The 57,671-nt window shown below is 61.4% G+C and carries 52 protein-coding genes and 1 pseudogene (1 of these 53 running past the window's edge); 27 read left to right on the top strand and 26 right to left on the bottom strand.

Annotation, left to right across the window (positions count from 1 at the left end):
• The first annotated feature begins 4 nt into the window (after positions 1-4).
• A complete protein-coding gene (locus HYG82_RS33990) occupies positions 5-766 on the top strand; it encodes an Sjogren's syndrome/scleroderma autoantigen 1 family protein (protein ID WP_179261556.1) in 762 nt (253 codons plus the stop codon).
• A gap of 352 nt (positions 767-1,118) precedes the next feature.
• Positions 1,119-1,982, top strand: coding sequence for a phosphatase PAP2 family protein (locus HYG82_RS33985; protein WP_179261554.1), 864 nt, complete (start codon positions 1,119-1,121; stop codon positions 1,980-1,982).
• 67 nt (positions 1,983-2,049) lie between these two features.
• Here HYG82_RS33985 and HYG82_RS33980 read toward each other — a convergent pair whose 3' ends face one another.
• Positions 2,050-4,512 (bottom strand): DEAD/DEAH box helicase, encoded by a 2,463-nt coding sequence (locus HYG82_RS33980; RefSeq protein ID WP_179261552.1) that lies wholly within the window; start codon positions 4,510-4,512, stop codon positions 2,050-2,052.
• 362 nt (positions 4,513-4,874) lie between these two features.
• Between HYG82_RS33980 and HYG82_RS33975 the strand changes: the two genes are divergently transcribed.
• From HYG82_RS33975 to HYG82_RS33965, 3 genes are all read left to right on the top strand, one after another.
• A complete protein-coding gene (locus HYG82_RS33975) occupies positions 4,875-6,488 on the top strand; it encodes an outer membrane protein assembly factor BamB family protein (protein WP_179261550.1) in 1,614 nt (537 codons plus the stop codon).
• A 216-nt stretch (positions 6,489-6,704) separates the two neighbouring features.
• Entirely contained in the window at positions 6,705-8,369 is a 1,665-nt protein-coding gene (locus HYG82_RS33970; protein ID WP_179261548.1) for an outer membrane protein assembly factor BamB family protein, read from the top strand.
• 286 nt (positions 8,370-8,655) lie between these two features.
• Positions 8,656-9,156, top strand: coding sequence for a TspO/MBR family protein (locus tag HYG82_RS33965; protein WP_179261546.1), 501 nt, complete (start codon positions 8,656-8,658; stop codon positions 9,154-9,156).
• Between the two features lie 639 nt (positions 9,157-9,795).
• Here HYG82_RS33965 and HYG82_RS33960 read toward each other — a convergent pair.
• Entirely contained in the window at positions 9,796-10,686 is an 891-nt protein-coding gene (locus HYG82_RS33960; protein ID WP_179261544.1) for a halocin C8-like domain-containing protein, read from the bottom strand.
• A gap of 190 nt (positions 10,687-10,876) precedes the next feature.
• On the opposite strand from HYG82_RS33960, the gene HYG82_RS44645 reads away from it, so the two are divergent.
• The gene (locus HYG82_RS44645) at positions 10,877-11,359 is read left to right on the top strand and encodes a PH domain-containing protein (protein ID WP_425495349.1); all 483 of its coding nucleotides are present in this window, start codon (positions 10,877-10,879) and stop codon (positions 11,357-11,359) included.
• Positions 11,360-11,388: 29 nt separating this feature from the next.
• The gene (locus HYG82_RS33955; protein ID WP_235217691.1) at positions 11,389-12,828 is read left to right on the top strand and encodes a PH domain-containing protein; all 1,440 of its coding nucleotides are present in this window, start codon (positions 11,389-11,391) and stop codon (positions 12,826-12,828) included.
• On the opposite strand, the pseudogene HYG82_RS33950 reads toward HYG82_RS33955, so the two are convergent.
• The 4 genes and pseudogenes from HYG82_RS33950 to HYG82_RS33935 all read right to left on the bottom strand — a co-directional run bounded on the left by HYG82_RS33950 (position 12,823) and on the right by HYG82_RS33935 (position 17,540).
• Positions 12,823-14,057: pseudogene (locus tag HYG82_RS33950) on the bottom strand (MFS transporter). The gene HYG82_RS33955 and the pseudogene HYG82_RS33950 overlap by 6 nt on opposite strands.
• Before the next feature lie 169 nt (positions 14,058-14,226).
• Positions 14,227-14,811, bottom strand: coding sequence for a diacylglycerol/polyprenol kinase family protein (locus HYG82_RS33945; RefSeq protein ID WP_179261538.1), 585 nt, complete (start codon positions 14,809-14,811; stop codon positions 14,227-14,229).
• A 109-nt stretch (positions 14,812-14,920) separates the two neighbouring features.
• Positions 14,921-16,693, bottom strand: a complete 1,773-nt coding sequence (glyS, locus tag HYG82_RS33940; protein ID WP_179261536.1) for a glycine--tRNA ligase — start codon at positions 16,691-16,693, stop codon at positions 14,921-14,923.
• A complete protein-coding gene (locus HYG82_RS33935) occupies positions 16,686-17,540 on the bottom strand; it encodes a CBS domain-containing protein (RefSeq protein ID WP_179261534.1) in 855 nt (284 codons plus the stop codon). Before HYG82_RS33935 ends, glyS begins: the two co-directional genes overlap by 8 nt.
• Positions 17,541-17,679: 139 nt before the next feature.
• On the opposite strand from HYG82_RS33935, the gene HYG82_RS33930 reads away from it, so the two are divergent.
• Positions 17,680-17,835 (top strand): DUF7556 family protein, encoded by a 156-nt coding sequence (locus tag HYG82_RS33930; RefSeq protein ID WP_179259075.1) that lies wholly within the window; start codon positions 17,680-17,682, stop codon positions 17,833-17,835.
• A 65-nt stretch (positions 17,836-17,900) separates the two neighbouring features.
• On the opposite strand, the gene merB is transcribed toward HYG82_RS33930, so the two are convergent.
• Positions 17,901-18,584 (bottom strand): organomercurial lyase, encoded by a 684-nt coding sequence (gene merB, locus HYG82_RS33925; RefSeq protein WP_235217690.1) that lies wholly within the window; start codon positions 18,582-18,584, stop codon positions 17,901-17,903.
• Between the two features lie 76 nt (positions 18,585-18,660).
• Between merB and HYG82_RS33920 the strand changes: the two genes are divergently transcribed.
• Together HYG82_RS33920 and HYG82_RS33915 are read left to right on the top strand one after the other, a co-directional pair.
• Positions 18,661-19,017 carry a winged helix-turn-helix transcriptional regulator gene (locus tag HYG82_RS33920; RefSeq protein WP_235217689.1) on the top strand — a complete coding sequence of 119 codons (357 nt, stop codon included), beginning with the start codon at positions 18,661-18,663 and terminating at the stop codon, positions 19,015-19,017.
• A gap of 157 nt (positions 19,018-19,174) precedes the next feature.
• Positions 19,175-19,693 carry a DUF7974 family protein gene (locus tag HYG82_RS33915; protein WP_179261532.1) on the top strand — a complete coding sequence of 173 codons (519 nt, stop codon included), beginning with the start codon at positions 19,175-19,177 and terminating at the stop codon, positions 19,691-19,693.
• A 156-nt stretch (positions 19,694-19,849) separates the two neighbouring features.
• Here HYG82_RS33915 and HYG82_RS33910 read toward each other — a convergent pair whose 3' ends face one another.
• From HYG82_RS33910 to HYG82_RS33885, 6 genes are all read right to left on the bottom strand, one after another.
• Positions 19,850-20,008, bottom strand: a complete 159-nt coding sequence (locus tag HYG82_RS33910; protein ID WP_179261530.1) for a hypothetical protein — start codon at positions 20,006-20,008, stop codon at positions 19,850-19,852.
• A 218-nt stretch (positions 20,009-20,226) separates the two neighbouring features.
• Positions 20,227-21,558, bottom strand: a complete 1,332-nt coding sequence (locus HYG82_RS33905; protein ID WP_235217688.1) for an ABC transporter ATP-binding protein — start codon at positions 21,556-21,558, stop codon at positions 20,227-20,229.
• Entirely contained in the window at positions 21,551-22,720 is a 1,170-nt protein-coding gene (locus tag HYG82_RS33900) for an ABC transporter ATP-binding protein (protein WP_179261528.1), read from the bottom strand. Before HYG82_RS33900 ends, HYG82_RS33905 begins: the two co-directional genes overlap by 8 nt.
• Before the next feature lie 2 nt (positions 22,721-22,722).
• Complete coding sequence (locus tag HYG82_RS33895) at positions 22,723-23,751, bottom strand: ABC transporter permease (RefSeq protein ID WP_179261526.1); 1,029 nt, start codon at positions 23,749-23,751, stop codon at positions 22,723-22,725.
• A gap of 2 nt (positions 23,752-23,753) precedes the next feature.
• The gene (locus tag HYG82_RS33890) at positions 23,754-24,782 is read right to left on the bottom strand and encodes an ABC transporter permease (protein ID WP_179261524.1); all 1,029 of its coding nucleotides are present in this window, start codon (positions 24,780-24,782) and stop codon (positions 23,754-23,756) included.
• 154 nt (positions 24,783-24,936) lie between these two features.
• Positions 24,937-26,520 (bottom strand): ABC transporter substrate-binding protein, encoded by a 1,584-nt coding sequence (locus HYG82_RS33885; RefSeq protein WP_179261522.1) that lies wholly within the window; start codon positions 26,518-26,520, stop codon positions 24,937-24,939.
• 352 nt (positions 26,521-26,872) lie between these two features.
• Between HYG82_RS33885 and HYG82_RS33880 the strand changes: the two genes are divergently transcribed.
• From HYG82_RS33880 to HYG82_RS33870, 3 genes are all read left to right on the top strand, one after another.
• Positions 26,873-27,292: a PPC domain-containing DNA-binding protein gene (locus HYG82_RS33880; RefSeq protein ID WP_179261520.1), complete on the top strand. Its 420-nt coding sequence runs from the start codon at positions 26,873-26,875 to the stop codon at positions 27,290-27,292.
• 1 nt (position 27,293) lies between these two features.
• Entirely contained in the window at positions 27,294-30,965 is a 3,672-nt protein-coding gene (locus tag HYG82_RS33875) for a DNA polymerase II large subunit (protein ID WP_179261518.1), read from the top strand.
• 239 nt (positions 30,966-31,204) lie between these two features.
• Complete coding sequence (locus tag HYG82_RS33870) at positions 31,205-34,651, top strand: PAS domain S-box protein (protein WP_179261516.1); 3,447 nt, start codon at positions 31,205-31,207, stop codon at positions 34,649-34,651.
• Positions 34,652-34,757: 106 nt separating this feature from the next.
• Here HYG82_RS33870 and HYG82_RS33865 read toward each other — a convergent pair whose 3' ends face one another.
• Positions 34,758-35,255, bottom strand: coding sequence for a YhjD/YihY/BrkB family envelope integrity protein (locus HYG82_RS33865; protein ID WP_179261514.1), 498 nt, complete (start codon positions 35,253-35,255; stop codon positions 34,758-34,760).
• A 48-nt stretch (positions 35,256-35,303) separates the two neighbouring features.
• Positions 35,304-36,215, bottom strand: coding sequence for an alpha/beta fold hydrolase (locus tag HYG82_RS33860; RefSeq protein WP_179261512.1), 912 nt, complete (start codon positions 36,213-36,215; stop codon positions 35,304-35,306).
• Positions 36,216-36,651: 436 nt separating this feature from the next.
• Between HYG82_RS33860 and HYG82_RS33855 the strand changes: the two genes are divergently transcribed.
• The 8 genes from HYG82_RS33855 to HYG82_RS33820 all read left to right on the top strand — a co-directional run bounded on the left by HYG82_RS33855 (position 36,652) and on the right by HYG82_RS33820 (position 44,970).
• Positions 36,652-36,981 (top strand): DUF7130 family rubredoxin-like protein, encoded by a 330-nt coding sequence (locus HYG82_RS33855; RefSeq protein WP_179261510.1) that lies wholly within the window; start codon positions 36,652-36,654, stop codon positions 36,979-36,981.
• Positions 36,982-37,335: 354 nt separating this feature from the next.
• The gene (locus HYG82_RS33850) at positions 37,336-39,102 is read left to right on the top strand and encodes a nitrite/sulfite reductase (RefSeq protein WP_179261508.1); all 1,767 of its coding nucleotides are present in this window, start codon (positions 37,336-37,338) and stop codon (positions 39,100-39,102) included.
• 2 nt (positions 39,103-39,104) lie between these two features.
• Positions 39,105-39,401 (top strand): DUF6360 family protein, encoded by a 297-nt coding sequence (locus HYG82_RS33845; RefSeq protein WP_179261506.1) that lies wholly within the window; start codon positions 39,105-39,107, stop codon positions 39,399-39,401.
• 60 nt (positions 39,402-39,461) lie between these two features.
• On the top strand, positions 39,462-41,537 hold the full coding sequence (gene nasA / locus HYG82_RS33840) for an assimilatory nitrate reductase NasA (RefSeq protein ID WP_179261504.1): 2,076 nt from the start codon (positions 39,462-39,464) through the stop codon (positions 41,535-41,537).
• Between the two features lie 70 nt (positions 41,538-41,607).
• Positions 41,608-42,924: an MFS transporter gene (locus HYG82_RS33835; protein ID WP_179261502.1), complete on the top strand. Its 1,317-nt coding sequence runs from the start codon at positions 41,608-41,610 to the stop codon at positions 42,922-42,924.
• Positions 42,924-43,421 (top strand): molybdenum cofactor guanylyltransferase, encoded by a 498-nt coding sequence (locus tag HYG82_RS33830; protein ID WP_179261500.1) that lies wholly within the window; start codon positions 42,924-42,926, stop codon positions 43,419-43,421. The genes HYG82_RS33835 and HYG82_RS33830 overlap by 1 nt, the downstream gene beginning before the upstream one ends.
• A gap of 276 nt (positions 43,422-43,697) precedes the next feature.
• Positions 43,698-43,991, top strand: coding sequence for a DUF7130 family rubredoxin-like protein (locus HYG82_RS33825; protein WP_179261498.1), 294 nt, complete (start codon positions 43,698-43,700; stop codon positions 43,989-43,991).
• Between the two features lie 70 nt (positions 43,992-44,061).
• Positions 44,062-44,970, top strand: a complete 909-nt coding sequence (locus HYG82_RS33820; RefSeq protein ID WP_179261496.1) for a ketopantoate reductase family protein — start codon at positions 44,062-44,064, stop codon at positions 44,968-44,970.
• Between the two features lie 98 nt (positions 44,971-45,068).
• Here HYG82_RS33820 and HYG82_RS33815 read toward each other — a convergent pair whose 3' ends face one another.
• Together HYG82_RS33815 and HYG82_RS33810 are read right to left on the bottom strand one after the other, a co-directional pair.
• A complete protein-coding gene (locus tag HYG82_RS33815; RefSeq protein ID WP_179261494.1) occupies positions 45,069-45,425 on the bottom strand; it encodes a NifU family protein in 357 nt (118 codons plus the stop codon).
• An 83-nt stretch (positions 45,426-45,508) separates the two neighbouring features.
• Positions 45,509-45,826 carry a DUF5783 family protein gene (locus tag HYG82_RS33810; RefSeq protein WP_179261492.1) on the bottom strand — a complete coding sequence of 106 codons (318 nt, stop codon included), beginning with the start codon at positions 45,824-45,826 and terminating at the stop codon, positions 45,509-45,511.
• A gap of 232 nt (positions 45,827-46,058) precedes the next feature.
• Between HYG82_RS33810 and HYG82_RS33805 the strand changes: the two genes are divergently transcribed.
• Entirely contained in the window at positions 46,059-46,451 is a 393-nt protein-coding gene (locus HYG82_RS33805; protein ID WP_179261490.1) for a hypothetical protein, read from the top strand.
• 448 nt (positions 46,452-46,899) lie between these two features.
• Positions 46,900-47,655, top strand: a complete 756-nt coding sequence (locus tag HYG82_RS33800; RefSeq protein WP_179261489.1) for a PHP-associated domain-containing protein — start codon at positions 46,900-46,902, stop codon at positions 47,653-47,655.
• 79 nt (positions 47,656-47,734) lie between these two features.
• On the opposite strand, the gene recJ is transcribed toward HYG82_RS33800, so the two are convergent.
• Both recJ and HYG82_RS33790 read right to left on the bottom strand, forming a co-directional pair.
• Positions 47,735-49,264, bottom strand: a complete 1,530-nt coding sequence (gene recJ / locus HYG82_RS33795) for a RecJ family nuclease (RefSeq protein WP_179261487.1) — start codon at positions 49,262-49,264, stop codon at positions 47,735-47,737.
• A 304-nt stretch (positions 49,265-49,568) separates the two neighbouring features.
• A complete protein-coding gene (locus tag HYG82_RS33790; protein ID WP_179261485.1) occupies positions 49,569-49,895 on the bottom strand; it encodes a winged helix-turn-helix domain-containing protein in 327 nt (108 codons plus the stop codon).
• Positions 49,896-50,007: 112 nt separating this feature from the next.
• Between HYG82_RS33790 and HYG82_RS33785 the strand changes: the two genes are divergently transcribed.
• Complete coding sequence (locus HYG82_RS33785; protein WP_179261483.1) at positions 50,008-50,259, top strand: hypothetical protein; 252 nt, start codon at positions 50,008-50,010, stop codon at positions 50,257-50,259.
• 247 nt (positions 50,260-50,506) lie between these two features.
• Here the strand turns inward: HYG82_RS33785 and HYG82_RS33780 are convergent, their stop codons facing one another.
• The 4 genes from HYG82_RS33780 to HYG82_RS33765 form a co-directional block, all read right to left on the bottom strand.
• The gene (locus HYG82_RS33780; protein WP_179261481.1) at positions 50,507-50,725 is read right to left on the bottom strand and encodes a hypothetical protein; all 219 of its coding nucleotides are present in this window, start codon (positions 50,723-50,725) and stop codon (positions 50,507-50,509) included.
• Positions 50,726-50,908: 183 nt separating this feature from the next.
• The gene (locus tag HYG82_RS33775; RefSeq protein WP_179261479.1) at positions 50,909-51,118 is read right to left on the bottom strand and encodes a hypothetical protein; all 210 of its coding nucleotides are present in this window, start codon (positions 51,116-51,118) and stop codon (positions 50,909-50,911) included.
• 184 nt (positions 51,119-51,302) lie between these two features.
• Positions 51,303-51,512 carry a hypothetical protein gene (locus HYG82_RS33770; RefSeq protein ID WP_179261477.1) on the bottom strand — a complete coding sequence of 70 codons (210 nt, stop codon included), beginning with the start codon at positions 51,510-51,512 and terminating at the stop codon, positions 51,303-51,305.
• Between the two features lie 57 nt (positions 51,513-51,569).
• Complete coding sequence (locus HYG82_RS33765; protein WP_179261475.1) at positions 51,570-52,247, bottom strand: hypothetical protein; 678 nt, start codon at positions 52,245-52,247, stop codon at positions 51,570-51,572.
• Positions 52,248-52,613: 366 nt separating this feature from the next.
• On the opposite strand from HYG82_RS33765, the gene HYG82_RS33760 reads away from it, so the two are divergent.
• From HYG82_RS33760 to HYG82_RS33750, 3 genes are all read left to right on the top strand, one after another.
• Positions 52,614-53,492, top strand: coding sequence for a complex I NDUFA9 subunit family protein (locus HYG82_RS33760; protein ID WP_179261473.1), 879 nt, complete (start codon positions 52,614-52,616; stop codon positions 53,490-53,492).
• A 56-nt stretch (positions 53,493-53,548) separates the two neighbouring features.
• Positions 53,549-54,226 carry a DUF4166 domain-containing protein gene (locus HYG82_RS33755; protein ID WP_179261471.1) on the top strand — a complete coding sequence of 226 codons (678 nt, stop codon included), beginning with the start codon at positions 53,549-53,551 and terminating at the stop codon, positions 54,224-54,226.
• A 74-nt stretch (positions 54,227-54,300) separates the two neighbouring features.
• Positions 54,301-55,257, top strand: coding sequence for a YndJ family transporter (locus tag HYG82_RS33750; protein ID WP_235217687.1), 957 nt, complete (start codon positions 54,301-54,303; stop codon positions 55,255-55,257).
• Between the two features lie 81 nt (positions 55,258-55,338).
• On the opposite strand, the gene HYG82_RS33745 is transcribed toward HYG82_RS33750, so the two are convergent.
• From HYG82_RS33745 to cobA, 3 genes are all read right to left on the bottom strand, one after another.
• A complete protein-coding gene (locus HYG82_RS33745) occupies positions 55,339-56,469 on the bottom strand; it encodes a CapA family protein (RefSeq protein ID WP_179261467.1) in 1,131 nt (376 codons plus the stop codon).
• Between the two features lie 130 nt (positions 56,470-56,599).
• Positions 56,600-57,355, bottom strand: coding sequence for a uroporphyrinogen-III synthase (locus HYG82_RS33740; RefSeq protein WP_179261465.1), 756 nt, complete (start codon positions 57,353-57,355; stop codon positions 56,600-56,602).
• A 4-nt stretch (positions 57,356-57,359) separates the two neighbouring features.
• Positions 57,360-57,671, bottom strand: the end of a protein-coding gene (gene cobA, locus HYG82_RS33735; protein ID WP_179261463.1) for a uroporphyrinogen-III C-methyltransferase. 525 nt of this gene lie beyond the right edge of the window; only the last 312 of its 837 coding nucleotides appear in the window; its start codon lies off the right edge, out of view — the gene reads right to left on this strand; its stop codon occupies positions 57,360-57,362.

The raw sequence follows: 57,671 nt of genomic DNA, 5'->3' as shown, positions 1-57,671 counted from the left end.
GGACATGAGCAACTTCGATAAAGAAGCCGAGCGCGAGAAACTTCGCGAAAAATACGAACGGGACAAAGAAGAGCGAAAGGCGACCCAGCGGATGAGTGATCTGTTGCTCAAGGGGGCGACGATGACCAACGCCCACTGTGGAACCTGCGGTGATCCCCTGTTCCAGCAAGATGGCACGACGTTCTGTCCCAGTTGTCACGGCAATCCGGACGCCGTTCAGGGAACGGAACTGGAAGCCCAGCCGACCGAAGAACAGTCGACCGACGCCCAGCCTACCCAAGAACAGCCGACCGAAGAACAGTCGACCGATGACGAGAGACCCGGTACGAGTTCCGATACTGACAATCTCGGCACGCAGGCCGGTTCCTCGGCGTCCACTACGAAACGAAATTCCGAAACGGTCCCAACCCGACCCGATTCCGCCGCCGAACCGTCCCCACCGACCCAGAACCAGGGAGACGTGCGTGCGCGAGATACCGAACCCGAGACGCCTGCGTCGGCTTCCAGCCAGCAACCTCGTTCCACGGCGCCCCCATCCGATCACGGTCAGTCGTCATTGCCGGATTCCAAAGCTGGCGCCTCTCGTTCATCTCCTGCGACGAGTCCATCGCCGATCGACGACGACCTCGAAGACGCTCACGATGCGCTCGTCCGAACTCTCGAGAAGTTCGCCGAAGAGGCCGCTGTGACGGACGACCCCCAGTACGCAAAGGACTGCCTCGAGGCGGCCCGCGAGGCGAGCGAAACGTTAGCAACGTTGCGCTGACCGGGTCACCGATGACGACTCCAGCTCATATCTGCCCGTCCGCTCTGCCCAATAGCTCCGGGAGGCGCGTACTTTTCTCGTCGCCATCATTCGCTCCGTAAATTTCGTCCCGATTGGATATCTATATATAACAGCGGCCGTAAATTCAGCAAAATTATATGACTTGCCTCGAAACCGCACGTAGTGGACCGCGGTATTGGGCACGAACTGAACCAAAACTGTCTCGACAGGGGGGTCACCCGACCGACCGTTGGCTGCGTGCCGTGTCGGGTAGCAGTTGCCGTTTGCCTACGATAGCCGCCGACTCCGATACTGCGGGGCTTCGAATCACGAACTCACGAAAAATATAACGATGGCACTTGGATTCGTCGTCTTACTCACGGTACTCGTCGTTTGCACCGGGCTCGTTGGAACCAGCACGCTCTGTCTCGAGTGGACCGAAATCCGCCGGACTGCGAGGGAACTTGACGACCGTCTCCTCGAGATCGCTCCGTATCTCGGCGTCACCGCACTGTTCTTCCTGGCGAAACGAACGACACACGGGCTCAGTTTGCGAATCTCGGAGTCCCTCGACTGGGATCTCACCGCGGCGATATACGCGGTCGAAGGGGAGTTCGTCGCAGTGCTCCAAGACGTCGTCCCCGGAGCGACGGTCGAGTTCTTCTCGTCGATGTATATGTTCGGGTTCCCGTTCCTGCTGGTGACCGCTCCGATCCTCTATTTTATGTTGCCGACCCAGCGCCACCTCAAGGAACTGCTCGTTGCGTACGTGCTTAACTACCTGATCGGCTCGATCTGTTATACGCTGTTTATCGTCTATGGGCCGCGAAATCACCTCAAAACCGTTTCGGGCCTGATGTACGAGTTCTACCCACAGACCCAAGAAATGACGGCGGCGGTCTCGGCGAACACGAACGTGTTCCCCTCGTTGCATACGTCGCTGGCAGTGGTCGTCTTGCTGTTCGCCTGGCGGTCGCGCAAAGAGTATCCCCGCTGGCTCGTGATCTCGTCGTTCGTCGTGACCGGCATCGTCTTTTCGACGATGTATCTGGGGATTCACTGGCTGATCGACGTCGTGGCAGGTATCGCACTCGCCGCGTTCAGCGTCTACGCCGCTGAACGTCTCGTCGCCCGCGCCGAGGGTGATCCCGGTCCTACTGCTGAATCCGACGAAAGCGATGACGGCCTCGCGACAGATCCCGACCTCAGCGATTGACGACCCGCCGGTTCGATCGCGGCACGAACACTCGGGCCGACTCGCCCGGGAGGCTTCGACTGACGGGTTATCCGGTGTAGTCGCTTCCGACGACCTCTCGGATCCGTTCGGCGGTTACCGCCCCGACGCCGTCGGCCTCCTGTAACTCGTCTTCGGTCGCGATCATCACGCCCTCGACAGTGCCGAACTCCTCGAGCAACGACCGGGCGGTGACGGGTCCGATCTCGGCGATCGAGGCGACGACGTACTCCTGTTGCTCGCCCAGGGTCTTGCTGCCCTTCTCGCCGTGAACCGAGACCTCGCGGTCGGCGGTCGTCTGCTCGCGGCCGGCGATCACCGCGAGCAGTTCGGTCGTGTCATCTTCGCTTTCACTCCGAAGAATACTTGCGCCGAAGTCCACGACGAGACTCGAGAGCGCTCCTCGAATTGCGTTCGGGTGAACGTCTCGTTGTTCGTACAGCCCGCTGCCTTCGACGATGACGATCGGCCGCGAGTAGTGGCGGGCCATCGCACCGACCTGTTCGAAGACGGACCGGTCGCCGCCGACCAGCGAGTCGACGAAGTCCGCGACCGACTTGCGCTCGACGACCACCCGATCCGAGCAGACGTAGTCGCCGACGTCGAGCGTCTCGAGGCGTACGTCGATCTCCTCGCGGCGCGAGAGGTCGCGGGCGATGTTCGCGTCCATTTCGCGCTGGTCGGCGACGATTTGAACGGTCTCTCCCTCGGCGTGTGGCTCGACCGTGTCGACAGACTCGGCGCTCGTCCCCGTTGCTTCGTCGGTTTCGTCGCCGAACTCCTGCAGCCCCGGCTGCTCGCTTCCCCCTTCGTTTCCACTGGAAGACCCGTCGACTGCGTCGGGGTTCGCTTTCTCTCCCCTGGCCTCGGACTCGGGGTCCGCTTTATCGTCATCTCCCCTTGCCGTCCGTTCATCGCCATCGAAATCCGCAAGCGACTGCTGGGATTCGTCGAGTTCGTCCTCGAGATCGTCGGCCATTCCTTTCAATTCGCGTAATTCCGACTCCATTTCCTTTTCGCGGCGCCGGGAGATCCAGAAGTACGCCTCGTCGCGGGTGTCCTCGGCCATGAGGACGACGACCCGCCCTTCGGACTGGCGACCGGTTCGGCCCTTGCGCTGGATCGAGCGAATGGCAGTCGGAACGGGCTCGTAAAAGAGCACGAGATCGACCTCCGGCACGTCGAGTCCTTCTTCGGCGACCGACGTCGAGACGAGAACCTCGAACTCGCCCGCCCGGAACTCGTCTAGGACTTCCTGTTGTTCTTTCTGGGTCATTCCGTCCGACCCCTCGCGGTCGCCTTGCCCGACGAAGCGCTTCGCGTCGAAGCTGTCCGCGAGAAAGTCCGTCAGCGCCTCGGCCGTGTCGCGGGATTCGGTGAAGACGATGACGCGCTCGCCGCCCTCGAGTCCCAGGGTTTCGGCGAGCAACATTCGCGTCTTGCGGTACTTGGGGTGGATTTCGTCGAACTGTTCGGCTTTCCGCATCGCTTCGCGAACGCGAGGATCGGAAACCATTCGCTGACTCGCCTTCGATGCGCCCGACGAGCGGGCCTGATTGCGCTGTCGCTCGAAGTACCGACAGAGCGCCTCGACGCTCTGGGTTTCGACCAGCGTGACGGCCTGGCGGAGCTTCATCACCTCCGCGTGGATCGACATTCCCTCGAACCCCTCCGACTGGTCGTTGTTGATTAGCTGTTGGAGTTCGGCCCGCATCCGATTCAGGTCCGTCTGGGACTGATCGGGTTGCGTCGAGCTCGCGATGCCGAGTTCCTTGAGCTTCTCGAGCCGGTCCGTGATGACCTCGTTTAGCGCGTCCCGGATCTCGAGGACCTCGTCGGGGAGGTCGATCCGTTCCCACTCGACGTCGGTGTCGTGGGTGAACTCGTCGACGTCGGCGTCTTCCTCCGTCATCACCTCGACCTCCTGGAGGCCGAGGTTCTCACAGACTTCGAGGATGGCTTCCTCGTCGCCGCCGGGCGACGCCGACATACCCGTCACGAGCGGCTTGCGGGCGTCGGCGTGGTATCGTTCCGCGATGTAGTTGTACGCGTAATCGCCCGTCGCCCGGTGACATTCGTCGAACGTGAGGTGGGTGACGTCGGCGAGCGAGATCCGCGAGCCGACGAGGTCGTTTTCGATTACCTGCGGCGTCGCCATCACGACCGTCGCCTCTTCCCACAGGTCGGCTCGGTCGTCGGGACTGACGTCGCCCGTGAAGACGACGATCTCCTCGTCGGGGATCCGAAGGGCCTCCCGGTAGAAATCGGCGTGTTGCTGGACGAGGGGTTTCGTCGGGGCGAGCATCAGCGACGTGCCGCCGACTTCCTCGAGCCTGCGGGCTGTGACCAGCAGGCTGACCGTCGTCTTCCCGAGACCGGTCGGGAGACAGACGAGCGTGTGATGATTCGCGGCCGTACCCGCGAGCTTCAGTTGGTAGAGCCGCCGCTCGAGAAGGTCGGGCTCGAGGAGCGGATGCTCGATCGAGGGCGGTTCCTCGTCCTGTGCTGCCATTGCTGGGCGATTCGGTTCGGTCGTGGATAAGCATTGAGAAAGCGGGGTGGAAGTGAACGGCCGTTCGGGATCGTCGTCCACTGGCGGGCTGCGTATCGGTTCGTGGTCACTGAACCATCGACGAACTGGTTACACCGGTACCGGATACGCAGTGTAGCGCCCCTGGCCGCCAACTTGCGAAAAGACAATCGACCGGTCAGTTTCATCCTATAAACTCCATAATCGCTTCCAGGAACACTCTCCTGGAAATATACTCCGCCTCCCATTTCATACTGATTTATCACGTCCCGGTGCAGTTGCAGCGAAAACAAGTCAACGTATATATTTAATAGTAATAACGCTCACCGCGGACGACGAAGGTAATGAGAGACTGGCATCGCCGTTCGGTACTAGCGACCGGTGTAGGGCTTTCGGTCGGGAGTGGGTTCGCATCGGCCGGGCTGGGCGAGACCAATACTACGGGGGACTGGGTTGCCGATCTCCCGGACCCAGCAGTGAAGCCAAACCCTGCGATGGACGAAGACTGGGCGTCTTACGCCGGGAATGCCGGCCACTCACGATACATCGATGATGGATACGAATTCGACGGTGATGCGCTCGAGGCAGTCTGGTCCGTCGACCACGCGGGCCCCGTTGCTGTCGCCGACGAGACGGTGTATACGACGACTGCAACGGGCGTCGTCGCCTTCGACGCAACTGATGGTTCTCTCATCTGGGAGAACGCCGACGTCGACGCGACGACTCCTTCCGTTGTCGGCGAGACCGTCTACCTCTCCGGGGACGAAGTAGTAGCACTCGATCGGTCGGATGGCAGCGTTCGCTGGAAGACTGACTTCGAGGCTGACGAGTACCTCTCCGACCAGACGGTAGCGTACGACGGCGTCTACGTCGTCGTCGATGGAACGTTGTACGCCCTCGAGGCTTCCGACGGATCGGTTCGGTGGTTCATCGAATCGGTCACGGTCGGCTCCTCAGGAAACGGCGAGGCAGACGAGTACGAGTTTGTCACGTCCGCCGCTGCGGCGAACGGCGTAGTGTACGCCGCAACGGCGGGAGTCGCCCTCGCCCTCGAGCCCGAGTCCGGAAACGAAGTGTGGCGGAGCACTGTGAATTTATCGAACCGTGCAGGCGGCTATCAGTACGACCGGGCTCAAGCCACGACGACAGGGGCCGTCCTCGGACGATTCACATACAATCGTGTGAACGTCGTGGATGCGAAAACTGGTGCGGGACTCCGTCTCGGTCTTTCGGCGGGCGTCGACATCGCGCTCGGCGAATCGGTCTACGTCAGCGGAGACGACTGGGACCTCTTCGGTAAGTCTCTTGAGAACCCGTCTGACCGGCTCTGGGATATCTCTCTTCTCCATACCAGTGCCAGACCCGTTATCAGCGACGAGACCGTCTACGTCTATATCCCCGATGACTCGGTCCCGGACGGACAGTCGTCATCTGCGGACTACAGTGACGAACTCGTGGCCCTGAGCAAACGCGATGGGACCGAGAAGTGGGCCGTATCAGCCGACGACGTTCCAGTCGGAATGATTCGGGCGATCAGTGGGACGACCATCTACGTCGATCGAGGCGGCGGCCACGACGGCGACAACAAACTCGTTGCGCTTCGTGCGCAGACGGCGCGTCTCGATAAGGGGAGCGGAGACGGCGGACGCGCCGGAGGCAGTCACGGTAACTCAAGCGACGGCGGTAACGGAGACGGCGACACGAGCGATGACGAAACGACCGGTAATGAAACCGCTACAGGAAACGAATCCTCCGCTTCAGAAAACGCGATCGATGGCGACTCCGGCGGCGAGGACGAGGCCGGACCCGGCGGCGGAGATGGAGACGGTTCCGTATCGTCCGACACCGAGGATGCGGACAGTGCCGACGACGTGGCGGGCTTTACCACTGGTGCGGGAATCGTCGGTGGGGCCCTCGGTCTCGAGTGGCTCCGACGACACACTGACCCGGACGACTGAACTGAATTGCGATAGCCGCCGATCTCTCACCGGCAGGTGACCGTCGGTCGGACTTTTTCAGTGTATAAAATACACTATCGATACTGTTCGTTTTCTCTCACAATGTCGGGTTCTTCCCCCGTCTATTGCTGGTTTCAATGTTTTCTCTCAGTTGCAATTAAATCAAGTAACTGTATTTCATGGATAGTAAAACCGTCTCTTCCGAATGACGATTCGATGACAGATTGGGATCGACGTTCGATACTCGCGGCTGGTGCAGCCTTGCCCCTCGGAAGTGGGCTCGCATCGATCGGGATGGGGAAGTCGGGTTCGGCGGTGAACGGGCTCGACGATCTTCCAGATCCATCTCTGCAGCCAAATCCGGAGATGGACGAAGACTGGCCGTCGTACCTCGGGGATGCTGGCCACGCCAGATACGTCAAAGACGGGCCCGAAATCGACGGTGACGCGCTCGAGGTGGCCTGGTCCGTCGACTACGGCGAGAGCTATTCCGTTGCGATCGCCGATGAGACGGTGTATGTAACGACGGATGCCGGTGTCGAGGCCCGCGACGCCGCGGACGGCGCGCTCGTCTGGAAGAACTCCAACGTCGACGCTGGGGGCCCCTCCGTCGTCGGCGACACCGTGTACCTCAGCGGCGAACCAGTCGTGGCGCTCGACCGATCGGACGGCAGCGTCCGCTGGAAATACGATTTTGGCTCCGGGGCGGGGACAACAGTCGCATATGATGGTGTGTATTCCGTCGTCGATGGGACGTTGTACGCTCTGGAGGCTGCCGATGGATCTCTCCGCTGGAAAAAGGAGTCAGTCATGGTGACACCGTATGACTCCGATGAGCCGGAAGAATACGAGTTTTGTACCACCACTGCTGCAGCGAACGGGGTCGTCTACGCCGGTACACCGGGCGGTCTCCTCGCTTTTGAACCTGAAACGGGTGACGATGTCTGGAAGAATGGAAGGCCGATATACGATGGCTCCGGTATTTCCGCCACGGAGACTGCAGTCTTGGCCAAAGTATCACAAATCGAGACCGAAATCTACGATGCGCAAACAGGCGATTTTCTAAATGGAACTGGCTGGCAAGCACCAGCGCTCGGCGAAGAGATCTACGTTAGCGGGTGGGATACTGGTATCAACGGGGGTTCTATCAAGATGGACGGCGAATATGATTGGACGATTGACAAGCCACATCTCTATGGCCACGGTGTCATCAGTGGGGAGACGGTCTATTCTTATTTTACGAGGGACGGTGGACCTCCCAACGCTGAATACGATGAGGCACTGGTCGCTCTGAATAAATACGATGGCTCCGAGAAGTGGGTGCTATCCAAGGACGACATACCAGTTGGACATATCGATGCGATCAGTGGCGAGACCATCTATGTCGATCATAATAGGGAGGGCAAGCTGGTTGCACTTCGTGAGTCTACAGACGACCGCACCGGATCCGATGGCGAGGATACGGATCAGGATGCTACCGACGACGATAATGGAGCCGGTGGCGGCGATAATAGCGATAGTGGAGCCGGTGGTGGCGATAATAGCGATAGTGGAGCCGGTGGTGGCGATAACAGTGATCGAGAGACCGGTGGAAGCGACGGCACGGCCGACGAGAACGATAGTGGGGTCGGTGGAAGCGACGACACGGACACCGAGAGCGAGACCGGTGGAAGCGACGGCACGGCCGACGACAACGAGACTGGCGGTGACGATGCACCCACCGGTGACGGAACCGGGACAGGGAACGAACCGACTGATGCCGAGGATGACACCAAATCCGACGACGTCCCGGGCTTTACGACCGGTGCGGGGATTGCAGGAGGTGCCCTCGGCCTCGAGTGGCTTCGTCGGCGGGTCGATTCGGACGAACCGGCCGAGTAACAGGACGAGTTGCTCGTTGCCTCCGTGCAGTATCACCGATACTGTGCCAGCGCCGATACTGTGCCAGCGCCGATACTGTGCCAGCGCCGATACTGTGCCAGCGCCGATACTGTGCCAGCGCCGATACTGTGCCAGCGCCTGAATCGTGTGGATCGGCTGCTCGGTACCGTGCCGTTCGTCCCAACGCTGACCGTCCGATCACGATTCGCGGCGGTGGGTACTCTCAGGCGGTCCGTTGCTTGCTGACGTCTGCAGGGTATAAATTCGCTCGCAGCATACATCACATATGGATACTCGAGTGAGCACCCGCCGGCTCCCGGATGTTGAGTCCGTTCTCGTCGCGGTTGGATTCGTCCTCCTGATAAACGTCGTCGGCGGTCTCCCGGGGATTCTCTCGAGCCCCGACACCGCCTGGTTCAGGAGCCTCGCTAAGCCCTGGTTCTATCCGCCGACGATCGCGTTCCCGGTCGTCTGGACGGCTCTCTTCTCGCTTCTCGGCGTCGCGCTCTGGCTCGTCTGGCGTAGCGATGCCGACGGTCGTCGCCTCGCGCTGGGGCTGTTCGCCGTCCAGATGCTGTTCAACGTCGCCTGGACGCCCGCATTCTTCAGGCTCGAGGCACCGCTGGTCGCACTGGGGATCATCCTCGCACTCTGGGCGTTCGTCGTCGGAACCGTCATCGCGTTTCGGCGGGTCGACACGCGTGCTGCGGCGTTGTTGGTCCCCTATCTCGCGTGGGTGACGTTCGCGGCCGTACTGAACTTCGAACTCTGGCGGCTGAACGCCTGACGAAAGCGAGAACGGCTCGAGCCGATAGTCTCTGAGCAGTTACTGTTCTGCAGGCATAGGTAGCCACCGCGTCACCGGAACTGCGATGGCGAACCCAGCCACCATACCCCCTGTCTCGTCGAAGAGTCACCGATCGGCCACCACGCCGAACAGGACCCATCTCGCCGCGCCAATGGTCACGTAGATGGTTTACTGCTGTGCCTGCGAATTTCATCTAGGGTCGGTGCTTGAGGAAGTCGGTGTTCGAGAGACAGCGGCTTCGTGCCCCGTCTGCGGCTTCGTGCCCCGTCCATTACTGTAATTACTTATCGTTTGTTATCGCCGCGAACACGGGTTCGCGTACCGCGGTGAAAGCAGAATTAGCCTCGAGTGTATCGACTCGAGCGGAAAGCGTGTCTGTGTAACTATTCCCCCAGGTAACGGTGTGCTATAGCCAAACCGGATAAGATAGTCTGCTGTGAGAAAACGAGAGAAAACGTGGTGATAGATGCCGATGTTGACACTAGGGTGGAGTGCACGGAACAAACCATTCGTATAAGTAATTTGGTAAATTATATAATCCACCGTCTGAAATCGTACTTGTAGCTATTTATACTACATCGGAACGAAAGTGAGACAATAACAATATACGGTGGTGGATTACGTTACACGCTCAAAGATCTCTTGGCAGATCACAGCACCACCAACATGGCATCCCTTCCCTGAAATGACTTTCACGGCTAATGCACAAAATGCTAAACAAGCGGTGTAGCCAAAGGGTCCACTTGGACCAACCGCGCCACACGCAGGGACACACTGTGTTCTTGCTACATTGGAGCCGTATTTCTCACAGATCAGGGATATGATTCCAATACACACCTCCGTTCCAATAGTACCATGGAAGGATTGTGTGGATACACCTCCATGAGAGGTGCCTGGACTATTTTCATCTCCAGTTCCGTGAAGCGATTCTAAAGTATGTCGATCCACTATTTCGGATCCTTTTTTGTCGTCTGGTACGTGCTCAATAGCTTTCGTTCCGTGTTGAGCCCGATGCTGGATGGAAACGTTATTATTTCCATTCCTTGGGACAATTAATCCACGAACAACTACTAGTTCACGCCCAGCTGATTCTGAATCCGCAATAACTCCATAAATCAGTCCACCAGCGGAGTTACTTTCTTTTGACCCAACACCTATCAGGACAATCTCTGGATTCTTTTCTTCAATCCATTCGCTGTTTGTGGTTACTCGGAACGCGGTTACGCCTGCTACTTCTACTTCATACCTATTTTTGATATCGTTAACAAAATCCTCGCCGATTCTCGATTGCTTCACTATCTGCAAGCATTGGCTGGCTTGGTTATCAGATACCTGTTCCTGATCAAGGACCTCGAGGTCATTTATATTTCGTATATTCCCTCCCTCAGTATGGCTGGCACTACTGGGCCCACTAGCCGCGGTGAGACCGATCGTGGGAATACTAACGCCAGCACTCATCTTTAGCATCTTTCTGCGATTTAATTCATCCTCCTTACTTCCTTCCGACATCGCACCTAATTATTACTATAACTTGGTATTAAATCTTTATACTTGTACCAATTAATATTTGATGCAAAAATACTGTATAATACATGGGACAGGTCCAATTCTCCTAATTACGGCTGGTTCCTCGAGAAGCCAGTATCGATATTTTTAATCCAATGGGGATGAATAGAACATCTCAGAGCAGACAAGTTGAATGCCTTGCAAGCGTTTCCAGACAGATACTGTGATGAACAGACTTCATTCGCGTATCCAAATCCTATGGATACTGAAATGGCTATTGCTGGGGATTGGAATCGGAGTCGGAGTTTCAGTTCTCACGACTACGTTTTCAGTGACAGATCTGTCGACCCTCGTCATCGTATTTCTGTTTCTTATCGTTGGTACTATGCTGGCTGTCCTTCGATTCCGCAGGTTCCGATACGAGATTCGAAAGGATGGTATTCATTTACGACAAGGCGTGGTCACTATTCGAGATACATTCGTACCTGCTGATAAGATACAACATATCGATATCAACCACAGTCTCCTCGGGAGACCATTTGGACTCGTTTCGCTTCGAATCCATACCGCGGGCGTATTTGACGGCCAAATCACTATTCCTGGCCTTGATTCGGACCGTGCAACGGCACTCTCGAACCAGCTCAATCAATTGACCGATGACGGTAAGTCAGTATGAAGTTGAGTGTGTTATCCATTCCGGCCAGAGTGATTGAACAGTTCGACTTAACGCTTTTCGGTATACTCGGTGTTGTACTAACAGTAATTAATGATAGTCGGGGAATAGAGTCAGTCGTCGCTGGTACCAGGTCGCTACTCATAATCGCTTTCGTATATTTTACATTGCAGTTGATAGTTCAAACTGTTGAATGGTGGAACTTCGAAATCACCATCGAAGATGAATCACTTTCAGTTCGATCTGGCTTTTTCCGGATTCAACATCGTACCGTTCCATTTTCCCGAATTCAACAGTCCTCCACGTTTCGTACGCCAGTTAGCAGCCTTTTTGGCATAACTGCATTTGAGTGCGAAACCGCTGGCGATCCTGAGGAGGCAGAAGTAACGGCCCGGTATCTTGACACCGACGACGCTGCAGTTCTCCAGCAGCGACTCCCTACCACCCCTGACCAGACAGGAGATACTAACAAGGATAGTCAGGAGACCGTTTTTTCACTTTCTCCACGAGAACTCGTTCTTTTTGGGTGTACCCAACTTCAACTACGGACGGTCGCCCTGTCCATTGGTGCAGGGTGGCTAGTATTGTTTACCTCACTGGAGTCCCTTTCTAGTCCTCGATCGCTACTTATCGATCTGTTTAGTGGAATACTGCCCCTCTCACCAGGATTAATGCTCATCATTGTCGGAATCGGTGGCTGGTTGGTCGGGGCTGTGCTCTCAATCGAACGACTATTCGGGTTTCAATTGTCGGTAGAAGACAACAATTTCCGAAAGCAACACGGACTTATCAGACAGTACGACGCAGACCTGTCGCTCGCTCGAATTCAAGTGGCACGGATCAGAGCGAATCCACTGCATCGCGTTCTTGGCTTAGTACAGGCAGATGTCGGTACCGCCGGTATCTCGGGCTCACTCCCCTTTGGACTTCACTGGCCACTGGCACCGCTCGTTGAGACGCACATCGGCTGGCAACTCGTCGAACGTGCGATCGGTCGCGGCCGACCTACGTTGCAGTCTATTCCCACTCGCGCTCGACGACGCTATCTCGTCAGATACAGTTTTGGCACGCTCGCTCTGGCCGGTGGCACTGTCGTACTACGACAATTCATTCCAGCGCTCGACTTAATCCCACTCGGGATGTTTGGCGGTATTCTCGTCATCACACCACTTGCAGCACATGTTTCGTGGACTCACCGTGGCTATGAGCTGGCGGATGACTGTATCGTTGTCCGCTATGGCTTTTGGACACAACGGACCTACGTCGTCCCATACGACAATATCCAGGATATGACGATCTCTCAATCACCGTTTCAACGGCGGGTCGGGCTCATCTCAGTACGCCTTGATATCGCTTCATTACCGTTTCTTCCTGGAATTCGACTCTCCGATGTCAACGAATCGGTTGGAACTACGGTTCAACGACGGCTTCTCGATGAGAATCTTCCTGAAGAACCAGCGTGTCCATCATGACCATCTCGAGAAACTGGCGTGCTCCATCGCAGCTTCGGTAGCCACCGATTCCTCTGAGAGCTCGGGCAACCACCACGTCAACACCACCGGCACGGCGACGAATCCGGCCAGCATGACATACGCCTCGTCGAAGTAGCCCCCATCGGCGAGCGCCCCGAACAGAACCGGGCTCATCGCGCCGATGGTCATGTAGACGGTCCGCAGGAACCCCAGTCCCGTCCCCTGCATGTCCGACGGGAACGCCGAAGTCATGTACGGCAGCGTGATCGTGCCGTAGCCGAGGATGCTACTCAAGAATACGGTGCCGGCGACGATAGGCCAGAACCCCTCGAGAAACGGGAGCGCGACGAGCGAAAGAACGACGACGCCGAGGATGGGTGGCAGCGATTTCCGGATCCCGTATCGGTCGTACAACCTGCCGGTCAACGGCTGGACGACGATCCTCAGCGCAAAAAACGCGCTATAGAGGCCGGTTGCGACGGCCTGTGAGAATCCTTTGATCTGGATGAGTACGTCGGATAGAAGCCCGTAAACGCCTGCCAGACGCAGTACGTAAGGATCTGGATCGCCGCCACGGTGACGATGTCCGGTCGGCGCAGTTCGGAGACGACGTATCGGACCGTCTCGAGGGAGACGCTGTCGACGGCACTGGTCGTACTCGAGGCGCGTGCGGGAACGGCAAGTCGGAGGCCGATTGCCACGGTGGCGAATGCCGGTACGACGAGGCCGAACCCGTACTGCCAGGCAAACGCGGACGCGATTCCGCCTGCGGCAAGCGGCAAGAGCGTGTTACCGGCCTGGCCCGCAGCCATCGTCACACCGATCGCTGTGCCGTCGTTGTCGGGGAAGATGTTGGATAGTGTCGTGAACCGGGCGACGCCGTACAGCGCCGTTCCGAACCCAAAGGCCGCGGTCGCCAGATACACTACCGACGCTGAGCCGGCGATGGCAACGAGGCCGAGCGTTATCGCTGAAATCGCGGTGCTCGCGACCAAGACGTTCCCTTCGCCGAACCGGTCGGCAAGCAGCCCGCCGGGTAATTGACCCAGCGCGTAACAGAGCCAGAGGACGGTCAATAGAAGTCCGGTGGTCGTCAGGTCGAGGCCGTACGAGCTCCGGAGGTACGGCAGGAGCACCGGATACGCGAGCCGAATGCCGATCGACAGAAACCAGCCGGCTGCGACGGCGGAGAGGATCGCGCCGCGGCCGTCCGACAAGAACGCTCGCACGTTCGACAGTCGATTGGTCGCTCCCGGTTGAGACACGGTGGATGGTGTCGTTCGAGTACGACGATCGTGAGACCTACAGAACGGTACGCCCTTGCCGATTTCGGAATCGAATTCCGTTCCCCTCGTCACCAGCCGCGCGAGTTGGACAGCCGAATCGGCCGGCCACGCCCTACAGCGGTACAAATCTGAGCGCCAGAAACGCGAGACAGGCGGCGTAAATCGGGATCGTCAGGTTATCGTCGATGATGTACGTTCGAATTTCGAGGGTCACGCCGTCGGCGATCGTCGCGCCTAGGGCGGCGACCAGCGCCGCCGTAATCGGCAGGAACGGAATCGCGATGAGGGTCGAGACGAGGAACATCGTACCGAGTACTTTCGGTGGCTTGACTCGCTTGAGGGTGTTGTCGGAGACGGCTCCACTGATCGGGTCTCCCAGGGCGAGCATCAACATCGCAGGGAGGGCGATATCCGGTCCGAAGGCCACGACCACGGCGGCCATGCTGATCAGGTATAGCGCGTAGGCGGCGGGGTTGTCCTGTTCGTACTCGCGAGTGAGCACGTCGTAGAGCCGCCAGTCGAGTCCGACCCGAAGCCGCAGGAACTCGAGGACGAGCGCACCGCTCGCGAGGACGATCATGAGGGCGCGAAAACCAGCCCACGTCAGCCCTACCTCGGAATAGTCGGCGAGCAGATAGAGGGCGACCAGACCCGACCCGCTTGCATGGACGAGTCGCCGTTTCAGTTCGTCGGCCATCGTTTGTGCCTTAGTGGAGGTGACCTTCAGTCCGTCGGTTAGTTCTCCAGAGATCTATATATAATATAAAGGGAACCTGCCGGACGGGGCGACCCAACGGCCGCGACGGTTACTCCTCGAGATTGTCGAACTCGAGTTCGCCGGCTCGAATCGCCGACAGGGTTTCCGGCAGATCCTCGATCGGCAGTCGCTTCTGTGCGGTCGTGTCGCGTTCGCGGACGGTCACGGCTTCGTCTTCCAGACTCTCGTAGTCGACAGTCACGCAAAACGGCGTCCCGACTTCGTCCTGACGACGGTAGCGCCGACCGATATTACCGGAGTCGTCGTACGTGACCGACAGCCCCGCTTCACGCAAAGCCGCTGCGATCCCCGTGGCTTCGGTCTCCAGATCGTCGTCACTCTGTAGCGGGAAGACGCCGACGAAGGTGGGTGCGACTTCGGGTTCGAGTTCGAGGTACGTTCGTTCTTCGCCGTCGACTTCGTCTTCGCGGTAGGCGTGATGCAAAACCGTATAGACGAGCCGGTCGACACCGAAGGAGGGCTCGACGACGTGGGGCGTGATGTGCTCGCCAGCTTCCGTCTGTTCTTCGACCGCAAAACCTGTCGTTTCCACTGGAACGTCGTGGGTTTCGCCGTCGAGATCGATCTCGACGGTCTCTCCGTCGAACGCATCGCGATCCCGAGCCGCCAACTCCTCGAGCTTTTGGACCACAGTCTGGGCGTCGCCGCCGAACTCCGGCCCGAGGTAGCTCATATCCGGATCGACGGTGGCGCGTTCGACGGTCTTGGGTTCGTCGTACTGTTTGAAGATCGTGAACCGGTCGCCGGAGTGGTCTCCGTGTTTCGACAGATCGTAGTTGCCGCGGTGGGCGAAGCCGGCCATCTCGATCCAGTTGCCGTCGATCTCGCTTTCCGCGTCCCAGCAGTCGCTGGCGTAGTGGGCTCGCTCGCCCGAGAGGTGTTGGCGGTAGCGGAACCGATCCATGTCGACGCCGACCGCCTCGTACCACGGTTTCGCGACGCCGAGGAAGTACGCAACCCATCGGTCAGTGATGATGCCCTCCTCGACTGCATCGCCGATTGTCGTCTCGATCTCCGAGCCGTCCTCGTCGTTCTGCTCGTTGGCCGGATACAACGTGACCTCGACGTCTTCGACGGCGGAGAGATCCGGGTCGTCGGCTTCGGGGTCGATGAAGTACTCGAGTTCGGCCTGCGTGAACTCCCGCGTTCGGATTATCGAGCGACGAGGACTGATCTCGTTGCGATAGGCGCGCCCGATCTGGGTGACGCCGAAGGGAAGTTGGTTGCGCGCGTACTCCTTGAGCCGCGGGAACTCGACGAAAATCCCCTGTGCCGTTTCGGGGCGCAGGTAACCCGGCTGGGAGTCGCCGGGGCCGATGTTCGTCGCGAACATGAGGTTGAAGGCTTCGACGGCCTGCCCCGCGAGTCCCGCGCCGCAGTTCGGGCAGACGAGTTCGTACTCGGCGATGACCTCCTCGACTTCCGGAATGGGGAGGCTCTCGGCGTCTTCGTACTCCGTCTCGTCTTCGACGACGTGATCCGCCCGGTGGCTCTCGCCGCATTCCGGACACTCGACGAGCATGTCGTCGAACCCATCGAGGTGACCCGATGCTTCGAAGACCGGTTCGGGCATGATCGTCGGCGCGTCGATTTCCATGTTCCCTTCGGCGACCGCGAAGCGATCGCGCCAGGCCTCCTCGACGTTCCCCTTCAGCGCGGCACCCTGAGGTCCGAACGTGTAGAAGCCGCCGACGCCGCCGTAGGCTCCGGCGGACTGGAAGAAGTACCCGCGCCGTTTCGCCAGTTCGACGAGTTTCTCGCTCGTCGAGTCGGTCGGTTCGGCACGTTCGTGCTCACTCATAGAGTGCCTCCAGCAGATCCATGTCACAGACGATGCCGGCTAATTGCTCGCCCGTGACAAGCGGAATCTGTTCGATGTCGTTGCTGATCATTCGCTGTGCAGCCTCCTGGACCGACATTCCGGCCGAAACCGTAACGATGTCGTCGCTCATGAACTCCCGGATCGGTCTCGCCGGAATCTCGATGTCTCGCGTGGGGAGATAGCGGCTGCCGACGGCTTTGATCCCTTCCCACGACCATTCGTCGTCCTGATCGCCGAAGTTGTCCCCGGTCGCCTCTTCTCCCTCGACGATCCGGGCAACGTCGAGTATGTCGACCTCCGTGAGAACGCCGCTCATCTCTCCATCGTCGTCCAGCGCGACGGTGTAGGGAACGTTCGCGTAGGAGAGTTCTCGTTCGGCGACGGGAAGCGGCGTCCCCTCGTAGGTCGTGTTCACGTCCACGCTGACGTAGGACTCGACAGCCCCGTCCGTTTGCTGATCGCCGGCTGCGATCGCGTGAATCACGTCCGTCACCGTGATGATGCCCTCGAATTCGCCATCTACGACCGGAACCCGCCGCGCGCCCGAATCGACCATCGTTCGGGCGGCCTCCTCGAGTGCGGTCTCCGAGGTCGTCGTCGGCACGTTCTCCTCCATCAGCATGACCAGCTGGTCTTCGTCGGGCTGTTCGATGAGCGTCTCACGAGAGATCAGTCCGCGATACTCCGGGCCGTTGTCGGCCGGCTTGACGACCGGAACTGACGAAAACGATTGTTCTTGGAGATACTCGAGGACATCCGAACGAGTACCTGGCAGGTCAGCTGTCACCACGTCCTCGCGGGGCGTCATCGCGTCGGCTACGTTCATATCACCTCGGTACGGCGAAAATGAGTATAAACCCAGTGTTTCACGGACCGGCATTCGTTCGGATGCCGATCAGTATTTTTCCAGAACGATACGATTCGACGAATTTATATATGGGTGAGAGTCACTACCAAACATGGTGATGAAATCAGACGCAACGACTTCCGATGAAACGATCGTCGGTTCGATCGATTCGACGGCTGCAAGCGATGAATACGTCATTGCGGACATCTCTGCTGACGGAGCCTGGCTTTCCATGCAAGCGGACGACGCACCGGCTCTTCCAGCCTGGCGATAACTGAGCGACGAGGTTCTATCTTCAGGGAGCGAGGGGATCTCTACCCTGTCGGTCGAAGAAGGCCGTCAATCGACCAGCTCGGTCGCAACTGCAGTCGCGGCCGACAGCGGCATACCGACCGTCGCCGCCTGCGTTTTTGCCGCCCATCGCTCGTACGCGCGGCGTGTCGGGAACGCACGAACCGACGGACAGATTGCCGTGTATGCGTCCTCGAGCGTCGGTTCTCCGTCCGGTAGATGCGAGCCGTCGACTGTGGTTCCGAACGAGACGACCGCAGTCGACGGCGTTGCGGTCAGTTCACCGTCTCCCGTTGCGCGAGCCTCGATGTCCGTCCCGTCTGGGCTGACGGTGTGGATTTCGACCGGTTCCGATGCAATCTCGGCGAGCGCAACGGCGTCGTAGAAACACTGGAAGTCGTACCGGTCGCCGTCTAATTCCCCCCAGTGGTCCGTCTCCCCGTCGGCGTGACAGAGTTCGTCGACCTCGATCGCACCGCCAGTCCGTCGCCGAAGTTCGCCCGTCCAGTCCTCGAGGGTGGTGATCGACGCGTCACCGAAGAACCGTTCCATCGCTGTCCGGACGTCGCCGGGCAGCGGCGCCTCGGTAGGCGACGAATCGCCGAGCCAGCGGTCCCCCGGAGCGGTGGATCCATCCTCGGTTGCCGCTTCGTTTTCGGGTTCGCTCTCGATTTTTCCTTCCATCGGCCGGGTTTCAACTGTTCCACAACAGTCGCAGCTTTTGTTCGTCATACAATGTAACTTCGTTTCGCGAAGTACTTGTACTGTCGAGTCCGAAGTATTGGAGTAACTTCGGTGAACGAAAGATATGGCAGATGCAACCGATGATCGACTCGAGCCGTCCGATTCGCCCTGCGACGTCGACTGTTATTGTCGCCTCGACGGGCTCATGGAACTCCTCAGCCGGCGGTACGCGATGCAACTGATATGCGTCGTCGGCGCGATCGGGCCGGCCCGATACGGCGAGATCGAAGACGCTTTTGAAGACGTAAGCAGTTCTACACTCTCGAATCGACTCGACGACCTCGTCGATGCAGGGTACCTCTCTCGGGAACAGTTCGCGGAAATCCCGCCGCGCGTCGAGTACGCCCTTACCGACGAGGGCGACGAACTCTGTCGTCGGTTACAACCGCTGCTCGAGTGGGCCGCCGACCGTGAGCGATAACGATCGATCCGAACCCTGGCGGTCTCGAGACAGTCGCGTCCCGGCGGGGCGATGGACACGCGAACCGTTGCTTTTGCCCCTCTCGGCTCGTCGCATCCCGCATCGTTTGTTCGTCGCATCCCGCATCGTTTAGTTTACTGCGCTGGTCGATCCGTCCATGGGCCGTTCCCGATCCGGAGGCGGCACGGAACCGAACTCGATCGATAGGGCTTTGTTCGACGCCGACGGTCCCCGGCTATCCGTCGGTACCCTGCTCGGATCGTTCGTCCCGCCGTCGGTCGCCCAGCGTGCGATCGCCGTCTCCGTCGCGACTGCTCGAGACGTCTACGAGCGCGACGAATCGGTCGAGATCGTCGTCGAATTCAAAAACCGGCTCCCGGTTCCCGTCGAACTCCCGACGCCCCGCCAGCGCCGCTGGGGCTGGACCGTCGACGGTGACCTCGAGGCCAGCGACGAACGCCTGTACACTCGCGATCGTCCGTCGTCGTTCGACTTCCGCGCCGGTGAGAAAAAACGGATGTCGGTGACGTGGAACGGTCGTCTCGAGAGAGTACGAACCGACGGCCGACGCGAATCCGTGATCCCGGACCCGGGAGAATACGAGATCCGTGCGTTCGTCGCAACTCGCGAGGGGGCGACGCGACCCAGCGATTCGACGTCGATCAGGCTCGAATAGTCCAGCGTTCGGTCGTATCCGGTACCGATTCGAAATCCCGTCGTCGGTGTTCGACTGCTCGGGCGGTTCGGCGGTGACGAATTACGTGCCGGCTGTCCAGGATCGAGAGAAAAGTCCGTTACCGCGTCCGCGAACGTCGATCATCGATTCGAGTCCTCACCCTGTAAGGAAGCCACCCGGTGGAATGCGCGTCGTCGGGCGGCCGTCCTCGTTCGTCGACCGATCGTCGCCGAAGTCGGGGGAGTGTGCGATCGTTCGTCGTGCCTTTGCAAATCGCCGCGTGCCTGCCGTGATTGTGGCGAGTACTTTACTCATACATGAGTAAATAGGGCCGCCCGGTTACATAAGTATTTTCGAGATGAAAGATCGTGTGGTATAGCCAGTGCCGACCGTTGTTTGCGACGTCAGGAAAAGCAGCTTGACTGTCCATACGAAGCCGATATTCAGCCGGCTTATCGACACGTGGCCTCGGATCTCGGGACGAATTCTCAAATGTGTGAAATCAGTCATGAGATGAATTCGAATATCGCCGGTCACCTGTGCAGATGACACGCCGCGAATCGTTCGGCCGAGCGATCCGCCGATTCGAGATCGTATGCCGGTCTTTCCCGCGCACAGATACTTCGCTCGGCGAAGGATTCGAGCAACAGGTCGACTGCCGCGTCCCATCGCAGCGTCTCGTCGCCCTCGCCACTGTTCTCGCGATCAGTCGCGACGAGATCGATCGTCTCCTCGATGACCGTCCCCGCTTTGCCACTCGGGAGAGTGCTATCGAAGAACTCATCTTTGATTTCGGCGGCCGTCATCGGCTCGAACGTCCGACGCTTGACCGCTCGCACGAAGGCTCGCGTTTCCTCCCACTCGCCGTCAGCCCAGTCGTACTCGTCAGGTGCGATCAGACGCGGACACCGCGTTCGAAACCGACACCCGGAGGGTGGATCGGCCGGGCTCGGCACCTCGCCCTCGAGGACGCCTCTGGCCCCGTTTTCTCGCGGGTCCGGGACGGGTATCGAGTTGAGCAGTGCGCGAGTGTAGGGATGCTGTGGATTTTCGAATAGGTCCTCTTTGTCGGCGAGTTCGACGATGTGGCCGAGGTACATCACCGCAACGCGATCGGAGATGTGCCGAATGACCGAAAGGTCGTGGGCGATGAAGAGGTAGGTGAGGCCGAACTCCTCCTGCAGTTTCTCCATCGTATTCAGCACCTGCGCCTGGACCGAGACGTCCAGCGCGGAGACCGGTTCGTCGCAGACGACGAAATCCGGATCGACCGACAGCGCACGCGCGAAGTTGATTCGCTGGCGCTGGCCGCCGGAGAAGGCGTGTGGATGTCGGTTGTAGTGGCGCGCATCGAGTCCCACCTTCTCGAGGAGCTCTTTTGCCCGAGTCTCTCGACCCTCGTCGTCGAGCATGTCGTGAGCCCGCATCGGCTCGGTGATGATCTGACCGACCGTCATTCGAGGATCGAGCGACGACTGCGGGTCCTGAAAGATCATCTGCATGTCCGAGCGCGTCTGTCGGAGTTCCTCACCGCCGAGACTCGCCAGGTTCTCCCCCTTGAAGTAGATGTCACCGTCCGTGGGCTCGAGCAGGCGAAGAATCGTCCGCCCGAGCGTGCTCTTGCCGCAGCCGGACTCGCCGACGAGCCCGAGCGTTTCGCCGGGCCGAATCTCGAGGGAGACGTCGTCGACCGCTTTCACCCTGTTTCGGTCGACGCTGATCGGCGGAAACGCTTCCGGATCGAACTGCAGCCCCGCGATCAGTCCCGACTCCTGATCGAAGTACTTCGAGACGCCATCGAGTTCGAGCAGCGGGTCATCCCCATCGTAGCTGCTCCGTTCGTCCACCCGAATGCCGCTACTCACGTTCCTCACCTCCGGTCTCGTCGATGGCTGGGTTCGCCGTGAGTTCCGACTCGGCGTCGGTCGCCGATGCGCTGTCACCTCGATTCCCCATCTTCCCCTCCAGCGGTGGGCTCTCGGCGTAGCCGACGTCGAATCCGTCGTATTTTACGCAAGCTACTCGATGCGCCTCGCCGCCGGCATCGGCGACGGTTTTCGGTTCGGGATGGACCTGCTTGCAGACCCGTCTCCCATCCGGACAGCGCGGATGGAATCGACAGCCCGATGGCGGAGAAATCGCCTCGGGCATCACACCCTCGATCGCCTCGAGGTCGTCGACGGTCCGGTCGGGCCGAGGTATCGAGTCGAGCAAGGCGTTCGTGTAGGGATGTCTGGTGTCGTAGAACAATTCGTCGACGGTGGCCTGCTCGACGATCTCACCGAGGTACATGACGTTGACGCGGTCACAGATCTCTGCGACCACGCCGAGATCGTGGGTGACCCAGATGAAGCTCGTCCCGTACTTTTTCTGCAGGTCGTCGACGAGATCGAGGATCTGCCCCTCGACGGTGACGTCTAGCGCCGTCGTCGGCTCGTCGGCGATGATCAGACTCGGCTCGCAAGCCAGCGCCATCGCGATGAGGACGCGCTGGCGCATCCCGCCGGAGAACTGATGGGGGTACTCCTCGTACCGCTGGGTCGGATCGGGGATTCCCACCTCGCGGAGCATGTCGATTGCCGCTTCGCGAGCGTCGTCCTCCGGGAGGCCGCGGTTGAGTTCGATGAACTCCCGCAGCTGACCGCCGACTGTAAAGACGGGGTTGAGCGACTCCATGGGGTCCTGGAAGATCACTGCGATCTCGTTTCCCCGAATTCGGGTCCGTATCTCGTCGTTCGAGAGCATGTCGTGGCGCTCTCTGAGTTCGCCGTCGGGCCCCTCCTCGAGGCCGAAGATCGTCTCACCCTTGTACGTTATTTCGCCGGCGACGATCTCGCCGGGGTTCTCGATGAGTCGCATCAGACTCATCGAGGCGACGCTCTTGCCGGCGCCGCTCTCGCCGACGAGGCCGACGATTTCGCCTTCGTGGACTTCGAAGGAGATGCCGTCGACGGCGCGTACTGTACCGGATTCCGTGAAGAACTGTGTCTTGAGATTTTCGACGCGAAGGAGTGGTTCGGAACTCATGGTTACTCGTCAATTCGGGGGTCGAGGGCGTCCTGAAGGCCGTCGCCGAACAGGTTGAAGCCCATAATCGTGATCATGATCGCGATCCCTGGCCAGATCGAGAGCCAGATGTTCGAGTGCATGTACCCGTGTGAGGTCTTGAGCATCTGGCCCCAGTCCGGGGTCGGCGGCTGTGCGCCGTAGCCGAGAAACGAGAGACCGGCGACGATGAGAATCGTCACGCCGATCTGGAGCGTCGCATACACCAGCACCGGTGCGAAGCTGTTGGGAACGACGTGACGCATGATGATGTTCCTGTCCTTTAGGCCTGCCGCCCTGGCCGCTTCGATGTAATCCATCTCCCGGACGCTCAGCACCCGACTCCGAATAATGCGGGCGAAGACGGGCACGAACGCGATACCGACGCCGAGCACCGCGTACCAGATGTTCGCACCGCCGACGAAGACGGTGAAGACGATAATGAGGATCAGCGGTGGAATCGAGTATATCGTCTCGATGATACGCATCAGGATGTCGTCAATCCGACCGCCGTAGTAGCCGGCCACAGCACCGACGACCGTTCCGCCCGAGAGCCCGATGAACGTTGAGATGATCCCGACGAATACCGATACCTGTGTCCCGTAGACGATTCGAGTGAAGTAGTCCCGGCCGGTGTGGTCCGTTCCGAGCGGATGTTCGAGCGTACCGCCCGCCGGAAGCGGGTTCCACGACTGTTCTGCGAGCGGGAAATAGGGGGGCATGTGCTGGGTCCCCTCGCCCGGATCGGGGACGTACGTGGGGTGATCGAAGATCGGGAGGAGTTTCGCGAACGTAAAATCCGAGAGCACCCCGAACGTGAGCAGCGAGAGGTGACTGTCTACGAACGCGAAGATTGCAACGAACAGGACGACGGCGACGATGTACAGCCCCCAGCGAGCCGTCGTATCCCGACGCACTTGTGCGAGCGTGTATCGCCAGCCGACGCGAGCTTCGACCTCGTCTCGGTCGGTCCGATCTGTGCGTTTCTCGAGTTGTGAATCGCCTATTGCCATGCTTACTCCTGCTCTCCGTAGGTGACCCGTGGGTCGACGTACGCGTACGAGATGTCGGTGATGATGATGCCGACCACGAACAAAACGCCGAGGACCATCGTGATCCCCATCACGAGCTGATAGTCGTTCGATTGGATCGCGTCGATGAACAGCCGTCCCATTCCGTTGATGTTGAACACCGTTTCGACCAGCACCGCTCCGCCGATCGCCGTCGACAGGTTGAGACCGACGATGGTGATAATCGGCAGCTGTGCCGCCTGGAAGGCGTGCTTTCGTAGTATCCTTCGTTCGGGGACTCCGTATGCCCTGGCAAGCTTGACGTACTCGCGCTGGAGCGACTCGATCATCTGCGTCCGTTCGACGCGCATGATCGTCGCCATCTGCAACGTTCCCAGTGCGATCATCGGCAACAGGAGGTGTCTGATCGACTGGTAGTACAACTCGAGGTGGCCGTTGATCCCTCGGTAGGAACTGGGCGGTCGCCACGGATAGACGAGTCCGCTCGACGGTAACGGCAGTCCGGGTATCACCGTCAGTGGCCACGGTGCCACCACGGAGAAGATCAGGATCAGCACGATTCCGATCCAGAACGACGGGGTGCTGACGCCGAAGAGCGCGACGATCCGTGAAACGTGGTCGGCCGGTTCGTTTCGACGGTTGGCGGCGACGATGCCGAGGGGGATCGCCGTCACCAGCGCGAACGCATACGCCGAGAGGACCAGCAGGAGCGTCGGCCCGATTCGGTCCATCATAAGAGCGGCGACCGGTCGATTGTAGTGGATGCTCCGGCCGAGATCCCCTCTGAGCAGACCGGCCATATAGGTCAGGTATCGTTCGTGTAACGGTCTATCGAGTCCGTATTTTTGCTCGATCGCTCTCACGAGTTCCTCGCTGTGTTCCTGTCCCTGAAGCATGAGGCTAACCGGGTCTCCCGGGCCGAGGTTCGCGAGTAAGAACGTGATGACGGAGATCCCGATGAGGACCGGGACCGCCTGCAAGAGCCTGTATGTTGCGTACTTGAGTAGTTTCATTGATACGCGGGACGATCTGATTTTTGGTATTGTCGTTCGGACTGTTTTCTCGTTGGTATCGATCGGTTGGACGATACTGTACGCGGGATTGGTGGGGATTCATTCGACCGGTCCGCGACCGCGAGGGTTGAACTGTCCCGTCCGTCCCGCAAATTCACCCTATCGACACGTTCGTGTACTCCGCGACCAGCGTCGGGTTTCTCGTAACTTCCGGGTGGGCCTCGAGATCCGAGACGTAGTCGCGGGAGGCCATCGTGTTGTCCTGGGTAAAGGCCGGCAGCACGGGAAGCTGGTCGACGATTTCTCGAACGACGGGTTCGTAGAGATCGTACCGTTTCTCCTGATCGGCCGAGTTGCGTGCCTCGGCTATGCTTTCGTGGAATCCGTCGCTGCCACTGTAGTAGTGACCCTGATTGACTCCCGCCTGGCTCTCGTGGAAGAGCGGGTAGAGATAGTAATCGGGGTCGGGGCCGCCGGTCCACCCGAGCAGGTACATCTGGTAATCGCTCGCCTTCCCGGTGGTGTACTTCTCGACTAGCGTCCCGAAGTCGAGGATCTGCACGTCGGCACCGTATCCGATTTCGTCGAGTCGGGTGGCGATTCGTTCGGCGAGCCGTGCGCGGATCCCTTCTGGCGTGATGATCGTCGGCGTGAAGTCGGACGGCGCGTGCTCGTCGAGCAACGACTTGGCCTGATCGGGATCGTACGTCGGAAGCATGTTCTTGTACTCGTCTTCCGGGAACGCCCAGACATCGTTGACGACCGGCGGAATCGGGCTGTACATCGGGGACGACACGTTCCCCGCGCTCGATTCGATAAAGTCCGATATCGAGAACGAGTGGGCGATAGCCTGTCGAACCTCGGGACTGGTCGTCGGCCCCTCGTTGCAGTTAAAGGCCACGTACATGAACGTCGGACTCTCGGTGGAGTGAAGCTTGACGCCCCCTTCGTTCTCGAGGACGCTCCAGTCGTCGTTCGGGATCCCTGAGATGGCGTCGGTGTTCCCCGCCCGTATGTCGGAGACTCGCCCCGCGTTGTCGTCGTGAGCGACGAAACGAACCGCAGAGAGGTTGGGATCGAGGTCGTCCCAGTAGTCGTCGTTGCGCTCGAGATCGACGTATTCGTTCTCGGAGAGATCGGCGAACCTGAACGGTCCCGAACCGACCGGATTCTTGTTGAACGCGTCTTTGTCCTCTTCTCGAACGCTCTTGGGGACGACCGTGACGCCCATTGTCGCGAGTTCGAACGGTCCGTAAGGTTGATCCCCGAGGTCGACTTGCACCTGGCGGTCGTCGATGGCCTCGGCGCTCTCGATCATATCGTACTCGGCGGCGTTCTCCGTCTCCTCCTCGACGGGTGCGGTAAAGGAGTAAGCGACGTCCGCTGCGGTCACGTTGTCGCCATTGTGAAACGTCGCCCTCTCTTCGAGTTCGAAAATGTATCGCGTCCCGTCCCGTTCGACCGTCGGCTCGCCTTTCGCAAGTTTTGGCTGCAACTCGAGCCCCTCGCCGTACTCGTAGAGTCCGTCGAAAACGAGTTGAACCACCTGAAAACTGTACGCATCGTTCGAGACAATCGGGTCGAACTTCTCCTCGCGTGATTGCTCCTGCGTAAAGTGGAAGCGCTCACCGTCTCCGTTACCGCTCCCGCCGATACACCCTGCGATCACTGCTACGGAGACTGCCGCACCTGAGGCGAGCAACCCCCGACGAGTTTCGTCTGACACCGTATATGACATACGATACCGATTGCCAGAAACTATCAGATATAACTTTTGGTATCTGAACTATAATTCTGAAAAGTACACATGAATCGAATAAAAGATGGAACTTTTATGCGCTGTGTTTATACGTTTGTAGTCTATTTCGGCGGTTCCGTACGATTTACGTCGGTGCGTACCCGTCGGTGTCGCGTCCGAATTGGTACGCTATAGTCGTCGTTGAACGTCATTGCACCCCCCTGCTCGCGAATTTGCGGCCAGCGAGCGCTCGCTGGCCGAAGCAGTGCGAGCGGTGGATACCTCGTTTCAACGACTACTATGAACGGGACGAACGGAGGTCTTTTTCTATCGGCCTGCACAGTAAAAGCGTATGAACTATCGCGCCGTCGAGACCACGGAGGAGTACGTCGCCCGCCTCGAGACGGGTGCCGACTGGCGGGCCGAAATCGAGTCGCTCGCGGAAGCAGTCGACGCCGACGCCGCCTGGTTTACGGCCCTCGGAGCGGTCCAGGACGCCGAGCTCTGGTTTTACGATCAAGACGAGTGTGAGTACCATCCGGTCGAGTTCGACGAACCGCTCGAGGTCGCGAGCTGTACCGGGAACGTCTCCCGACTGGAGGGAGACCGATTCGCGCACACTCACGTCGTCCTCTCGGACGACGAGGGAACCGCGTACGCCGGCCACCTGAACGAGGCGACGATATGGGCCGGTGAGGTCCACATGCGCGCCTTTGAAGAACCACTCGCGCGCGAGTACGACGAGACGACCGAACTCGACCTCTGGCTCTAGTATGCGTTCGGAAGACGAACGCTACTTCGAGCGACTCGAATCGCAACTCGACGAGGCATTCGACGTGGCCGAGCGAGCCAAAGAGCGAGGCGGAGATCCGAAACCAGCGGTCGAGATTCCAGTTGCAAAGGACATGGCCGACCGCGTCGAGAACATCCTCGGGATCGACGGCGTCGCAGAGCGCGTCCGCGAACTCGAGGTGCAGATGAGCCGGGAGGAGGCGGCCCTCGAGTTGGCGGAAGACTTCGCCGAAGGCCGCGTCGGCGACTACGAGACGAAAGCGGGGAAGGTCGAAGGCGCAGTTCGGACTGCGGTTGCGCTCCTGACCGAAGGAGTCGTCGCCGCACCCATCGAGGGGATCGACAGGGTCGAGATCCTCACGAACGACGACGGGACGGAGTTCGTCAACGTCTACTACGCCGGCCCGATCCGCTCGGCGGGTGGGACTGCACAGGCGCTGTCCGTTCTCGTGGCCGACTATACGCGCGCACTAGTCGGTATCGAGCAATTCGACGCTCGACAGGAGGAGATCGAACGATACGCCGAGGAAATCTCGCTCTACGACAAGGAGACCGGACTCCAGTACACGCCGAAGGACACGGAAACGAAATTCATCGCCGAGCACATGCCGATCATGCTGGACGGGGAGGCCACTGGCGACGAGGAGGTTTCGGGCTTTCGCGATCTGGAGCGAGTCGACACCAACAGCGCTCGCGGCGGAATGTGTCTGGTTCTCGCCGAAGGGATCGCGCTCAAGGCACCGAAGATTCAGCGCTACACCCGCAACTTGGACGAAATCGATTGGCCGTGGTTGCAGGACCTCATCGACGGCACTTACTACGACGCCGAGGGAGACGACGAGGAGGCTGCAAGCGACGAATCCGACGGTGACGACGATGGTGTAGACGACGAGGCGCTCGAGACGGACGACGGCGACGATGCCGGCGGCGAACCCGCGGGGCCACCTCGCGTCGAGAGATCCCAGAAGTTCCTCCGGGATCTGATCGCCGGTCGCCCCGTTTTCTCACACCCCTGTGCCAGGGGTGGGTTTCGACTCCGCTACGGTCGGGCACGCAATCACGGCTTCGCTACCGCCGGCGTCCACCCCGCCGCGATGCACCTCGTCGACGACTTTCTCGCGACGGGCACCCAGATCAAGACCGAACGCCCCGGCAAGGCTGCCGGCGTCGTCCCCGTGGACTCCCTCGAGGGACCGACGGTCAAACTGGCGAACGGCGACGTCCGCCGGATCGACGACCCCGAAGACGCCATAGAGATCAGAAACGGCGTCGAGAAGATCCTCGACCTCGGCGAGTACCTCGTCAACTACGGCGAGTTCGTCGAGAACAACCACCCGCTTGCTCCCGCCTCCTACACGTACGAGTGGTGGATTCAGGATCTCGAGGCCGCGGGCGCGAACGTCCAGGCCCTCGAGGATGACCCTCGCATCGACCTCGAGTTCCCGGAGCCGGCGGAAGCCCTCGAGTGGGCTCTCGAGTACGATGCGCCCCTGCATCCGGAATATACGCCACTCTGGCACGACCTCTCCGTCGACGACTTTTGCGCCCTCGCAGCGGCGGTGGCAGACGGCCACATCGAGAGCGATGAGGCGGGCGACGAAACCGGAACTGGCGGAACGCTCGTCCTCGAGTATGCCGACCTCATCCGCGACGCCCTCGAGACGATCGTCGTCGAACACCGCCAGCGAGAAAGTGACGACCGAATCGAAGTCGACGACTGGCGGCCGTTGGTCCGAACGCTCGGCTGTGAACCCCGACGGGCGGTCGCCGACGGTGCCGCGATGGATTCCGCCGCGTCGGAGGAGGAACCGACCGTCGAGCTAGAGCGCACGTGGGCCGACGACGACCTCTCCGAACGCGCTCGGACGTGGGGTCACGAGACCGCAGGTGACAACGCAATCGAAGCGGTCAACGAGATCGCCCCCTTTTCGGTCCGCGAGCGGGCCCCGACTCGAATCGGTAATCGGATGGGACGGCCGGAAAAGTCCGAACGCCGCGACCTGAGCCCGCCAGTCCACACGCTCTTCCCGATCGGGGAAGCCGGCGGCGCACAGCGCAACGTTGCCGATGCGGCCAAACACGCCGAGACGATGACTGACACCCCCGGCGTCGTCGAGATCGGGATCGGTCGCCAGCGCTGTCCGAACTGCGGCACGGAGACGTTCAAGAACCGCTGTCCCGAGTGTGACGAACGCACTACGCCGGACTACCGCTGTCCCGACTGCGACCAGCGGGTCGAACCGGACGACGCGGGCCGCGTCGAGTGTTCGCGCTGCGAGCGCGACGCGACCTGCGTCGAACCGCGCGAAATCGACATCAACGACGAGTTTCGAAGCGCCCTCGAGTCGGTCGGCGAGCGCGAGAACGCCTTCGAGATTCTCAAAGGCGTGAAGGGACTCACGTCGACGAACAAGATCCCCGAACCGATCGAAAAGGGTGTTCTGCGGGCCAAACACGACGTGAGCGCCTTCAAAGACGGCACCGTCCGCTACGACATGACCGACCTGCCGGTCACGTCCGTCCGCGCGAGCGAACTCGACGTCGACGTGGGCCAGTTGCAGGCGCTTGGCTACGAGACGGATATCCACGGCGACCCGCTCACCCACGAGGACCAACTGGTCGAGCTCAAGGTACAGGATATCGTTCTCTCGGACGGCGCGGCCGAGCACATGCTCCAGACCGCCGACTTCATCGACGATCTGCTCGAACAATACTACGGTCTCGAACCGTTCTACGAGTTCGAAGACCGGCAGGCACTCGTCGGCGAACTCGTCTTCGGGATGGCTCCCCACACGTCGGCGGCGACTGTCGGAAGAGTTATCGGTTTCACGAGTGCGGCGGTGGGATACGCGCATCCGTACTTTCACGCCGCGAAAAGACGCAACTGTGACGGTGACGAAGATTGCGTCATGCTGCTTCTCGACGGACTTCTCAACTTCAGCAAGTCCTTCTTGCCGGACCAGAGGGGTGGAAAGATGGACGCACCCCTCGTTATGTCCTCGAGGATCGATCCGTCCGAAATCGACGACGAGGCACACAACATGGACGTCACATCGCAGTACCCTCGCGAGTTCTACCTTGCGACCCGCGAACAGGCCGACCCCGAGGACGTCGATATCGAAATCGCCGAGGACACGCTGGGCACCGATACCGAGTACACCGGTTTCGAACACACCCACGACACCACGAACATCGCGATGGGACCCGATCTCTCGGCGTACAAGACCCTCGACTCGATGATGGACAAGATGGATGCCCAGCTCGAGCTCTCGCGCAAGCTCGAGGCGGTCGACGAGACGGACGTCGCCGAGCGGGTCATCGAGTACCACTTCCTACCTGATCTCATCGGCAACCTGCGGGCGTTCTCACGGCAGGAAACGCGGTGTCTCGACTGCGGCGAGAAGTTCAGACGGATGCCCCTGACCGGCGATTGTCGCGAATGCGGCGGGCGCGTCAACCTCACCGTCCACAAGGGCTCGGTCAACAAGTACATGCAAACCGCCATTCAGGTCGCCGAAGAATACGACTGCCGGGACTATACGAAACAGCGACTGGAAGTCCTCGAACGGTCGCTCGAGAGCATTTTCGAGAACGACAAGAATAAGCCTACGACTATTGCGGATTTCATGGGAGGTGGCCCAAAAAGTGATTAACAATGGGGGGTAGTAGTCATTAGTGGGAATATAATCAATGAAGGCTGCCTGAGACAAACATTCGGCCACATCCACTTCAGTTCGAGCACGGACGGAATCCTCGAGCGACGGATCGGCAGCGGGGTAAACGGAGCGAAGGGCGATCCGATCACGTTTCGAAACTGACCGATCGGTGTCGGAGCTTCCGCCAGGAACCGGACCGAGACCTTTTACCCACTTCTTCACTCTACCTAGGTAGAATGGGTACGTCTTCGCACACAGATGCGGATTTGGAGGGTTCTATCGCCCGTCAGGAACTCATCACCGATCTCAGTCGGCAGGCGGTGACGACGGGCGACCTCGACCAGGTCTTCCGCGATGCGATAGGTGCGGTTGCGGAGACAGTCGGCACCGAGTACTGCGCTGTCGTCGAGCAGGTACCGTGCCAGGACGACGGCGTTCTGCGCCGGGGTATCGGCTGGGAAACGGTCACCGACGGCGCGATGGTATCCACGAGCCGCGGATCGCAGATGGGAGATACGCTCCGCACCGAGGAGCCGGTCGTCCTCGGTGATTTGCACCACGACGACCGGCTCTCCGGTTCCGCGTTGCTCACCGAGCACGACGTCACCAGCGGCATCAGCGTCGCTCTCGGCCCGAGCGACGACCCGTGGGGCGTGCTGGGGGCGTACACGTCCGATAAGCGGGAGTTTACCGAGCACGATACGGCGTTCGTCCAGCACGTCGCGGCGGTCGTGACGGCGGCCATCGAACGCACGGAGCGCGAGCGGGACCTGCGGCGGAAGGAACGCCGATACCAGGCCATTTTCGAGGATCCGAACATCCTGATCGGCCTGCTCGAGCCCGACGGAACAGTCGTCGACATCAACGAGACGGCGATGGAGTACGTCGACGCCGATCTCGAGGACGTGACCGGCGATCCGTTCTGGGAGACGCCCTGGTGGGGCGATGATGGGGTTCAGGACGATGTCCGGGAGTGGGTCGAGCGGGCGGCGGCCGGCGAGTACGTCGACTTCGAGGCCGACCTCACCCGCCCCGACGGACGGCGATACGTCCTCAGCGGCTACTTTCGCCCGGTCACCGACGACGGCGAGGTCGTGTCGATCATCGTCTCGGACCGCGACGTCACCGAGCGCAAGGAGCGCGAACGCGCCCTCGAGGAGTCCGAGCAGCGCTACCGGGCCCTGGTCGAGCACTTCCCCAACGGGGCGGTGGCGCTCGTCGACGAGGACCTCCGCTATCGGACCGTCGGCGGTACCCCTCCCGACGCGGTGGGCGCCACGGCCGAGGAGGTAGAGGGACAGCCGGTCCGAGAGATCCTGCCGACGGAACTGGCCGACGGACTCGTCCCGTGCTACGAGGCTGCATTCGAGGGGGATTCCAGCGCGTTCGAGCTCGAAGCCGATGGTCGCGTCTACCAGCTTCAGGTCGTGCCGGTCCGGGACAAGGACGGAGACGTCTTCGCCGCGCTCGGGATGTCGCAGGACATTACCGAGCACGTCGAAACCCAGCACAAACTCGCGGAGAGTGAGCGCCGCTACCGGACGCTGGTCGAGAACTTCCCCGACGGATCGGTGGGGCTGTTCGACGAGGACCTGAGATACACCGCCGTCGGCGGGCAACTCCTGAACGCACTCGACGTGGATCCGGCGGATCGGATCGGGCGCAGCATCCGCGAGCTCCACCCCGACGACCTCCTCGACGAGATCGAACCGTACTTCGACGCAGCGCTCGAGGGCGACGCCAACTCCTTCGAGATCGAGTACCGCGGCCGGTACCTGCACGCGAACGCCCTCCCGATCGAGAACACCGCCGGCGAGGTCGACGCGGGCATGCTCGTCGTCCAGGACGACACCGAGCGCCGTCGGTACGAGCGCGACCTAGAGCGGTACCGGGAGTACACCGACCGGATCCTGGACGCGATCGACGACATGTTCTACGTGATCGATGCGGAGGGGACCATTCAGCGGTGGAACGAGAGCGTCGACGAGGTGACCGGCTTCTCGGACGACGAGATCACGTCGTTGCCGGCCCTGAACGCAATCGCGGAGGAGGACCGCGAGGCGGTCGAAGACGCCATCGCCGAGGCGTTCGACACCGGGAGCGCACAGGTCGAGGCGGGCCTGATCAGCCGGGACGGCGAGCGCGTCCCCTACGAGTTCGTCGCGTCGGCGCTCGAGGACCCGGACGGGGACTCGGTGCTGGCAGGCATCGGCCGAGACATCACCGAGCGAAAGGAGCGCGAGCGGGCCCTGGAAGAGAGCGAGGCGAAGTTCCGGATGCTCGCAGAGAACCTCGACGAGATGGTCTGGATCTCCGACCCCGAAACGCGGGAGATCCTGCACATCAATCCCGCCTACGAAGCGATCTGGGACCGCGACAGGGAGTCGGTGTACGACGATCCCACCACGTTCCTCAAGGCGGTCCACCCCGACGACCGCGAACGCGTCGAGCGATCGTACGCCGCCGTGCCGGACGAGGGGTTCGACGAGGAGTATCGCATCGTTCGGCCCGACGGTGAGGTCCGATGGCTCGACGTCCGGGCCGGTTACGTTCGAGAAGAGGGGAGAGAGCGCGTCATCGGTATCGCCGAGGACGTCACCGAGCGCAAGGAGCGCGAGCGCGCCCTCGAGGAGTCCGAACGGCGCTACCGGACGCTCGCGGAGGATTTCCCCAACGGAGCGGTAGGATTGTTCGACGAGGACCTGTGCTACACGGCCGTGGGCGGTCAACTCATGCAAGCGCAAGGCGTCGATCCCGAGGACCGGATCGGCCACAGCATCCGCGAGCTCTATCCGGACGACATCATCGAGGAGGTTGAACCGTACTTCCACGCCGCGCTAGAGGGGGAGACGAACACCTTCGAGGCCGAGTACTCCGGCCGGCACCTGTACAATCAGACCCTGCCCGTCAGGGACGCCGACGACGAGGTGTACGCGGGGATGCTCGTCGTCCAAGACGTCACCGAACGGCGGGAGTACGAGCGCAAACTGGAGGAGTCCAACGAGCGGTTGGAACAGTTCGCCTACGCGGCCTCCCACGACCTGCAGGAACCGCTGCGGATGGTCACGAGCTATCTCTCGCTCATCGAAGGCCGCTACGGCGATGCCCTCGACGACGACGGAGAAGAGTTCCTCGAATTCGCGGTCGACGGCGCCGAGCGGATGCGCGAGATGATCGACGCCCTCCTCGAGTACTCCCGGGTCGAGACGCGGGGCGAACCGTTCGAAACGCTGGATCTAAACGCCGTCCTCGAGGACGTGCTCGCGGACCTGCAGCTACAGATCGAGGAGAGCGGCGCCGAGATCACCACCGAGGACCTCCCTCACGTCGAGGGCGATCCCGGCCAGCTCCGCCAGGTGTTTCAGAACCTGCTGTCGAACGCGATCACCTACAGCGGTGACGAGCCACCACGCGTCCACGTCAGTGCCGAACGCCGAAACGGGAAGTGGCTGATCTCGGTCGCAGACGAGGGAATCGGGATCGATCCCGACAACCAGGATCGCGTATTCACGGTCTTCGATCGACTACACAACCGCGACGAGTACAGCGGCACCGGCATCGGACTCGCGCTCTGCAAGCGGATCGTCGAGCGCCACGACGGAGAGATCTGGGTCGACTCCGAACCCGGAAAGGGATCGACGTTTTCCTTTACCCTTCCCGCGACGACCGATTCCGATCGGTGACCCCACTGTCGTTAAGCGAGTGACGGATTCGATAAAACGGGTCGTTCGATCCGCTGGGGCTCGACGCGGACACGTCCGTTGTGCTCGCAATCGCCCTCGGTGAAACTCAGTCTGCGCGGAGATTTGTAACCCGTCTTTCGTCCTCGAGCGTCGCGTTGACGGCGATTCCGACCATGAGTAGGACGGCGGCCAAATAGAGGCTCGTGAGGATGATGCTGAACCCGCTGAGCACACCGTAGATCGCGTACCGGCTGGCGTTGGCGGTGTAGTAGTGTAGTAGTGGGCCGGTATGGACGAGTGGCCAGCCGAACGCGGTCACGAGGGCTTTCGGGAGCGCGGCCGACGGAGTAGTCACCGACCGCAAGGGGACGTAGTACAGCGGGAGAAAGACGACGGTGGACGCGAGAAAGAGGACGGCGAATCCCACGAATCCGGCGAACCGTCCAACAAGTGGCAGCGAGAACAGAGCGCTCGTCCCGACGATTGCGATGATCGCCAGACCGATAGATCCGAGAACCCACGGCGTTGCGAACCTGGTTTCCGAGGGAACGCTCGAGAGTCGCCGTGACGCCGGTACACAGACCTCGGCAAACGGGAGACCCACGAAACGCAACCGATACCGCCGTTATTGCGTGACTCGCTGCGAACTCGTCTAATCGCTCCCGACTCGAGTAACGCCGGGCATCTCCGCCTTGGTGTACTGCGGTTTCGCCACACCGCGATCGTCCGGTAGCCAGTCCTGGAGCCGTTCGTTTAATTGGTCGGGTCGCTCTCGAGGCGTCCAATGGCCGCAGTCGTCGATCAGCGCGAGTTCGGCGTCCGGGATGCGGTCCGCCGCTCTCACCGACCACTCGACGGGGACGAGGGGATCTTGCTTCCCGTGGACGAGGAGCGTCGGTACCGATACCGACTCGAGACGGGGGGCGAAGTTCGTCGCGACGCGGCCGCTAAAGGAGAGTTCGTTTTCCTGGAATTCCTTGAACGCCCGTATCGAACCCGGTTCCATCAACTTCTTCCTGACGTCCTCGATGAAGGGTTCGGGCAACGCGTCGGCGTCCGCGACGAGATTATCGAGGACCATGCGAACGCTCGAGGGGGAAGTGCTGGCGGCTATTTTCCCGAATTCGGTCATCCCGGGGAACTGGGCCACCATCTTCCACGGGAGGGCGCTTGGCAGCCGTTCTCCGAGTCCGTAGCTATCGACGAGTGCTAGCTGTTCGACGCGGTCGGGATTAGCCAGTGCGTACCCGAGCGCGACGCCGCCCCCCATCGAAATGCCGGCGAGCGAGACGCGCTCGTCTGGAAGCGTCTCGAGGAATCCGTCGAGGACGTCGACGTACGTCTCGATCGTGTGCGTTACGTTTCCGGTACTGTTTCCATATTCTGGCCAATCGATCCCGTAAACGCGGTAGTCGTCCGCGAGGGCGTCGATCGTGTGCCGCCACGAAACGGTCGCATCGTCGATACCGGCACCGTGACAGAGGACGACGGGCGGGCCGCTCGTCCCCGCCCGCCGATAGGCGATTCGACACTCATCGATGGTGGCGACGCCGGTCCCGCTCATGATCGAATCACGTCCCCGTTGCAATGGCCTCGCAACGTATGAGCTACCGGTTTGGAATCAGGGGTGGCTTCCGTCGGAAGCGATGGCGATTTCGGTCCGGAACGCCGTTCAGTCTTCCCGTCGGTCTGACCTGTGATATCGACCGGTTCCCGTTCTGCCGAAAGCCGCTCCCGTACGACGACCGAAATGGAGGAGACACCGACATACAGAGGTGTGGTGAGACAAACTACCATGCTACGTCTCTCTATTCGGGGGATGTATATTGTTTTCTATTACCGTGAGTACAGTTAACGATCGTAACGACGATCGTTCCTAATGGAGTCGTCGCTCTCGGACCGACGTTGTGCCCGCAGGTCGACCGGTCGAACCGTCCGTGCGAATCGTTTGAACAATGCGCGCGTGGTCTTTATCGGCGTCGCCGGCGTGGTCTTCGCGCATGGGAGAAACACCTGCCAGAGAGGGCGAACAGGAAGCCGTCGAGGAGGCTCTGGACGTAGAGTCAGGCCAGGTCGTCTACGACGATGACGGTAATGAACTCGGGCAGGTCCGTGGATTCGATCGGGCTGGGTTCTTCGTGACGACGCGCGACGGCGTCGAGGGGATGAGCGTCGAACACGCTCGATCGGGGCACGAATTCGGCGAGGCCGAGTTAATGTGGCGATGTATGGAGTGTGGCGAAATGGGAGAGATCGACGGCGGGCTTCCGGACGATTGTCCGAACTGCGGGCGATCGAAGGAGAACCTGATGTACTGGACCGAGGACTGATCGTCGGTCCGCCGGTCGAGTGACTGCAGCCGCCGACCACTCGCTTCCGAATCGCTTTTTCAATCGGTAGTCGGATCGACTCGCGACGGTTACTACCCGATCAACCTCCGTGCAGATCGGAGGGTCCACCGCTTACTGTCGATAACGACCGGAATTTTCGTCGTTTTATGTCCTTAAACACGATAATCACGGTAGTATATTTGCCGCAAACTTGATTGCTAGGTTATTTCCTGGACATATATAAACAATTACGTTTATGAATCTATGTATTGTGCACTTAAGCAGGCGTTGAAGTATGATGTTGAACTCTTCGAACAACAATGTGGACGAATGGTGTATAGCAGGTGACGACGTATGAGTTCCGAGAAAGAGGAGTGGAAAGCGAAACTGTACGGCAACGAGGTTCGCGAGAAGGTCCTCGAGTTCGCACGACGCGGCTGGGACTCGATTCCCGAAGACGAGCGCGAGAAGTGGTTCTCTCGGTTCAAGTTCTGGGGACTCTTTCACCACCGCGACGGCCAAGAATCGTATTTTATGCTGCGATTGGCTAACTGCGGAGGGGTCTTAGAGCCCGGTCAACTGCGCGCGATCGGCGAAATCGCGCGCGACTACGCGACCGGCCCGGTCGAAAACCCCGAATTCGGAGACGCATGGCTCGACCTCACGACCCGCCAGTCCGTTCAACTCCACTGGCTCAAACTCGAGGACGTCCCCGAAATCTGGGAACGACTCGAAGCCGTCGGGGTTTCGTCCCGGTCGGCCGGCGGGGACACGATGCGCAACATATCGGCTTGTCCGGTCGCGGGCAAGGCCGACGAGTACGTCGAAACGCGCACCATCCTCGACGATATTCAGGCAGATATCCGCGGCGACGACGACCTGGCCAATATGCCGCGGAAATTCAATATTTCCGTTTCGGGGTGTCGCCAGGGGTGCGCCCAGGACGCCATCAACGACATCGGACTCGAACCCGCACGGAAGTTCATCGACGGCACGGAGGTGCGAGGATTCAACGTTCGCGTCGGCGGTGGACTCGGCAGCCGCGAGCCCCGCCGAGCCCGGCCGCTCGATCTCTTCGTCAGGCCCGAACACGCCGCCGAGACGGTGCGGGCCTTCGTGACCTACTACCTGGAAGAGGGACCTCGTGAGAACCGTTCGAAAAGCCGCTCGCGCTTTTTTGTAGACGAGCTCGGAACGGACGGGATTCGTGACGCGCTCGACGACCGCCTCGCCTTCGAACTCGAGCGCGCCGGCACTGACTTCCGCGGCGGCTACACGTACAATGCAGGCCGGCCGACTGAACGGGGATCACACGACCACGTCGGCGTCTACGATCAGGCAGACGGCAAGAACTACGTCGGACTCGCGGTACCGGTGGGGCGACTCCCCGCCGAGGAGGCGATCGAGCTCGCGACCCTCGCCGACGAGTACGGTTCGGGCGAGGTGCGGCTCACGCGACGACAGAATCCGCTTCTCATGGACGTTTCCGACGGCGACCTTGCGGCACTCCTCGCCGAGCCGTTGCTCGAAACCCACCGCCCGGAGCCGAACCCGTTCGTTCAGGGCACGATGGGGTGTACGGGGACGGAATTCTGCTCGCTGGCGCTTACCGAGACGAAAGCCCGAACGGTACGGCTGCTCCGGTGGCTCGGCGAGAACGTCGACCTTCCCGACGACGTCGGGCGGATCAAAATACACTATTCTGGGTGTACCGCCGACTGCGGGCAGGCGATGACCGCCGACATCGGACTCCAGGGCATGCGCGCCCGAAAGGACGGCGAGATGGTCGAGGCCGTCGACGTCGGTCTCGGTGGCGGCATGGGCGAAAATCCCTCATTCATCGAGTGGGTTCGCCAGCGCGTACCCGCCGACGAACTGCCCGGACTCGTTCGCAATCTGGTCGAGGCGTTCGCCGCGCTCCGCGAGGAGGGACAGACTTTCCGCCAGTGGGTCGACGCCACCGGTCAGGAGACCCTCGTCGAACTCGCCGAACCCGAGGAGGTCTCGGGCTACGACGATCCGTGTCTCGGCGACGCGAAGCAGTCGTGGTACCCCTTCGACGACGGATCGAGCCCCGCGCCCACCGCGGCCGACGGAACGCCGCTCGAGACGGGTGACTGACCGTGCAGGGTCGCCACCTCGACGTGACGGCTTGCACCACGTTCGACCATCTCGTCGCCCGGTCCGAGGGGGACAGCTGGGCGGAGGACGCGATCGCCGTGCTCGACGTGACCTCCCCCGCGGACGAGACAACGGTCTCGCTCGGTCTGGAATTAGATCCCGGCGGTCTCGAGCACCTCCCACACCACGTGGACTACGTTCCACTGTCGCCCGAGCAGGCGCGGACGCTCGCAGCCGAGTTACGAGAGGTCGCGCGGGCGGCCGAGCGAGGTGACGCCGCATCGAACGGGAGGGGATGACGTTGCAGACGCGCACTACGAGCGAGGGCAGTCGAATCCCCGATCGGGGCGTGGTGGGACGTGAGTAACTGGGTGCCGACGACGTGCATGCGGTGTGCCGTCGGGTGCGGTCACATCCATCGAGGCGCAGACATCGGCGTTGGCGTCGACACGGTGCGTGGCGATCCGGCTCACCCCGTCACCGAGGGACTGGCGTGTGCACGCGGCCTCCGCGAGACGAAAGATCCCGGCGGTGAATGGCTCACGCGCCCGCTGGTCCGCGACGGCGGCGAACTGGTCCGGACCACGTGGGATGTCGCGCTCGCACGCGCCACGCAAGGGCTGTGCATCGCCCACGACCGGACCCCCGACGCCGTGGCGATACTCGGGAGCGGCCAGCAGACCAACGAGGCCGCGTACGCGCTCGGGAAACTCGCCCGCGGCGGGTTCGGTACCCGCCACTACGACGCCAACACGTCCCTCTGTATGGCGAGTGCGGTCACGGCGTACTATCAGGCGTTCGGGAGCGACGCGCCGCCGTGTACGTACGCGGATATTCCCGACGCAGACCGCCACGTGATCTGGGGAGCGAATCCGGCTGTTGCACACCCGGTGTTGTTCCGGTGGATACAGCAGGCGGCCGACGAGAACGGGGTCGAGATCGTCGTCGTCGACCCCGTTCGCTCCGAAACGGCCTCGAACGCTACCCACCACGTCGCCCCCGACCCAGGGAAGGACCTCGCGCTCGCTCGAGCAGTCCTCGCACATCTAGTGGCGACCAATCGCGTCGACCACTCGTTCGTCGATCGGGCCACGGACGGCTTCGAGACGCTGTATCCGTCCCTCCCATCGCCCGCGGCCGCCGCGACGGCGGCTGGCGTCGGGATGGAGTCGATCGAACTGCTCGCCGCCGCGCTCGACCTCGACGCACTGATCTACTGGGGAATGGGAGTCAACCAGCACGTCCAGGGGACGGAAACCGCTCGCGCGCTCATCGATCTGTGTCTGGCGAGCGGCAACCTGCGACCCGGTACCGGTCCGTTCTCGTTGACCGGGCAGGCCAACTCGATGGGAACCCGGATCTGTTCCTCGAAGGGTACGTGGCCTGGCCAGCGCCCCTTCGCGGACCCCGACCATCGGCGGGTCGTCGCGGACCACTGGGGGGTTCCGGTCGATCGGCTCCCTGACGATCCCGGACCGGGGCCAGTCGGATTGCTCGAGTCGGACCCGGTCGAGGCAATCTGGACCGTCGCGACCAACCCCGCCGCGGGGATGCCCGACGCTGACCGAGCGCGTGAAACGCTCGCAGATGCATTCCTGGTCGCTCAAGACGCCTTCCGAACCGAAACCACGGCGCTCGCCGACGTCGTGTTGCCCGCGGCCACCTGGGGTGAGTCCGCGGGGACGACCACGAACATGGAACGGATGATATCCCGGATTCGGCCGGCAACCGAACCGCCGAGTGGTGTGCGCTCCGACCTCGAAATCATTCAGACGATCGGCTCGCGGCTGTTTCCATCCCTCTTCCCGGACGCATCACCCGACCCGGCCGCCGTGTTCGCGGAGTTTACGGCGCTCACTGCGGGGACCGTCGCGGACTGCTCGGGCATTACCTACGAGCGCCTCGCTGAGAGCCACGCCGTCCGGTGGCCCGCCCCCGACACCGAGACCGCGGGCGGGTACCGGTACTACGACGACGAGTCGTGGTCGTTCCCGACTGCGTCCGGCCGCGCGCAGTTTTCGACGGGTCGCCAGGACCCGTTGCCGGAACCGACCGACGACGATTACCCGCTGACGCTTACCACGGCCCGTGCTGGCGACGAGTACAACACCGGTGTCCGCTCGCGCGTCGGGACTCGAGCCCCCGTCGTCCGCCTCCATCCCGACACCGTGTGCGATCACCGCGACCACGTCGTGGACGACCGAATCGCGATCGAGACGCGTCGCGGTTCGGTCACCGCCCGTATCGACCCTGACGACGGCGTCCCCGCGGGGCTGGTCTGGCTGCCGATTCACCATCCGGCCATCAACCGACTGACGCTGTCGGATCGGGACCCGCAGTCGAAGGAACCGCACTTCAAGCAGTGTGCGGTCCGGTTGACCGCACCCGCCGATCAGCCGCAATCGAAGCACGAGAACTCATCATCCGAACTATGAGAGACAGCAGAACCCACACGCAACGCCCAGTCTACACTCCCGACCTCACCGAGAACGAGGGGGTTGTTCGATGACCCTGGTCAGAATGACGAAGTACCGCACGCTCGCGCTCGCCACCGTCGGGTTCAACTTCTCGTTTCTGATCTGGTTCTCGTTCGCGCCGTTTACGGGCCAGATGGCGGACGAGTTCGGCCTCTCGCTTGCGGACATCGGCATTCTCGCGAGTGCGGCCATCTGGCTCGCCCCGTTCGGCCGGATCGTGACCGGATGGCTCTCGGACCGGTACGGTGCACCTGCCGTCTTCGGGATCGTATTGACCTACGTGGGCGTGTTCTCGATAGCGAGTGCGTTCGCGCGATCGTATACGGTCTTTTTCGTCGAGCGGCTCGTGGTCGCGACCGCCGGCATTACGTTCGTCATCGGCATCCAGCACGTCTCGGAGTGGTTCCCCCGGGAGCAACTCGGGACGGCCGAAGGGATCTACGCTGGAATCGGAAACGCCGGCGCGGCCGCCGGTGCGCTCGTCCTCCCCCGCGTGTTCGCGGAGGGGTGGAACGGCCCACTGTTCGAGACGAACTGGCGCGCGGCGTTTTTTTACACCGGCATCGTCTCGATACTGCTCGCGTTCGCGTACTACCTCCTCGGTGACGCGGCCAGATCGGATGAGAAGCGACAGGCGACCGCCGAAAACACGAGCTTCGACGGCTGGATCTACACCGCGACGCGGTACGGCACGGTCGTGCTCGCACTCGCGTACGTAATGACGTTCGGGCTCGAGCTTTCGATGAACGGGTGGCTCGCGACCTACTACCGCGAGGGGTTCGACACGAACGACCTCGTGCTCGCGAGCACGTTCGCGGCGACGTTCTCGGTCGCATCGGGGTTGCTTCGGCCCCTCGGAGGCTACGTCAGTGACCGGGTGGCGCGGAACGAACGAGACCTCCTGCCGTTTTTCACCGGCCACTACCGCGAGCAGTGGACGTTTCTCACGTTGTGTTTCGTGGTCGTGACGATGTTCGGGATGACCCTTGCGGGGCTCTCCGGCGAAGTGCTGCTCGCAGTCGGCGCTGGATTCCTCGTCGGTACTGCGTGTGCGCTCGCCGAGGGGTCGATCTTCGCCCAGGTGCCTGCGATGTTCCCCAATAGCTCCGGCGCGGTTGCGGGTGTGGTCGGCGGCGTCGGCACCCTCGGCGGTATCGTCTATCCGTTGATCTATGCCGCACCGTATCTGCCCTCTCTCCACGTCGGTTACGCCGTCGTGGCCGTCTCGATGACCCCGATCGTGGCGCTTTCGGCGTGGGTGTTCCAGCCGAAGATCGCACGCGTCGCCACCGAGGCTGGCCTCACCGGCAGGCGGGGCGAGGCTCCTGCCGAAGGAGGGGACTGATGCGCTCCGCGGTCGTGCTCGCGGGCGGATACTCGACTCGCTTTCGCGACTCCGACAAGGCGACCGCGGAACTCGACGGCGCCCCTCTCGTGCATCGGATTGCCGAATGCGTCGCACCTGCAGTCGACGAGATACTCGTCAATTGCCGCGAGGAGCAATGTGAGGACATCGCAGCGGCGCTCGCGGCTGTTCGGCATCGGTTGGCGGTCGACCCGGTTCCCGACGGCGGCCCGGTCGCGGGAATCCGGACCGGGTGTCGCATCGCCCGGGGCCGCTGGACGTTCGTCGTGGCGTGTGATATGCCGTTCGTCCGTGCCGGTCTCGCGAACCGGCTGTTCGACGCGGCTGACGGTGACGGCGCAGTCCCGCGTATCGACGGACGATCGCGCCCGCTGGCTGCAGTTTATCACACGCACGCGGTCGTTGCCGCGGCCGACAGGGCCCTCCACGCCGGGTCCGGAGCGGTATTTGACCTGCTCGATACCTGTCGGTCGTGACCGTCTCGAGCTCCGCACCCGCGCTCGTCGTCTCGGATATCGATACGCGTGCCGAACTCCGGGCGATCGAGAACCAGCATTCCGACCGAAGTGCCCCTCCCGAGTCTCCGTCGGGTTGCCGGTAGTTTTCGTCGAGCGGCCGCTCGATATCGACAGTCCCGGTTTGCATGCGAGGCGGTGACCCGAAGCGCTGTGCGAGGCGGAACCGCTGACACCGTCCCCGAAATTCCGTATAGCACGATAGAGTTTATGCTCGCGTGTGTGGTACCGTCGCGTATGGCCGAGGAACAGCAACGACTGGGGTTCGGAACGACGGTTTACACCGAAGATGGCACGGAAATCGGTCGCGTCCGCGGCGTCGACGAAGACGGACTCTACGTCACGCTTCGAGAAGGAATCGAGGGACTGAGCATCGAGCACGTCCGTTCCGGGCACGAGTTCGGGGAAGCGGAGTTGATGTGGCGTTGCTGGGAGTGTGGCGAGATGGGGCGCCTCGATAGCGATATTCCCGACGAATGCCCCGCCTGCGGTGCCGGCCGGGAGGACCTGTACTACTGGACGGAGGACTGACACTACCCGGATGACGTAAACGAAGTCGGTGGACGAAAACAGTTTGTACTCGCCCGCTTCACCTCGACGCATGGACATCGTCGTCTTCGGGGCCGGAAGCCTCGGCAGTCTCGTCGGCGGGGTGCTCGCCCGCGACCACGACGTTACCCTTGTAGCGCGCAAACCCCACGCTCGCGCCGTCCGCGAGTCGGGCCTCCGTCTCGAGGGCGTAGACGAGGACGGCCCGACACGCGTCTTCCCGACCGCGACGACGGACGGAACGGAACTCGAGGCGGACCTCGCCGTCGTGACGGTCAAATCGTTCGATACCGCCTCGGCTGCCACCGCACTTGCGACGGGTTCGGTCGACGCCGTCCTTTCCCTGCAAAACGGGATGGGCAACGAAGCGACGCTCGCGTCGCGACTCGACGTCCCGATACTCGCGGGGACGGCGACTTACGGTGCGATCCTCCGCGAGCCGGGCGTGGTCGAATGCACGGGTCACGGCGATATCGTTCTGGGCGACCGAGCGGGCGGACAGTCGGCGCTCGCGGCGCGGGTGGGCGACGCGTTCGCGGTCTCGGGCCTCGAAACGACTGTCGCGGACGACATGCCCCGACGTCTGTGGGCGAAACTCGCGGTCAACGCGGGGATCAATCCTGTGACAGCGCTGACCGCGACCGAAAACGGAGCAATCCTCGCGGAACCGGCGAACGACCTCGCACGCGCCGCGACCCGGGAAACCGCCCGCATCGCTCGCGCCTGCGACGTTTCCCTCTCGAATCGAGAGGCGCTGGCCGAAATGGAGGCCGTCGCCGAAGCGACGGCGGCGAATACGTCATCGATGTCCCAGGACGTTCTGGCCGGCCGACGTACCGAAATCGATGCCATCAACGGCTACGTCGTCGACCGTGCGGCCGATCATTCCCTCGAGGTGCCGACGAACCGCACGCTCGCGACGCTGGTCGAGACGTGGGAACGCGGCCGCGACCTGCGCTGACGGTCGAGCCACTGCGAACGGAGTGATCGCTGTCCGGAGGGAATCGAAAGAGAACGTGCAAAAACGTCGGTTCGGACTCGAGCGGGACGAACGCCTGGTTAGAACGGAGCTTCCGGTCCTTCGTCGGTTTCGCCGTCGTCGACGGTCTCGCCGGGGAACGAGGGGCTCATGCCGCCCATGTCGTCGTCGCTGTCCATGCCGGTGGAGGCGTTAACTTTCTCGATTTCGGGGATTTCCTTGACCATTCGGCTCTTGATTGCCTGAATCGTCATCGGGGAAATGCCACAGCCGCTGCAGGCACCGCCGAGGGCGATGCTTACTTCGCCCGATTCGCGATCGATGTCCTGAATCGCCGCGCTACCGCCGTGCATCTGAATTTGCGGGAAGTTACGGCGAAGGAAGTTCGTCACGCGCTCCTCGAGATCGTCCCCGTCGTTTTGGGTCTCAGTACTCATAGAATGACGTTGGGTATCAGCCCCCCTAAACCTTCCGTCCTCCATGTTCGGCTATCGTCGTCGGCGACGCCTGTCGCCACAGATCAGGCGAATCCAAAGACGCGCTGGAGTTCGGTCTCTATCTCCTCGACGTGGATTTCGAGGACCTCTTCGAACCGATCTTCGTCGACGAGGACACCTGAGATGCGCTCGTACGGATCGTCCGGGAGTTCGACGCGAAACTCACCGTCGCCTTCGTAGAAAGGCTCGCTTTCGTTCAACACCTGCTGGTCGATCGCGTGAACGAGCTGGGAGTCGAACCGGTCGTTCATTCGGTTGAATGCGTTCTTGTACGCCTGCTGGAGTTCGGGAAAGTAGTTCGCGTATTTGTCCTCGAATTGTTCGGGATCGAAATCGGCCATATCCTCTTTCAGTACGAGCGGAGACAAAAGTCGGACGATCGTCCCCGCTCAAGGGCATTTCGTCCGATTTGAGCGGCGTTTCGGCCGTCTGACTCGGGTCGGATTCCGTGACTCGGGCGCCGATGCACCGCGTGTCCGTATGCAAGCGGACTGAAACGGTACGGGTTCCGTATATAGGACTTGGCGTATGCAGGCGGAACGATCACTCCCATTCTAGGCGATATCGCTGTACATGACTGTTGATCAGGACCCTATCCCTCGAGAAGCGTTACCGCCGAGATGGGGCCCCGTCGAATGTCAAGACGATCGGTTCGTCTACCGGCACAATCGGCCGTCGATAGAGCTGATCGCAGATTGCACCCTCGCCGATCGCTCCCACCCGGGACTCGGACTCTGTCGGTGCTGGGAACTCCAATACCGGTATTTCATGACGGATCGGACGATCTCTCAGTCGATCGGGCGCGTCTCGACGCGCCAGGCTGCGATCGACGGCCTGCTCGAGTGTATGCAGCGAATTCACGACACCGTCTCGGCAGCCGACGGTCCGCTCAAGGTTGAGGAGGTGGTCGACAGCGTCCCTCTTTCTGATCTCATTCCGACGGGACGGGTACAATCGCCGAGGTGACGGCCTGTGGAAGTCGGTGACCGCGACGCGGGCACCAACGAACAGCCGCATCACACGCGACCGAACGGATCGCTGTCGGACGCTACGAGGGTGACCGGTCGCTACAGCGGTGATAGTTTCTACGGGACCCGAGCAGCCCTGCTTCGCTCGAGAGAGACAGTTATCGCGTCGAACGACCAGGTAACAGACTGCTACCCGCGGTCGATATCTGAGCCGGCCCGACTTCCCACCGGGCGAGTCGGTAAACTACGCTTATCCGCGTCCAATGTGCGTCTCGAACCGCGCGTCGCCGCTTCCTGCAACTGGTGCCCTTGGCCGGCATAAATCGCATATCGATATATTGAATTCTGGCACAACGCGACTACCGATCAGCAGCATAGCGTTTATGCGGACCAACGAATTATTGGTGGTAGCGACTCCCGCTGCATCCGACACCTGATATCCCCCAATGACCACGCAGATTCCGTTTGCGATCGACTTCCACGTCCACTCCGACGACTCCTACGACGGACACGAACCGATCGAACTCATTCTCGAGCACGCCGCCGATATCGGCCTCGACGGGGTGGTCATCACGGACCACGACGAAATCGATGAATCGCGCCGGGCGGCGAACCTCGCGCCGCAGTACGGACTGATCGGGATTCCCGGCGTCGAAGTTTCAACCCAGCACGGCCATTTACTGGCGATTGGCGTCGAGAACCGCCCCGATCCCGGCCAGCCGTTCATGGATACCGTCGAGATCGTTCGCGAATTGGGCGGCGTCGCGATCGTACCGCACCCGTTCCAGCGCAGCCGCCACGGCGTCAGAAAGCGGTGGATCGACGACGCCGACGCGATCGAGACCTACAATTCGATGCTGTTTACCGGCTACCGGAACCGACGTGCGCGAACGTTCGCACGACGTCGAAACTATCCACAGATCGGGGCCAGCGATGCACACTACCTTCCAAACGTCGGGAAAGCGTATACAGAGGTTCTCGTGACGCCCGACGCAGCGACTCCCACGAAAGCCGATATCGACGGTGACGATCTCGTCGACGCGATCCTCGAGGGTCGAACCCAGATCCACGGCAAGCGCACGCCGATCCGCAAGAGCGCCGTCCAGTACGGAAAAGGCGCGGTGCGCAAGACGGCCTACATGTTCACCTCTCGCGCGCCGTTGCTGCCGACGGTGCCGGCGTCGATGGACAGATCGACCTGAACGTAGGCGCACCCGCCTTGGGCTCGTCGACCGTGATTCGGCGGCCAGAACGAACTGCGACGGGTGTTTTTCCGTCGCGTCAGGAGAGTTGTTCGCCGACGATCTCGTCGGCACGTTCGACGAACGCTTCTTCGTTTCCTTTCGGGACCGTCGCGCCCGCGGCGACGTCGTGACCGCCGCCGTCGCCACCGATGGCGCGGGACGCATCTCCCATCACGATCGAGAGGTCGAGCCCCTTGCGAACGAGGGAGTGAGTTCCTCTGGCAGAGACCTTCACTTCCTCGTCGTTCTTGTCCGCGAACGCGACGATCGGCTTCGAGCGGCTGATCCCCGCGTTGCCCATCGCCATCCCCGCGACGATGCCGACGATCGTCTCGCGAATGCGATCGCCGGCGTGGAACCACTGCACGTGGTCTTCCTGTGTGACCCCCTCGCGGGTGACGAGATCGATCCCGTTCGAGAGGTTTCGCCGGTGCTCGCGCAGGAGCTGGCGTGCGCGCTCGAGCGCGCCGCCTCGATCGCCGAGACAGACGCTGAGACCGACGTCGGCGCGCTCGTACCGGGCAGTCGCGTTGAGCAGGGTCGAAAACTCGCTCGCGTCCCGCAGTTCCGTTCCGACGGATTCCTCGCTCAGGACGTAGGCAGTGCTTACGAGCCCATCGATCTTCGTCGCGGGGACGCCCCGCGAGACGGCCCGTCGAACGAGCGCGCTGGCGACGGTCTGTTTTTCCTCGCTCGTGAGGCCGGCCCAGCGCCGCCATTCGCCGTCGCGTTTCAACTCGAGATCGAGTTCGTCCAGGAAGCGCAGCGCGCCGTTCGCATCGTTCGAGATGCCGGGGATGTGGACGTCGGTGGCGTACTCGAGCAGTTTCGGGAGCGGCCGGGTCTGTTTCCCGTAGAGCGCGAGGTCCTTGCCGGTCTCGATGACGCCGGCCTCGACGCCCTCTGCGACGATCTCCGCGTTTGCGCCGTGGAGTTCGCCGCCGGCGGCCTGCATGTCGCCGACGGCGCCGACCACTGCGAGAGCGGCCAGATCGCGGTTGTCGGCGCGGGCTGTGGGCCCCGTCGATTCGGCGACGGCTCCGCCGTCGGAACGGTGTTCCGACGAGGACCGCGATTCGTCGACTCGTTCACCGCCGTCGGCTGCAGCGGCCCGGGAACCACTGCACACGTCCGCGAGCGCCCGTGCGAGGACGTAACTCGCACCGGCGCCCGACAGTTCCGAAGCGCCGTTGATACCGAACAGGAGCGGGTTGAGGTGGTAGTCTGTCTCCCGGTCGGCGGGCTGGTGGTGGTCCGCGATGACCGGGGTTAGATCGCCTGCGTCCTCGTATTCGCCGATCACGTCGAGCTGGCCGCTCCCGAAGTCGGTGAACAGGACGGTGTCGTAGTCGGTGTCCGCGATCGCGCTGATCGCGTCTTCGTCGAGTTGCTTCTCGAAGACCGTCTCGAACGGGATCCCCGCCCGCTCGAGCGCCTGCGCGGCGATCGCGGCGCTCGTCAGCCCGTCCGCGTCGATGTGGGAGGCGAGCAGCACGCGATCGGCCGCACACAACCGCTTGGCACACGCTATCGCGCGATCCTCGAGTTCGGGAACCGGCCCTGTCATCGATTCATCGGTCGATGATGGGTCGCCATCCGGGATAAATTTCCGGATGGACGCCGGCCGTTGGGTTCGCGATCGGTCGTCTCGGATTCAGCGCCCCTCGCCGGCGAAGCGGTCACCGCTGCACCACCATTCAGTGTTTCTCCGATGCGTCAGTTAGAGCTATCAAAATCTGCGGAAATGTATTGCTAGTTGAATTCTCAATTATATCCAAAGTCTGTTTTTGAGGCCTGTTACCCGCTCCGTGGAAGTTCTGCGTAGCGGGTTGGTACAACGCTCGAGGGCCGCGTAGTGGCAACGCTGACCTTCACTCCTCCATCAGCCTTGCGTCGTCAAACTTTGCTAGTCCTTTGGCTGCCTCGCTGTCCCGGTTTATCTGGTACATTTTCGAGTTGCCGATCGTCCGTGATTCCTCAACGACCCCTGTCTCAAGCAACTGGTCTATGTGGTCGTAGACGGTTGATCGTTCCACTCCGGCCATGCGAGCGAGGTCGGAGATATTCAGGTCGTGGGTGTCGCCACGTCGGGACTGGGCTATCAGCGTGAACACTATCCGGGTTCTTGGGTGGTCGCCTAGCACGTCGTAGATGATTTTCCCACCGCCATTCGATCGGTCGGATTCGGTTTTCGACATCCTACTAGCAACAATGTTAGTACAGCACTTATAATTTGTTGTCGCCAGACTACGTTGATGTTGCTCACAAACAACAGATGTAAGTACATGGCACTATAATCACGATATACCGATGGCGAAGAAAACCGACTACGAACTCGAAGCGGATGTGGTGGAGACACTGATCCGTGACGAAGTCGTTGGGTCCAAGAAGTGGACCGTCGATAAGTTGAAGAACAGCGGGTTCAAGTCATCGGATCAGGGCCGAGTCGAAGACATCATCCGAGAACTCGGCAAGGACCCGAACTCCCCCTCGAGTATTACGGAGGGGGAGCCCGAGACAACGTTCGCCTCACGTCCATCGACGAGGCCCGAGAGTGGTTGAAGGAGAACCACGATCGGGACCTCTGGTGGGTCGAAGGCGGCGTCCCTTATTTCTTTGATTCTGGGTCCGGCCAATCATGCTTCGATGTACCACTGTGACACTGGCCTATTTCTCGATATGGTCAGTTATCTTGACTCGTAGTTCCCTGAATTCAGACCATATCCAGAGCGATATCCCCACGGGTAGCTACTACTCCCCTATTCTCGAAAAAAGGAGGCCCGAATGAACCGATGTCGCTATACGGAATCTAACTCTCTTTCAGGAAAACGACCCATACCAGCGCAGACAGCGAAATCAGTCCCATCGCACCTGCCGAAAAGAATATCGCCGTTTCCCAAAAGTTATCTACTCTCAGTATCCCGTCTATCCCTTCAAAATAGATCGACGAGGCCATGAGGAAAATCGCAAATACGAGCATGAAAACGGACATTTTCGGGTATTTCGTGAATCCTGTTTCAAATTCCATTGGTTATTTCAACTGTGTATAGGTGTAAGTATTTTAGGGCGAGGCGGTTTGGTGGTGTTAGTGCTGTGGTTCTAGACCGCCGCCTCTGAAATTCTGGCCCTACCTACGACTGGCTACTCCCCCGCTATTCTCGGAAAATGAGACCCGAATAAACTGTCCGTCTCTATACGGAATCTGACCCCCCTACCGCATAGCGACCCATGCTAGAGCGGACAGTGCTACGATCACCTGCACAACCATAGCCGCGAATATGCCCGTAACCCATATATCCTCGACATTTAAGATCGCATCAAGACCTGAAAAGTAAATCTCCAGTCCAATGATGACGATTGCGTACACCAGCATGAACACGGACAGTTCCGGTTTTTTCGTAAACCCTGTTTGATAGGCCATTGGTTATTTCAACTACTAATTTGTGTAAGTATTTTTCGGAGAGGTGGTTCGACTATCTCAACTCTGGGGTTCTGGACCTCCGCCTCTGAAATTCTGGCCCTACCTACGGCTGGCTATTCCCCCGCTATTCTCGGAAAATGAGATCTGAATAAACTGTCCGTCTCTATACGGAATCTTATCCTCCCTACCGCACAGCGACCCATGCCAGCGCAGACAGCGAAATCAGCCCGATCGCACCTCCCGTAAAGAATATCGCTGTTTCCCAAAAGTCATCTACTCTCAGCACTCCGTCTATCCCTTCGACATAGATAGACGAGCCCATGAGGAAGATTGCAAATACGAGCATGAACACGGACATTTTCGGGTACTTCGTATATCCTGTTTCGGGAACCATTGGTTATTTCAAATTCGTATAGGTATAAGTATTTTAGGGTGAGGTGGATCAGCGATATCAGTGCTGAGGTTCTAAACCTCCGGCTGTAACACCACCGGTCAGACGATACGTCGTAACGGCGAGCACGATACCATGCCCTTCGTCATTATTGTTGATTAGGGACTTCCCGATCCGCATTAGGAATCCTGCGGCAGCACTGACAACGACAGCCGGAATATTACCGTAGAGACCGTTGACCGCTGCGCTGAACGCAGCTAGCTCTATGCCGATAGACAGCAAGTCTACGAGGTCGCGACAGTCGCAGTGATTGATCCATAGTTTATGCCGGATACCAGAAGGCGTGTGAAATACACCATATTCGGTTTTCCCGTTGCAGGTTTCGGATGGCGGTGCGCGGTATCTAGCTGTTCTTACCCCGTTAGTATTGGGTTGCGTCTGCGATTCGATCTTTGAGTCGATCGTGACCGCACCGTTCTGCATGGAGAAATCCAGTTTCCCCTCGTCCTTCGCCTCGTTCATCGCCTCGGTCGAGGCGATCATCGAGTCGTCATCGTCGCCATAGTAGACGAGATACCCGCTGTCGTCGATCCCATACCCGTACTTTCCTCGTCGAGTACCAGACTGCGCTGCTCCCGTACCAGAGGCCAGGAGAGAGGTGATACCGAGACTGGAGAGACCCGCTGTTGATCTGATTACGTTTCGACGTGATAGCCTGTGGGAATTATCGTTCGCCACAACCGGAAGAAAAGGTGGTTTAGTATTCAATATTTCGAGAGTTTTCTGGGTGAGAATAAGCCGGCAGATAGGTGAGTGGCTTACTGGTCTGAGTCCTCGTCAACCGAACAACAACACGGCTCCGGCTCGCCAGTCGCTTGGAACTGGTCGCTACGGTTCGAGATGGGCCGAACGCGGCCACATCGGATGGCATCTGAACTCCTCGGCGTGACACGCGGGGTACCAGGGTGGTTCCGATACGTATCGGTGCGGTCGGGTGCGCTGCTGCGTCGCCACCTTGGCCAAACTGCGATACGTCGGCTCGAATCAGGCTGTAATATGTCACCGCGGCGGAACGCTTAGGATTCCGTGGCCGAACGCATCAGTATGAACGTCCTGGTCGCGGGCGGGACGGGCTGTCTCGGCCGATCCCTGTGTCGCGTGCTGGCCGATCGCGGACACGAGGTGACGGCCGCCTCGCGGTCGCCCGACGCGAGCGAGTTGCCGGACGGAGTCGCGACGACGGTACTGGACGTGACCGAGTCCGATCTCACGGCGGCGGTGGCCGGCCACGACGCTGTCGTCAACCTCGTGGCGCTCCCGTCGCACGTCGAGTCCCGCGACCGGAGCCACGAGTCGGTCCACTACGACGGCACGCGCCACCTCGTCTCGGCGAGCGAGGAAACCGGCGTCGAGCGATTCGTCCAGCTGAGCGGGCTCGGCGTCGACGACGGCGTACAAACGGCGTACTTCCGGGCCAAGCGGCGGGCCGAACGCGTCGTCCGTCGCTCGAGCCTCGAGTGGGTGATCTACCGCCCGTCGGTCGTCTTCGGCGACGGCTGTGCGTTCACGCCGTTCGTCGAGCGGATGAGTCCGCCGCTGGTGACGCCGCTGCCGGGTGGCGGTCGGATGCATCTGCAGCCGATCTGGGTGGAAGACCTCACGCCGATGATCGCCGACGGCCTCGAGACGGACCGCCACGCGGAGCGATGCTACGAGATCGGCGGTCCCGAGCGTCTCACGCTGGCGGAGACGGTGACGACGATCCGCGGCGGAGGGATCGTCGTGCCGATTCCGCTGCTTCTCGCAGGGATCGTCGCACGCGTCGTCGATCCGCTCCCGCAGATCCCGTTCGGCCGCGACCAGTATCGCGCGCTGCACCTCGACAACACGACGACCGACGACGCCCTCGACGCGTTCGGCGTCGACCCGGCGTCGCTTCGGACGCTGTCCGCGTGGATCGAAACCGCTCGGGGTGATCGATAGATGACATCGATCGCGTGCGGACCCGGCGGATTCGATGCAGTCACGGAGGGACGGTCGTGACCGGGCTCTTCGAGCGCGAGGTCGGCGACGACTGGGAGACCCTCCATCCCCGTGTTCGGGAGCGCTACGGCCTCGAGGCCGACGAGGACCGTATCGTCGTCGGCGTCGGCCGGATGACCGAACTGGACCGGAATCCGCTCGCGGTGCCGATCCGTCGGCTCGGGACGCTCGACGACTTCCTCTTCCCAGAGGGCGGCAGCGACGTTCCGTTTACGATCACGACGGAGGCGTTCGTCGACGACGCGGGAAATGAGGCGCTGTTCCTCCACCGTCGCTTCGAGACCTCGCCGCCGCGAGCATTCGTCGACACGCTGCGGTGGAATCCCGAACGAGGGTGTCTCACCGATCTGTTCGGCCGTCGCGGACACGTCGCCGCCGACGTACGCGTCCGAGCCGACAACGAGTCCCTCGCGCTGTCGATCGGCACGCAGTGGCTTCGAGCCCGGGGAACCTACGTCGCCCTCCCCAACCCGCTGTCGGTCGACGGCCACCTTCGCGACTGGTACGACGATGATGCGGACCGGTTCCGCGTTGCGGCGGAGAGTACGAATCCGCTCGTCGGAACGGTGTTTGGGTACACCGGGACGTTCGAGAGTGACTTCCGGCCCACCGATCCCGATGCGGCGACTCGCTCTGCTCTCGGCGGCATCGACCTGCCGGGTGAGAACGCGTGACCGACCTCGAGCCGACGCACAGGCCGCGTACTCGCCCGGCGAGTGGAACGCGGCTGCGACTCGCCGGCCGCCGCATGACAGATTTGAGCGCGGCACTCGGCGCGGTTCTCTGGTTCGTCCTCGCCGCCGGGGTCGGCGGTGCGTTCGACCTGTCGACCGTCGAACTGTACGTCGCTCTCGCGGCGCTCGTCCTCGTGCCCCTCGGTATCGGGATTGCGGTGTCTGCTCGCGACACGAACGTGTTCACGCGTCACTACTCGGTCGTCATCCTCGGGCAGCCGCCGGCTGCACTCGCCGTCGTGGGGGCACTTGCCGCGCCCCAGGGCACCCTCACCGCGATGGCGCTCGTCGTCCCATGGCTTGGCGTCACCGGCATCATAGCCCTGTTCGGGCTTCGACGGCTCCTGTCTCGAGGCATCGGACCGCTGCCCGCCCTCGCGATCGACGTTGCGCTCCTCTACGTTCCCGTCGCCGCCGCCGCGCTTTTCCTGCACGTTGCCGGTATCGCGCTGCGCTTCGCACCGATCATCGTCCTCCTGACGGCGGTCCACTTCCACTACGCCGGGTTCGTCCTGCCGCTCGTCGTCGGCCGGGTCGGACGGCGTTTGACCGGCGACGTCGGCGGGTTTGCACCGACGGCCGCGGGACGGGTGGCGACCGCGTCGACGCTCGTGATCATCGTCGGCATCGCCATGATCGCCGTCGGGATCACGTTCTCCCCGCTGATCGAATTGCTCGCCGTGGTATGCTTTGCGACCGCGGTTGCTGGCTTCGCGGTGCTTCTCGTTTGGGCTGTCGTTCCGGCGGTCCCGCGGCTGCCGGGACTGTTGCTGACGGTCGCTTCGCTGTCGATACTCTGGACGATGGCGCTAGCGCTCGCATTCGCCGTCTCGTCGCTTCCCGGAACGCCCTCGGTCGTCACTATCCCGGAGATGCTCCGCTGGCACGGGAGCGTCAACGCCGGCGGATTCGCCCTGCCAGCCATTCTCGCCGTTCGACTGCTCGAGCGAGTCGACGAGTCGTCGGCATAGTCACTCTCGTTCGCCGCCGCAGTCGCGTTCGTCGGGTTCGACGGTCGAGACGTCGAACCGCGTTGGCCGTCTGCGGGGCGATCACAGCGACACCAGAAGGCAATCTCCATCTCGTTCGTACGTCGTCCCGAAGAAACTCGAGCGGGCACGAAGCGTTTCCCGGAGCCACGCCGCCGCATCCTCGCTGGCGCGCGTGACGCCGTCGTAGATTTCGATCGGAACGAGCCGTATTTGCTCGACCCGTCCGTCCTCGAGCGTGACTTCGAAGAGGTAGCTTCGATCGTTTCTCACACCACCTTTCACGCCGAAATCGTCGACGAGGTCGCCCGTATCGTGCAGAATAACGCCGTCGCCGTACTGTTCGACGGCCTGGACGACGTGAGCGCTGTGGCCGTGAACCAGATCGACGCCCTGATCGACGAGCCAGTGGCCGAACGCAACGAGCCGGTCGCCTGGCTGCTCGACCCAGTTTCGCCCCCAGTGGATCGACGCGACGAGCAGATCCGGATCGTGCGCTCGCGCGCGCTCGAGCGCCTCTCCGACGATTCGCTGAGTTTCGGCGTTCTCCGGGTCGGTTTCCACGTAGGCTATGCCGGGCCGGTTATCGGTCACGGCGTACGTGCTGCCCTGGTCCGAGAACGAGACGCAAGCGACCGAGACGTCGCCAGCGGAAAAAGTCGCCGGCTCGATGGTCGCGTCCGGCGTCGCGCCGGTCCCCGCGGATTCGATACCGGCTTCCTCGAGTACGTCGATCGTATCGGTCAGCGACACCGCCCCGTAGTCCATCGCGTGGTTGTTCGCGAGCGCCGTGAATCGGACATTTCCGGCGCGGAGCGCGGGGATAACCCACGCTGGATTGCCACGGAAGTGATACGCTCGATTCGGAAACGGTTCACCCCGCGTCGACAGACAGCACTCGAGGTTACAGCAGACGGCGTCGAGCGATTCGAGGCGCGGTCGGAGGTCTCCCCACACGGCGGTTGGATCGCCGTCGGGGCCCCCGTAAATGCTGTTGAGTCGCCGCCCGAGCATCGTATCGCCGCCGAATCCGACGGTCGTTCGCTGGCGATCGCGGTCGGCTGGTGGATCGGGTGCGACGGGAGGGTCAGGGTCGTCTTCCCCGGATGCGGCCGGCTCAGCTCTGGGCGCTGCGCAACCGCTGACTGCCACGGTTCCGGCGGCCGCGAGGAACGCCCGGCGGTTTCGAGTCATTGCACTGAGAGCTGTGATTGGGCGTTCCAGCGAGCGGGACGACCGCTTGCCGGCGAGCGGTTTCCCTGCGTTCGATCCATGAAATACATTGCATCACATCAGATTAAAAAAATGACGCTCGTTCCGGTGGTTACTCGCCGTCGGTCGAGGTCGCCCCGTCGACGGTACCGACGGTTTCGACGGCGAGTCGCTCGAAGGTAGCCTCGCTCGCGACAAGATCCACGTCGATTCCTAGATCCGTAGCCGTTTCAGCCGTCGGCTCGCCAATCACGCCGACGGTCGCTGCGTCGAGTCCGTGGAGCGCCGCCTCGCGAATCTCGCGTTCGGCTGCGGTCTCGAGAAAGTGCTCGACGGTCAGCGACGATGTGAAGCAGGCGGCGTCGAGCCGTCCGTCGGCGGCCATCGCGACGGATCGACCGCTTTCTTCGGGACGCACCAGCCGATAGAGGATCGTTTCGTGTACGTACGCGCCGGCGGCGTCGAGCCCTTCGAGTAAGACGTCACTCCCGTGGTCGCTGCGGGCAATTTCGACGCGTGCGCCGTCGACGCGATCTCGCAGTGTCGCGACGAGGCCGCTCGAGGTGAACTCCGCGGGGACGAGGTCGACCGAGTATCCTTCCTCGCGGAGCGCGTCGGCCGTCGCCGGGCCGATCGCGCAGATGGTTTCCTCGCTCCCTTCCCAGCCCGTTTCGGAAACCAGTTCTGCGCCAGTCTTGCTCGTAAAGACGACGTAGTCGGCGTCGGTCCGGGGCACCGCGCCGGTCGCTTCCACCGCGAGCATGGGGTCGGGGACCGGATCGGCTCCGAGGTCTTCGAGCAAAGCGGTGGCCCGCTCGAGACGGTCGTCGTCGGGCCGGAACACGGCGATAGTGGGTATCTCGCTCATCGTCTCACCTCGTGGGTCCGCACTCGCCGTCCTCGTGTTGCTCATCGTTTCTCTCGGCGACCGCTCCGTAATCGTTCTGTAGAAAGTCGACGACCGACTCGCGCGTGCCGGCGACGTCTCCGATCACCGTCACGGCGGGCGGCGAGATATCCGCCTCGTCGCGGACGTCGACGATCGTCTCGAGGGTCCCGGTCGCCACCTGCTGTCCGGGCCAGGTACCCCGTTCGACGAGTGCGACCGGCGTCTCGGGCTCCACGCCGGCCTCGCGCAAGGCCGTCGTGTAGTCCGGAAGCCGGCCGACGCCCATCAGGACGAC

The sequence above is a fragment of the Natrinema halophilum genome (assembly GCF_013402815.2).
Lineage (GTDB): Archaea > Halobacteriota > Halobacteria > Halobacteriales > Natrialbaceae > Natrinema > Natrinema halophilum.
This window is presented reverse-complemented; position numbering and strand designations above follow the sequence as displayed.

What these genes read in the sequence shown, in the direction of transcription:
- HYG82_RS33780 (WP_179261481.1), bottom strand. Translation starts at nt 50,725, where the DNA reads ATGGAATTTGAAACAGGATTCACGAAATACCCGAAAATGTCCGTTTTC.
- HYG82_RS33965 (WP_179261546.1), top strand. Translation starts at nt 8,656, where the DNA reads ATGGATACTCGAGTGAGCACCCGCCGGCTCCCGGATGTTGAGTCCGTT.
- HYG82_RS33990 (WP_179261556.1), top strand. Translation starts at nt 5, where the DNA reads ATGAGCAACTTCGATAAAGAAGCCGAGCGCGAGAAACTTCGCGAAAAA.
- HYG82_RS33980 (WP_179261552.1), bottom strand. Translation starts at nt 4,512, where the DNA reads ATGGCAGCACAGGACGAGGAACCGCCCTCGATCGAGCATCCGCTCCTC.
- HYG82_RS33930 (WP_179259075.1), top strand. Translation starts at nt 17,680, where the DNA reads ATGAAATCAGACGCAACGACTTCCGATGAAACGATCGTCGGTTCGATC.
- HYG82_RS33915 (WP_179261532.1), top strand. Translation starts at nt 19,175, where the DNA reads ATGGGCCGTTCCCGATCCGGAGGCGGCACGGAACCGAACTCGATCGAT.
- merB (WP_235217690.1), bottom strand. Translation starts at nt 18,584, where the DNA reads ATGACGAACAAAAGCTGCGACTGTTGTGGAACAGTTGAAACCCGGCCG.
- HYG82_RS33740 (WP_179261465.1), bottom strand. Translation starts at nt 57,355, where the DNA reads ATGAGCGAGATACCCACTATCGCCGTGTTCCGGCCCGACGACGACCGT.
- recJ (WP_179261487.1), bottom strand. Translation starts at nt 49,264, where the DNA reads ATGACAGGGCCGGTTCCCGAACTCGAGGATCGCGCGATAGCGTGTGCC.
- HYG82_RS33825 (WP_179261498.1), top strand. Translation starts at nt 43,698, where the DNA reads ATGGCCGAGGAACAGCAACGACTGGGGTTCGGAACGACGGTTTACACC.
- HYG82_RS33790 (WP_179261485.1), bottom strand. Translation starts at nt 49,895, where the DNA reads ATGTCGAAAACCGAATCCGACCGATCGAATGGCGGTGGGAAAATCATC.
- HYG82_RS33985 (WP_179261554.1), top strand. Translation starts at nt 1,119, where the DNA reads ATGGCACTTGGATTCGTCGTCTTACTCACGGTACTCGTCGTTTGCACC.
- HYG82_RS33880 (WP_179261520.1), top strand. Translation starts at nt 26,873, where the DNA reads ATGAACTATCGCGCCGTCGAGACCACGGAGGAGTACGTCGCCCGCCTC.
- HYG82_RS33890 (WP_179261524.1), bottom strand. Translation starts at nt 24,782, where the DNA reads ATGAAACTACTCAAGTACGCAACATACAGGCTCTTGCAGGCGGTCCCG.
- HYG82_RS33850 (WP_179261508.1), top strand. Translation starts at nt 37,336, where the DNA reads ATGAGTTCCGAGAAAGAGGAGTGGAAAGCGAAACTGTACGGCAACGAG.
- HYG82_RS33770 (WP_179261477.1), bottom strand. Translation starts at nt 51,512, where the DNA reads ATGGTTCCCGAAACAGGATATACGAAGTACCCGAAAATGTCCGTGTTC.
- HYG82_RS33960 (WP_179261544.1), bottom strand. Translation starts at nt 10,686, where the DNA reads ATGTCGGAAGGAAGTAAGGAGGATGAATTAAATCGCAGAAAGATGCTA.
- HYG82_RS33835 (WP_179261502.1), top strand. Translation starts at nt 41,608, where the DNA reads ATGACCCTGGTCAGAATGACGAAGTACCGCACGCTCGCGCTCGCCACC.
- HYG82_RS33860 (WP_179261512.1), bottom strand. Translation starts at nt 36,215, where the DNA reads ATGAGCGGGACCGGCGTCGCCACCATCGATGAGTGTCGAATCGCCTAT.
- glyS (WP_179261536.1), bottom strand. Translation starts at nt 16,693, where the DNA reads ATGAGTGAGCACGAACGTGCCGAACCGACCGACTCGACGAGCGAGAAA.
- HYG82_RS33920 (WP_235217689.1), top strand. Translation starts at nt 18,661, where the DNA reads ATGGCAGATGCAACCGATGATCGACTCGAGCCGTCCGATTCGCCCTGC.
- HYG82_RS33870 (WP_179261516.1), top strand. Translation starts at nt 31,205, where the DNA reads ATGGGTACGTCTTCGCACACAGATGCGGATTTGGAGGGTTCTATCGCC.
- HYG82_RS33810 (WP_179261492.1), bottom strand. Translation starts at nt 45,826, where the DNA reads ATGGCCGATTTCGATCCCGAACAATTCGAGGACAAATACGCGAACTAC.
- HYG82_RS33805 (WP_179261490.1), top strand. Translation starts at nt 46,059, where the DNA reads ATGACTGTTGATCAGGACCCTATCCCTCGAGAAGCGTTACCGCCGAGA.
- HYG82_RS33760 (WP_179261473.1), top strand. Translation starts at nt 52,614, where the DNA reads ATGAACGTCCTGGTCGCGGGCGGGACGGGCTGTCTCGGCCGATCCCTG.
- HYG82_RS33820 (WP_179261496.1), top strand. Translation starts at nt 44,062, where the DNA reads ATGGACATCGTCGTCTTCGGGGCCGGAAGCCTCGGCAGTCTCGTCGGC.
- HYG82_RS33785 (WP_179261483.1), top strand. Translation starts at nt 50,008, where the DNA reads ATGGCGAAGAAAACCGACTACGAACTCGAAGCGGATGTGGTGGAGACA.
- HYG82_RS33855 (WP_179261510.1), top strand. Translation starts at nt 36,652, where the DNA reads ATGGGAGAAACACCTGCCAGAGAGGGCGAACAGGAAGCCGTCGAGGAG.
- HYG82_RS33935 (WP_179261534.1), bottom strand. Translation starts at nt 17,540, where the DNA reads ATGAACGTAGCCGACGCGATGACGCCCCGCGAGGACGTGGTGACAGCT.
- HYG82_RS33970 (WP_179261548.1), top strand. Translation starts at nt 6,705, where the DNA reads ATGACAGATTGGGATCGACGTTCGATACTCGCGGCTGGTGCAGCCTTG.
- HYG82_RS44645 (WP_425495349.1), top strand. Translation starts at nt 10,877, where the DNA reads ATGCCTTGCAAGCGTTTCCAGACAGATACTGTGATGAACAGACTTCAT.
- HYG82_RS33830 (WP_179261500.1), top strand. Translation starts at nt 42,924, where the DNA reads ATGCGCTCCGCGGTCGTGCTCGCGGGCGGATACTCGACTCGCTTTCGC.
- HYG82_RS33895 (WP_179261526.1), bottom strand. Translation starts at nt 23,751, where the DNA reads ATGGCAATAGGCGATTCACAACTCGAGAAACGCACAGATCGGACCGAC.
- HYG82_RS33800 (WP_179261489.1), top strand. Translation starts at nt 46,900, where the DNA reads ATGACCACGCAGATTCCGTTTGCGATCGACTTCCACGTCCACTCCGAC.
- HYG82_RS33885 (WP_179261522.1), bottom strand. Translation starts at nt 26,520, where the DNA reads ATGTCATATACGGTGTCAGACGAAACTCGTCGGGGGTTGCTCGCCTCA.
- HYG82_RS33975 (WP_179261550.1), top strand. Translation starts at nt 4,875, where the DNA reads ATGAGAGACTGGCATCGCCGTTCGGTACTAGCGACCGGTGTAGGGCTT.
- HYG82_RS33900 (WP_179261528.1), bottom strand. Translation starts at nt 22,720, where the DNA reads ATGAGTTCCGAACCACTCCTTCGCGTCGAAAATCTCAAGACACAGTTC.
- HYG82_RS33875 (WP_179261518.1), top strand. Translation starts at nt 27,294, where the DNA reads ATGCGTTCGGAAGACGAACGCTACTTCGAGCGACTCGAATCGCAACTC.
- HYG82_RS33745 (WP_179261467.1), bottom strand. Translation starts at nt 56,469, where the DNA reads ATGACTCGAAACCGCCGGGCGTTCCTCGCGGCCGCCGGAACCGTGGCA.
- HYG82_RS33750 (WP_235217687.1), top strand. Translation starts at nt 54,301, where the DNA reads ATGACAGATTTGAGCGCGGCACTCGGCGCGGTTCTCTGGTTCGTCCTC.
- HYG82_RS33775 (WP_179261479.1), bottom strand. Translation starts at nt 51,118, where the DNA reads ATGGCCTATCAAACAGGGTTTACGAAAAAACCGGAACTGTCCGTGTTC.
- HYG82_RS33815 (WP_179261494.1), bottom strand. Translation starts at nt 45,425, where the DNA reads ATGAGTACTGAGACCCAAAACGACGGGGACGATCTCGAGGAGCGCGTG.
- HYG82_RS33910 (WP_179261530.1), bottom strand. Translation starts at nt 20,008, where the DNA reads ATGAGTAAAGTACTCGCCACAATCACGGCAGGCACGCGGCGATTTGCA.
- HYG82_RS33945 (WP_179261538.1), bottom strand. Translation starts at nt 14,811, where the DNA reads ATGGCCGACGAACTGAAACGGCGACTCGTCCATGCAAGCGGGTCGGGT.